The sequence below is a fragment of the Photobacterium piscicola genome, assembly GCF_900166965.1.
Lineage (GTDB): Bacteria > Pseudomonadota > Gammaproteobacteria > Enterobacterales > Vibrionaceae > Photobacterium > Photobacterium piscicola.
Genome location: NZ_FUZI01000009.1, coordinates 57,672 through 99,392 on the forward strand (window position 1 = coordinate 57,672; position 41,721 = coordinate 99,392).

The following is a 41,721-nucleotide window of genomic DNA, read 5'->3' on the forward strand; positions in this document are numbered from 1 at the left end:
CCCCCATATTTGACACGTTACTGCACAGAGATCATAAAATCTGGCATCTTTGTTACAATATGGGGTTAATTATCAACGAAACAGCGATAATAACTGGTCAGGATCAATCCAACTTTGTAACATAGCGTCCTATCTATCTACCCAAACTAATTTGTCGATATCGTGGCTACTAAAGATTATGTAAAACGTGGGCGCTCTGCGAAACCAGCGTCACCAAAAGCAAAAGCTAACCCTAAAGGCAAAAAAGTGCCGACAACTGGTTTTCCAACCAAGTGGGCAGCTTTCGCTGTTATTTTAGTGTGTGGGCTGATTACGAGTTTATTTTTCCTTTCTGGTACTGATGTTCCTGAACAGAAACCAGCGATTCCTGCGGCTATTGTTATCAAACCGCAGCAACCTGCAAAAGTTAATACCAATGCCTTACCGCCAAAACCAGAAGAAAAATGGCGTTATATTCAAGAATTGGAAAATAAAAAAGTCATTGTTCCTGAATTAACCCAGAAAAAAGTCATTGTAAAAGAGAAGCCAGCTAAACCTTATTTATTACAATGCGGTGCTTATCACAGCCAATCTCAAGCAGATGAGCGTAAGGCGATGATTGCGTTTCAGGGCTTAAATAGTCAAATAAAAGTATCAACCAACAATAAAGGTACTTGGTACCGTGTTGTACTTGGTCCTTACAAAAATAAACGCTTAGCAATGAATGATCAGAATAAATTACAACAACATGGTATTAGCCCTTGTGCAATTTGGTTCTGGGAATAATCATCATTAGTATGAATAACAATAAAGGATGCCATCATGGCATCCTTTTTTATTCTCTAAAACTTAACATCACCACGCCCAGCAATTGTTATATACACCTTGAAAACCTGCCTCTCTATCCCCAGATCTAATAGCATTAATGATCCCGGCTAACGTCGGAGCTGAATCAAAGAGGGTTTAACGTGACAACTATTGTATCTGTTCGTCGTAACGACAAAGTCGTAATTGCTGGTGACGGCCAAGTCTCACTTGGCAATACGGTAATGAAAGGCAACGCTCGCAAAGTTCGTCGTCTCTATAATAATAAAGTACTTGCCGGTTTCGCTGGCGGCACCGCGGATGCCTTTACTTTATTTGAACGTTTCGAACGTAAATTAGAAATGCACCAAGGCCATCTATTGAAATCAGCTGTTGAGTTAGCCAAAGATTGGCGTACCGATCGTGCCCTACGTAAGCTTGAAGCTTTATTAGTTGTTGCTGATGAAACCGGCTCATTAATCATTACAGGTAATGGTGATGTCGTACAGCCTGAGCATGATTTAGTGGCGATTGGTTCGGGTGGTAATTTCGCTCAAGCTGCCGCTATTGCATTATTGGAAAATACAGATCTTAGCGCCCGTGAAATTGCTGAAAAAGCGCTAAATATTGCGGGTGATATTTGTGTGTTTACTAACCACAATCACACTATTGAAGAACTAGAAACTAAGTAAGGAAGTTGCAATGTCTGAAATGACTCCTCGCGAAATCGTTCATGAGCTTGATCGTCATATTATCGGTCAAGACAAAGCCAAGCGAGCGGTTGCGATTGCACTGCGTAACCGCTGGCGTCGTATGCAGCTTCCTGAAGAGCTGCGTGTAGAGGTAACCCCTAAAAATATTTTAATGATTGGTCCAACCGGCGTTGGTAAAACAGAAATTGCTCGTCGATTAGCGAAATTGGCAAATGCACCATTCATTAAAGTTGAAGCAACTAAATTTACTGAAGTGGGTTATGTCGGCAAAGAAGTTGAAACGATTATTCGTGATCTAACTGATGTCGCTGTAAAAATGGTACATCAACAAGCGACTGAAAAAGTCCGTGTACATGCTGAAGAATTAGCAGAAGAACGTATTCTTGATGTGTTATTGCCACCAGCACGCGATGCTTGGGGACAAAACGAAGAAGTCGCAACAGAATCAACAACGCGTCAATCTTTCCGTAAAAAATTACGTGAAGGTAAACTTGATGATAAAGAAATCGAGATTGATATTGCAGCCCCACAAATGGGTGTTGAAATCATGGCGCCTCCTGGCATGGAAGAAATGACCAACCAGTTACAAGGCATGTTCCAAAATCTTGCTGGTAACACCAGTAAAAAACGCAAAATGAAAATCAAAGATGCGTTAAAAGCGGCAACAGAAGAAGAAGCCGCTAAACTGGTAAACCAAGAAGAATTAAAAGAACAAGCGATTTTCGCTGTTGAAAACAACGGTATCGTCTTTATTGATGAAATAGATAAGATTTGTAAGCGTGGCGAATCATCCGGCCCTGACGTTTCTCGTGAAGGTGTACAACGTGATTTGTTACCATTAGTTGAAGGCAGTACGGTATCAACGAAGCATGGCATGGTTAAAACAGACCATATTCTGTTTGTAGCATCAGGTGCATTCCAAGTTGCTAAGCCATCAGATTTAATTCCAGAACTACAGGGTCGTTTACCGATCCGTGTTGAATTGGATGCACTGAGCAGCCATGACTTTAAACGTATTCTTACTGAGCCAAAAGCATCGTTAACACAACAATACGTGGCGTTAATGGCAACGGAATCAGTCGATATCGAATTTACGGCTGATGGTATTGAAAGCTTAGCGGAAGCTGCATGGCAGGTAAATGAGCGCACAGAAAATATTGGTGCACGTCGTTTACATACAGTTATGGAACGTCTAATGGAAGAAATTTCTTATGATGCGAGTGAAAAATCTGGCGAGAAATTCCTTATCGATAACGCGTATGTACAAGCACGTTTAGGCGAATTCGTTGCAGATGAAGATTTAAGTCGCTTCATTTTATAATCGAATTAGACTGACGATTAACCTTATAAACGGTGCGTTTTATCGCACCGTTTTTTTTGTTCTTTAACAAACATTGATGGGATAAATTTGCGCCTGACCAAATTTACGCCATAATACCTTTTCAGTATTCACTTTAAGTATCTAATTTATGAACTCACCCTCTTCACTGACAATTTGGTTAGATGCCGCAAGACCAAAAACCTTACCCCTTGCCATCGCCTCTATTGTCTGCGGTAGCGCAGTAGCAAAATGGCACGACAATTTTTCTGCAAGTATTGCAGCTCTTGCGCTATTAACTGCCTTGTTATTACAAATTCTATCTAACCTTGCTAATGATTATGGCGACGCCGTTAAAGGCACAGATAATGATGACCGTTTAGGTCCACAACGGGCAATGCAATCAGGCTTAGTCACCGCAGCAACAATGCGTAAGGCGATGATTATTAATATTGTTCTTACCGCAATCAGTGGCTTAACCTTAATTTTAATTGCTTGTAAGAACCCGCACGATATTGTCGGTTTTTTAATCCTTGGTTTGCTGGCGATAGCAGCATCAATTGCCTATACCGTCGGTAATAAGCCTTATGGTTATCGAGGCCTTGGCGATCTATCTGTACTGATATTTTTTGGTTGGCTAGGTGTTGCAGGTACGTATTACCTTCAAACGGGACAAATTGATTCATTGATCATGTTACCGGCAACGGCATGTGGTTTATTGGCGGTTGGTGTACTAAATATCAATAACCTACGTGATATTGATAATGATAAAGCGTGTGGTAAACAAACTTTAGTCGTGCGTATGGGGCCGCAATGGGGCCGTAAATATCACCTCGTATTACTCTCTACTAGTGTGATATTTTTCAGCTTATTTGCCCTATTAGAAGTAAAATCTCTTTTTGGATGGCTATTTATTTTAAGCCTACCATTATTGATTAATCATGGTCGACAAGTGTACCGCTCAACCAATGGTGCCGCTTTGCGACCAATGATGGCAACCATGGTGAAGTGTGCGTTAATCACCAACCTATTATTTGCAATTGGTATGGTATTAGCTTAATCACTGATACAAATTGCAATGCGATATCAACTGGTTATAATTTAAACAAACCATTTTTGTTTTCAGCTACCAATAAGAAGCCTGCCCATGGAATATAATACCTCTGAGCTTTGTGATATCTATCTCGATCAAGTTGATGTGGTTGAACCAATGTTCAGCTCTTACGGTGGCCGTAGTTCATTTGGTGGTCAAGTCACGACCATTAAATGCTTTGAAGATAATGGGGTTATTCATGACACCTTATCTCTACCAGGCTCTGGACGGGTATTGTTAATCGATGGTGGTGGCTCATTACGGCGTGCTTTAATTGATATCGATCTCGCTCAATTGGCGGTTGAAAACCAATGGGAAGGATTAATTATTTATGGCAGCGTGCGCCATGTTGATGAACTGGATAGACTCGATCTAGGCATTCAGGCACTAGCAGCAATTCCGGTCGGTGCTGATCAGCAAGCCATTGGTGAAGTTGATGTTGCGGTGAATTTTGGTGGGGTTACTTTCTTACCTGAAGATTATATTTATGCAGACAATACTGGGGTTATTTTATCACCCGAAGCGTTAGACATAGACTAATCAGTCCCTCACAAGACAGTGACCAGACATAAAAAATCGGCTCGGTATATTGCTCATTAAGGGAGCTATACCGAGCCGATAATCGTATTAAAATAAATACGCGATTATTCTACGCTATCCATTTTACCTAGCAACGTACGTACGCGATCTTGCCATACGTTATGCTCGCCACGTAGCTTTTCGTTATCTTGAACAAGACTCTCACGACCAGAACGTAGTTCTTGTGCTTCCATAGCTAGGCTATCATTTTTTTCTTTTAGTTCATCAATTTCCATTTGTAGTAAAGAAATTGAATCCACAGCCATTTGAACTTTGGCTTCCAATTTTTCCAACATTTCTAGAGACATATTGTTCACCTGATCTATGCCCATATATTTACCTTAACAATTCAAGGTAATCTCTACGGACAGGGTTATATATATTTATATCGCTATTCTAACGAGGCATTGGCTTGCTGACATCTACATTTCCATCACATTCGTGCAAATGAATGAAATTCATACAAGTCTGATGTAATTATTGCAAAGTCAGCCAATATCAGCCTTATTTAGGCGCTAAAAACAGCTAAATTCAACGACCTCAGCATATTTCTATTACCTTATATCTTTAATGCCTCGTTTCACATTCCGCTATCAATAATGTGGTATCTATGAACTTTCTCAAATTCTGTTCCACATTACCATGATAATTTACTCCTGCGATTTTATATGCCGCAGTTATCGTGAATAACGATGATTACTACATCTGCCTAATATCACTATCAATGATCTCAAGCCATCAACCCGACAATAAAAAGCCACCAAACGCTCACTTTGGAAAACAATTTACGCTCGAACGCACATTTTTGAGCCGTTATTATTTTAAAAAAAAGTAACTATTGTAAATTACAGCGCATGAAGGATAACGCAATACCCTACATTACCCATCAAAAGGACTGACAATATGACAAGTTCCAAACCTAATGCGCTCGTCGGAGAATGTTTTGCGGAATTTATTGGTACTGGATTACTGATATTTTTTGGCGTTGGCTGTGTCGCTGCCCTGAAATTAACCGGTGCAGATTTTGGTCAATGGGAAGTCAGTATTATGTGGGGACTTGGCGTTGCCATTGCCATTTATGTCACGGCGGGGGTTTCTGGCGCCCATTTAAACCCAGCGGTAACTATTGCGTTAGCCAGTTTTCATGGCTTCAATAAACGAAAAGTCCTGCCTTATATTATGGCGCAGATATTAGGGGCTTTTGCCGCTGCCGCCTTAGTTTATGGGCTATACAGCAACTTATTTACTGACTATGAAGCCAGCCATAATATTGTTCGAGGAACAGTTGCTAGCCTTGATACCGCCTCTATTTTTTCAACATTCCCTCACCCATCATTAAGTTTTGGTGGCGCATTTGCCGTTGAATTTACTATTACCGCAGTATTAATGTTTGCCATTTTAGCTATTGGTGATGATAAAAATGGAGCACCACGTGGTGCTATGGGACCACTGCTTATTGGCTTATTAATTGCTGTTATTGGCGGTTCTTTAGGTCCACTTACCGGTTTTGCAATGAACCCCGCCCGTGATTTCGGCCCAAAACTACTAACCTTCTTTGCCGGTTGGGACACGGTGGCACTCACTGGTGCTAAAGATATTCCTTACTTTATCGTCCCTATCCTGGCGCCAATTTGTGGTGCACTTTTTGGTGGCTGGGCCTACCCTAAACTGATTGGGATTTATCTACCAGGCAACAAATGTACCCTACCGAATAAATGTGAAGGCAATACTGATACACCTGCAGTTGAAGCATAAAATTTAATCCATCAACACCATAAAGAGGCATTACCTCGCCTCTCAATTAAAACTGACTCTATATAATAAAGATAACGAGGAACTCATCATGACTACTGAACGAAAATATATTGTGGCGTTAGATCAAGGAACAACCAGTTCTCGAGCCGTTGTGCTCGATCACAATGCCAATATCGTTTGTTCGTCACAACGCGAATTCACTCAAATTTATCCTAAAGCTGGTTGGGTTGAACATGATCCTCTTGAAATTTATGCGACCCAAAGTTCAACTATGGTGGAGGCATTAGCTAAAGCGGGTATTCGTAGCGATCAAGTCGCTGCAATCGGTATTACTAACCAACGTGAAACCACCATTGTATGGAATAAAAAAACCGGTAAACCCGTCTATAACGCTATCGTATGGCAATGTCGCCGTACCGCCGATATGTGTGAAGAGTTAAAACAACAAGGCTTAACGGATTATATTCGTGAAGCCACAGGCTTAGTGGTTGATCCGTACTTCTCTGGCACCAAGGTTAAATGGATTCTAGATAACGTTGAAGGCGCACGCGAACAAGCTGAAGCGGGCGAATTATTATTTGGTACTGTCGACACTTGGTTGATCTGGAAAATGACTCAAGGGCGTGTATTTGTTACTGATTACACCAACGCCTCTCGTACCATGCTATTTAATATCAACACATTACAATGGGATGAAAAGTTACTTTCAGCCCTAAATATTCCATTATCAATGATGCCTGAAGTTAAACCCTCATCTGAAGTTTATGGCCAAACCAACATTGGTGGTAAAGGCGGTACCCGTATTCCTATCGCAGGTATTGCGGGCGATCAACAAGCAGCATTATTTGGTCAAATGTGTGTTTCAGCAGGCCAAGCTAAAAATACTTATGGCACCGGTTGTTTCTTATTAATGAATACCGGCAAAGAAAAAGTCACCTCACATAATGGACTATTAACGACTCTCGCTTGTGGCCCTAAAGGTGATGTTGCTTACGCCCTTGAAGGGGCAGTCTTTATGGGTGGCGCTTCCATTCAATGGTTACGTGATGAAGTTAAGCTACTCAGTGATGCTAACGATTCAGAATACTTTGCAGAAAAAGTGGGCAGTGCTAATGGCGTCTATGTTGTACCTGCATTTACTGGTTTAGGTGCACCATATTGGGACCCCTATGCCCGAGGTGCGATTGTCGGACTAACTCGTGGCGTTAATTCTAATCATATTATTCGTGCCACCCTTGAAAGTGTTGCTTACCAAACTCGCGATGTACTTGATGCAATGCAGGCAGATTCAGGCATTAAACTTGATATTTTACGGGTTGATGGTGGCGCTGTTGCCAATAACTTCTTAATGCAATTCCAAGCAGATATTTTAGCAACAGAAGTACATCGTCCAAAAGTTACCGAAGTCACCGCACTTGGTGCGGCGTACTTGGCGGGTCTGGCAATTGGCTTCTGGGATAGCATTGATGAGCTTCAACACAAATCACAATTAGATCGAAGTTTTACCCCATGTGAAGATGATAAAAAACGTAATCGTCGTTACCGTGGCTGGCAACGTGCGGTTGAATGTGCCAAAGGTTGGGCGTTTGACGAAGAAGAGGATGACGACGCGTAAATATCACCTTAATACCCTCTAAGATCAGGCCTGCTTATTTATAGCGGGCCTTTTTTATTTTTATTACAACTACATAATCCTAATTCCGTTGCGTTAGATCATCAATCCACTGCCTAGACAATCTAATTTCCCACCGTGTTGATAAGCCAATTATGCTAGAATTTACGCAGAATTTTTATATCCTTGAACCTACCGATTTCTATATCTGGAGTTATCATGAAAGGCGATTTAGCAATAGCATTTGCTCGTGTTACCGAAGGCGCAGCCCTTGCCGGCCATAAATGGTTAGGCCGTGGCGATAAAATTGCAGCAGACAATGCCGCAGTTGAAGTTATGCGTACCCTGCTTAACCACACTAATATCAATGGCGAGATTGTTATTGGTGAAGGTGAAATCGATGAAGCACCAATGCTTTATATTGGAGAGCATGTGGGTTGTGGTGGTTGTGCTGTTGATATTGCAGTCGATCCTATCGAAGGTACGCGTATGACAGCAATGGGGCAAAATAATGCCCTCGCTGTACTTGCCGCAGGTGAAAAAGGTAGCCTGTTAAAAGCACCAGATATGTACATGGAAAAATTGGTTGTTGGCCCACAAGCTAAAGGTGTTATCGATCTTGATAAACCCTTAGCTGACAACTTTGCCGCTATTGCTACAGCACTGAACAAACCACTGAGTGAGCTGGTTGTTACTATTCTTGCTAAGCCTCGTCACGATCAACTTATCACTGAAATGCATGCCATGGGTGTGCGTGTATTTGCTTTCCCTGATGGCGATGTTGCAGCATCTATTCTTACATGTATGCCTGAAAGTGATGTTGATGTGATGTATTGCATTGGTGGCGCACCGGAAGGAGTCGTTTCAGCTGCTGCTATTCGCGCATTAGGTGGTGATATGCAAGGCCGTTTACTGCCTCGCCATCAAGTAAAAGGCGACACTGAGGAAAACCGCCGTTTAGGTGAAATGGAAATTCGTCGTTGTGAAGAAATGGGCATTGAACCAAACACACTACTACGCCTTGAAGACATGGCACGCAGTAATGATGTGATCTTTGCTGGTACAGGGATTACTAAAGGTGATTTAGTTGAAGGTATTCAGCGTCAAGGTGATATCGCCACCACTGAAACACTATTGATTAGCGGCAAATGCGGCACCATGCGCCGTATACAATCACGCTATGACTTAAACCGTCAACATGACGCAGTTAAGCAACATACGCTTTAATGTTATCAATGAAAAATGCACTTCGGTGCATTTTTTATCTCTCTTAGCGCACCTTACCTGCCTAACCCTAACCTTATTTTCAGATCACTCACATCATAAATACGCCATTCTTAAACCTAAGAAGTCCTACGTTTAACTCATTATTATATTGTAAAGATATTGCTTTATTTAATAAGCTGATCCCATAATATAACAAGAGCAACAATGATGACTGATTATGAAAACTATTGAAAAAATCCTCTATCACATCAAATATGATGGTCCCGTTACAGCCAAAGTATTAGCTGATAAATTTCAGTTAACCACCATGGGTATTCGTCAACATCTACAATCGATGGAAGAACAAGGCTTAGTGGATGCTTATGATGTAAAAGTCAAAGTCGGCCGCCCAACGCGCCATTGGCAACTTACATCTCAAGGCCACCAACAATTTAGTAATCATCATGGCGAACTTGCCGTACAAACCCTAGAAGCCGTCAGTGATTTATTTGGTCAGCAAGGGCTACAAGCCATCATTGAAAAACGAGAACAACAAACATTAACTCATTACCAAGCAGCCATTGCTGATTGCCCTGATTTAAAAAGTAAACTCGTCGCACTTACAGAGTTACGTCAACATGATGGCTATATGGCTGAGCTTACCAGTGATGAAAACGGCTTTTTATTAATTGAAAATCATTGCCCTATTTGTCTTGCTGCAACTCGCTGCCCATCACTTTGCCACTCTGAGCTGGCTATTTTCCAACAACTATTAGGCGAGCAGACACATATTCAACGTCAAGAACACATTATTACAGGCCAAAGGCGCTGTGCTTATCGAATAACATCCAAATAACGAGGAGGCCACTATGGCTGATTGGATCCCTGCACAAGTTATTGCTAACCGTCACTGGAACCAAGATTTATTCAGTTTATCGCTACGCGCGAACATTGAACCGTTTAAAGCGGGACAATTTACTAAACTTGGCATAATGATCGGTGATAATTTGATCCAACGCGCCTACTCGTTTGTAAACCCACCTCAAGATTCTGACATTGAAATTTATGCCACTCGCGTTGCTGATGGTTTGCTGTCGCCACGCTTGCATGCATTACAAACTGGCGATACCGTTCAAATATCAGCACGGGCCAGTGGCTTTTTTACCCTCGATGAAGTGCCGACGGGTCAGCACTTATGGCTGTTTGCAACCGGAACAGCAATTGGGCCTTATTTGTCAATTTTAGGGCAAAAAGAGGTTTGGCATAAATACCGTAAGATTATTGTGATCCATGCGGTACGTTATGCTGCCGATCTTAGTTATCAAGCTGAAATCAGTGCCCTCAAACAACAATATGGTGATCAGCTTATTGTGCAACCATTTGTTAGCCGCGAACCGGCCCCATTATGTTTGACAGGGCGCATACCACAAGCGATTGCTGATGGATTATTAGAACGTCACGTAGGTTTATACCTGACCCCTGAAAATAGCCAAGTTATGCTCTGTGGTAATCCACAAATGGTACGTGATACTAAAGCGGTACTTGAAGCGAAAGGGTTAACTAAAAACCTGCGTCGTAAACCAGGACAAATTACCATGGAACACTACTGGTAATCCTTATTCTACCCTATATTGCACCTCATTGAGCCTGAAGCGTCAGGCTCAATCTCAACCATAATAAGAACACCATCGCGGCTAGCAACTATCATTATGATAGATCCTAAATCAAGGAATAGCGGATGCACTCACTGCCTGACTTCGACCAACTGGTACAACTGGCTACCACCGATCCCCACCAGTTTGCATTATTACGCCAACGGTTAATTGACCAAACCATTGCCCAAGCCAACCCAAGTATGCAACCTCGATTACAGGCACAACAAAGCCATATCGATCGCCTCATTAACCACGCTAAAAACCCACTCCATCGCAATATTTTGTTGCAGCAAGAATTACAACGTCAATTACAACGTTTCAATCAAGCACTCCAATCACAATCGCCACCACAACAAGCAAAAATACTGCCATTAAAATGACAAAATCATTGGATACCCTTGGTAGCATATTCCGCCAATACGTTACAAAAAAACGACAAAAAACTGCATATATTGAAATATTTTTCTATTTGTAGTTCACTTTTTGTCTCGAAAAGGGTACAACCAAGCACATTAATGATTTTGAACAGTAAAAATTCAGTTCCGACTGGTATATTTTTACGTAGTTAAGTTAATTACGTCATTTAAATTTGGAGAAAAACTATGCGCCATCCTGTAGTTATGGGTAACTGGAAACTAAACGGCAGCAAAGAAATGGTTGTTGCTCTACTAAACGGTCTTAACGCTGAACTTGAAGGTGTTACAGGCGTAGACGTTGCAGTTGCTCCACCAGCACTTTTCATTGATCTTGCAGAGCGTACACTGACTGACGCTGGCAGCGCAATCATCCTAGGTGCTCAAAACTCTGACCTACATAACAGCGGTGCATTCACTGGCGACATGTCTCCAGCTATGCTGAAAGAATTTGGTGCTACTCATATCATCATCGGTCACTCTGAGCGTCGTGAATACCACCACGAGTCAGACGAATTTGTTGCTAAAAAATTCGCATTCCTAAAAGAAAATGGTTTAACACCTGTTCTTTGTATCGGCGAAACTGACGCACAAAACGAAGCTGGCGAAACAATGGCTGTTTGTGCACGTCAAATTGACGCTGTAATCAACACTCAAGGCGTTGAAGCTCTTGAAGGTGCTATCATCGCTTACGAACCAATCTGGGCTATCGGTACTGGTAAAGCAGCTACAGCTGAAGATGCACAACGCATTCACGCAGCAATCCGTGCTCACATTGCAGAGAAATCTGAAGCAGTTGCTAAGAACGTTGTTATCCAATACGGCGGTTCTGTTAAGCCTGAAAATGCTGCAGCTTACTTCGCACAACCAGACATCGATGGTGCTCTAGTTGGCGGTGCAGCACTTGACGCGAAAAGCTTTGCAGCTATCGCTAAAGCAGCAGCTGAAGCAAAAAAATAATCTTTCTTAATGATTGATGAAATCAAGGCCACCTACGGGTGGCCTTTTTATTATCGCAAATAAAGTACAGCATCAAAAAAATCAACCGATAAAAAAAGGCCGATATAAATATCGACCTTAATGATTTCAGTATCTTTATAACGTAATTTTAGAACAGCTTTTCAGCCAACTCATATAAATCGTTACGTACTGGACGTCGCATATTTTCAATCGCATCGATAATGTCATGGTGAACCAGTTTTTCGCATTGAATACCAACGCAACGACCGCCTTCACCTTGCTGTAGTAGCTCAACCGCATATGCACCCATACGAGATGCTAATACACGGTCAAATGCATCAGGCTGACCACCACGTTGAATATGGCCTAATACTGTTGCACGAGTCTCACGGCCAGTTTCAGCTTCAATGAATTTAGCCAGTGCGTTAACATCTGTCATTAATTCAGTGATAGCGATAATTGCGTGTTTCTTGCCTTTCGCGATACCTCGATTGATATGCGCAATCAGTTGATCTTTATCAAGACCAGTTTCAGGGGTAATGATGTACTCACAACCACCAGCAATCGCAGACATTAGTGTTAGATCACCACAATGGCGACCCATTACTTCAACAATTGAAATACGCTGATGAGAAGATGACGTATCACGTAGACGGTCAATAGCGTCGATAACAGTGTTCATTGCTGTCATGTAACCGATAGTATAATCAGTACCTGCAACATCATTATCAATCGTACCTGGAATACCAATACAAGGGTAACCCATTTCAGTTAGCTTCTTCGCACCCATGTATGAGCCGTCGCCACCGATAACAACCAATGCATCAATACCGTGCAATTTCAGATTCTCAATCGCTTTTTCACGAATTTCCACTTCACGGAATTCAGGAAAACGAGCTGAACCTAAAAATGTACCGCCTTTGTTAATTACATCGGATACACTTTGACGATCAAGTTTTTCAATGCGGTTATTGTATAGGCCATGGTAGCCATCAAAAATACCGTAAACTTCTAGATCTTCTGTCAACGCTGCACGAACTACGCCGCGAACCGCTGCATTCATACCAGGTGCGTCACCACCACTGGTCAAAACACCAATCTTCTTAATCATGGTTACCCTCTGACTTTGGGAATTGAAAAATCAAATCCAACACGACATACCGAGGTTCCCCTTCTCGATATCACAATCAATACTTATCAGACTGTGTTCGTGAAAACTGAAATTTTCCTACTTATGTAGAAGTATTACAATTTAAATGGAATATTTTGTTGATTCATATCACGCTAGCACATCACTTCCCCGTCATCGATACTTATCATCCGTCATCATGATTATTGTAATAATTTTTTGAATAAACCAATCATAACTAACAATCGCGGGTACCGTTAATGGTTGTAGAAATGTAGACAATAGCTAATATCACGCAGTATAGCTGTTTTATGATAAAAATTAATAACGAAACCTACCATAAAAATACAATCACTGCTTTATTCTGAGGCCATTTCAGAGTAAAGATCTTAAAAAAATCACCGAATAATAAACTTAATATCAAAAACAAAAAAAGCCACAGTAAAGACTATGGCTAATGGATGGCGTCGAACGCTTATCTATTGATGTTTAGTGACTATTTTTAGCCTCTAATCGCATTAAATGCTTTTCAGCTCGTTGTTGCTGTAGTTCAGCATATTTCTGCTTCTGCTCTGGCGTCAAAATATTAAGCATCTTATGACGTTGTTCTAGCATTGCCACACGGCGTTCAACCTGTTGCTGTGACATCTTTTCAGCAATGGCACGTACTGCTGATTCATCAAAATTACTCGCTAATACCAACTTATCTAATTGCTGACGCTCAGCCAACATCGTTTTATGATTCTCTACTCGCTGTGCTTGATGCTCGCTACGATTCGCTTGGCGTAACGTTTTCATTTCTTGTTGTTGGGCAGCAGTAAGATCTAACTGACTAAAAATTTTGCCACCATGATGACCTTTCATCATTCGGCCTTGGTGATCTTGATGATCTTGACCTGCAAATGCAGACATAGAACCCAGTGCTAATGGCAATGCCATTGCGATAACAAGTGTTTTATTAAATATTTTCATCGTTGTTTCTCCAGCACTATCATTGAATAAATTGCCATCGTATATGGCTTGGTAGTTATCATAACGGCTGGAAAGTAAAATGCTGTCTAGCAAATGTAAACTAGCGTAAAGCTAATGCAGCTTAACTTGGCGTACCAGCAAAGATTAGCGATACTAAGCCAACTTGATTGAGTAACCACCTTTGCATTTCAGGACACCATTATGGCAAAAATTCTCTTAGTTGATGACGATATAGAACTAACCGCACTTCTTAAAGATATTCTTGAACTAGAAGGGTTTGAGGTAGAAGAAGCGAATAATGGTCTTGAAGGGCTAGCAAAAATCGACAACAGTATTGATTTAATCTTACTTGATGTGATGATGCCAAAAATGAATGGCACCGAAATGTTACGCCGTTTACGAGAAAAACACACCACTCCGGTGATGATGTTAACCGCTAAAGGTGATGAAATTGATCGCGTACTCGGACTTGAACTTGGTGCTGATGATTATTTACCGAAACCCTTTAGTGATCGTGAATTACTGGCACGTATGCGAGCGGTGCTAAGACGTACTCAACCAAATACCGAAACAAAAGCCAATCACAGTGAATGCCTTATCTATCAAGATCTCACCATTTATCCTGGTCGACAAGAAGTACTATACAATCAACAGCCGATTGAAATGACGGGTACCGAATTCGCACTTCTAAGCTATTTTGTTCAACACCCAGGTAAGATTATTGCAAAAGAAGAGTTAAGCCTTGAAGTACTTGGAAAACGTTTTGCTCAATTTGATCGCGCAATAGATATGCACGTTTCAAATTTACGTAAAAAATTACCCATGCGTAGCGATGGCAAACCGCTAATAAAAACCTTGCGTGGTAAAGGTTATTTATTAATTGAGGCTATCTAATGAAAATCCCCGGGTTTACTCACCTTTATGGGCGTATTTTCGCTATATTCTGGACCACATTATTAGTGGTCGTCATCACTCTCGTCTTGATGTTTCAATATGATCCACGCTCAGTACAAACGATACCTGATCATCAATTAGTGCGTTTTCAATCTCAAGCAGAGCAAATCAATCAACGTTTAAATACACCCTCGCCATCAAGTCATACTAGCCTTATTACACGAATAAAAACCCTGACGCATCGCCGAGATAACCATCGTAGTCAACTTTATTTTACAACCATTGATGGCGATATTATTGCGCCACAAAAACACACTAAAGCGCTGCGTAATTTTATTACGATTGCCGATAATCCAAGTAAACCTCAACAACGACTTTATGGACGCTGGCTCATTGCGGGTCCATTTGAGATCACCACTGAACAACAATCATTGTATATGTATCGTGGTCAGGTATGGCGCGGCTCTCCGCCCTTCTTCGTTCAAATAATGGATAAACCCTTTAAATTATTATTATTTACGATGTTAGTCAGTACGCCTTTTTTATTATGGCTGGCATGGGCTGTCACCCGTCCAGCACGACGCTTACAACAAGCCGCTGAACGGGTAGCCCGCGGAGAATTTGAAGCGGATCCGACCTTAGAACAAGGGCCTCAAGAGTTTAAACAAGCGGGGGCCAGTTTTAATCAAATGGTTGATGCACTTAACAATATTATTAGCGGTCAACAACGGTTGTTATCTGATATTTCACATGAATTACGCTCCCCCTTAACGCGATTGCGTATGGCGACAGCTTTAGCACAACGCAAACAAGGTCAAAGTAACGAACTATCCCGCATTGATACTGAAGCAGAACGATTAGAAAAAATGATCAGTGAGCTATTAGAGCTATCTCGTATGCAGGTCAATAGTCATCAACAACAACAAATCATCGACAGTCACAGCTTATGGTATGAAATGTTGGAAGATGCCCGCTTTGAAGCAGAACAACACCATAAAACATTAACCTATAATCAACTTCAAGCTTGGCCATTAAAAGGCAACCCAAATTTATTAATCAGTGCCTTAGAAAACGTTATTCGTAATGCAATTAAATATGGCAATAACGTTATTGAAGTTACCTTTACGCCTCAACAACAGCAATTACTGATCACCATTGATGATAATGGTGAAGGTGTGCCTAATGATGAACTTGATGATATTTTTAGGCCCTTTTATCGCGTTTCAACTGCCCGCGATCGTAGTAGTGGTGGAACGGGCTTAGGATTAGCGATAACAGAAAGTGCATTACGGCAGCATAGTGGCAATATCAAAGCAACATCAAGTCCATTAGGCGGTTTACGGATCAGTATGACACTACCGTTAGCCCGTTAAGACACAAGGTTAACCTTACGTATAAAGATGATTGCTTGTTGCCGTTACGCTTGTCACAATATGACCTCTTTTTGCACCAAATGAAGCTGAATAACTATGTTTGATATTGCGTTATATGAACCTGAAATCGCCCCCAACACTGGCAATATTATTCGCCTTAGTGCTAATTGTGGTGCCAACTTACATTTAATTGAGCCACTTGGATTTGATTTAGAAGAAAAGAAATTACGTCGGGCAGGTTTAGACTATCATGATCTAACCCATGTTTACCGCCATAAAAACTTTGATGCATTTATGGAAGCGATGGCGGGACGTCGTATTTTTGCTTGTACGACTAAAACCACTAACTACCATGTTAATGCGAAATTTGGCGAAGGTGATGTGTTACTTTTTGGTCCTGAAACTCGTGGCTTACCCGCTGAATTTATTGCCAGCCTACCATTGGAACAACGACTTCGTATTCCAATGCAACCCGATAGCCGCAGCTTAAATCTTTCAAATGCTGTCGCGATTATTGCGTTTGAAGCATGGCGTCAATTAGATTTTAATGGCTCTATTTAGCATTTTTAATCAATGAGTACCAAAAAGGCGATCATTCGATCGCCTTTTTTATTCATGATATTAATGACTTATAAATTAATCATTATCACTTAGTCAATATGATTAAATACGTCATCACTGCCATTAAACTGTTGATCCATCTCAGTTGCAGGCTTTGCCGTTTTAGGACGACCAACAATAATTGCGGGCACACCAGCAACCGTCGTATGTGGTGGTACTGGTTCTAATACCACCGAGCATGCACCAATTTTAGCCCCAGCACCAACTTCAATGTTACCCAGTACTTTAGCTCCGGCACCGATCATTACCCCTTGACGAATTTTAGGGTGACGATCACCACTTTCTTTACCAGTACCGCCTAACGTCACATCTTGCAAAATCGATACTTCATCTTCAATCACCGTAGTTTCACCGATCACGATTCCAGTCGCATGGTCAAACATAATGCCACAACCGATTTGTGCTGCTGGGTGAACATCAACCTGACAAGCCACGGATATTTGGTTTTGTAAATATACCGCGAGTGCTTTACGGTTTTGCTTCCATAGCCAATTGGCTACGCGATACCCCTGCAAAGCATGACAACCTTTAAGGTAAAGTAATGGAATAGAGTAAGCATTAATGGCGGGATCACGCTCTACAACCGCACGAATATCACAAGCGGCAGCTTCAACAATATTACTATCACTAACGAATGCTTCTTCTATTACCTCACGTACTGCCATTGCTGGCATCGAGGGTGTTGCCAGTTTATTGGCTAAGATATAACTCAATGCTGACGCTAAATTTTCATGCTTAATAATTGTGGCATGATAAAAACTGGCAAGCATAGGTTCTTGTTCGGCTTGTTGTCGTGCTTCTTGCTCGATCTCTAACCATAACTGATATTGCTGACATTCCTTCACGAGTCCCTCGGTTCCACTTCTTTATATTAATCAAACCAATGCCATCATTAATCATCAATTAATCGGCGCTTTAATAGGGTATACGTTACACAATCAAAAATACTGAACGTTATTGTATTTTAGTACAGTTATAAAAAATAACGCGAGCCTAAGCTCGCGTTATTTTATAGATATCAGTTATCACCCTGAAGAAGCAACTTTATTCGTACTTTTTCTCACGTGCGAGTAAATCTTTTGCTGCTTCTCGAGCGTCTTTACCAAGATAAAGTACTTGATAAATTTGTTCGGTAATTGGCATTTCAACCTGATGGCGTTGTGCTAATAACCACACTTCTTTGGTATTACGATAACCTTCTACTACTTGACCAATATCTTGCTGAGCTTGTTCAACACTACAGCCATGACCGAGCGCTAAACCAAAGCGGCGATTACGGGACTGATTATCAGTACATGTCAAAACTAAATCACCCAAACCTGCCATTCCCATAAAGGTTTCTGGTTGCGCACCAAGCGCGGCTCCCAAACGGCACATTTCAGCTAAACCACGGGTAATTAACGCCGTACGGGCATTGGCACCAAAGCCAATACCATCAGACATTCCTGCACCAATCGCGATCACATTTTTAACTGCGCCACCCAGCTGCATTCCAATAAAATCACTGTTGCTATAGACACGGAATGTCTTATCACAATGAATTTTTTGTTGTAAATCAGCCACAAAATCAGTATCAGGTGAAGAAACAGCAATCGCAGTAGGCATACCTGCAGCTAACTCTTTCGCAAAAGTTGGTCCAGACAATACCGCAAGTGGTATTTGATCACCCAACACCTCAACTGCAACATCTTTAAGTAGACGCCCTGTATCAGGTTCTAATCCCTTCGTTGCCCAACAGATACGAGAATCTGGACGCAAGAAAGGTTTAATTTGTGCTAATACGCCACCAAAAACATGGCTTGGTACAACAACTAACACATCACGACTACCTTGAATGGCTGCTTGCAAGTCTGACGTTAAAATTAACGACTCAGGAAAGCTTACCCCAGGAAGAAACGCTTCATTGGCACGATCGATTTCCAATTGCGCCATATGGTGCGGCTCATGGCCCCACAAAATGACATTGGCACCATTTCTGGCTAATGCAATTGCTAATGCTGTCCCGTAAGATCCAGCGCCTAACACTGCCATCGAAATCGTATTATTAACGTTCATTATATTGGTCACTTTTACAAATTAAGCTTCTGAATTAGCAGTATTTGCTTCAGCTTGGTTTTCTAAGTAGTTCATGAATAAAGCATCAAAGTTTACTGGTGCTAGGTTCAATTGTGGGAACGTACCTTTAACCACTAGGCTAGAGATTGTTTCACGTGCATATGGGAATAGGATATTCGGGCAGAACGCACCTAGACAATGTGCTAGTTGTGGCGCTTCCATACCAGCAACAGTGAAAATACCACCTTGTTGTACTTCACATAGGAATGCATTTTCTTCTTCGTTCTTAACCGTTACAGTTAGACGAAGTACCACTTCATATACACCTTCAGCTAATTCACGGCTTTGAGTATCAAGATCCAATTTCACATCAGGATTCCATTCTTTTTGGAAAACGTCTGGTGAATTTGGCGCTTCAAAAGACACATCTTTTAGGAATACGCGTTGAATTTGGAAGTTTTGTTGTGCTTCGGTATTTGCTGCTTCAGCCATTTTTGGAGTCCTTTATAAATACTCGCTACCACGAGTTATTAATTATACTAGCAACTGTGCATTCCACAGGCTGCATCAATTTAGATCGTCATTTCACATTCATAACACTGCAAAATCACATCGAATAAAATTATTTTTTCTTGCTTGCAACAAGCGGTAAGTTAGCTTCATTCCAAGCAATAAGACCGTCTTTTAAAACGTTAACGTTAGTAAAACCATCTTTACTTAGTTGGTTTGCAGTCTCTTGCGCTACTTGACCCGTCTTACATATAACAATAATTGGGGCAGCTTTGTGTTTTTCAAGCTCTGGGGTGTTTTGACGTTGGATTTGACTTGGTAAAATGTGAACTGAACCTACAATATGACCTTTACGGAACTCATCACGGCTACGAATATCAAGGAATACGCCCTCTTCGTTATTGACTAATGCCGTCGCTTCATTAATGCCAATTGTTTTATATTTAGCATTTTTCTCTTTTACCATCATGCTAATTAGTGCGATAACAATACCAATCCAAGCCAATGATAAAACAGGGTTACTTGTTAAAAATTCAATATATTGATGCATTTACTTTACTCTGTTGTCATGGTTCGCTATCGCAAGCCATGATATTACGGTTTAAAAAAATGACTGTGAGTATACCTAGGTTGCTGATCTTGTAACAGCGACCTTGAGTATAAAAGCTTATTGACTGATGACCTATCAATGAAATAGGAAAAAACTGTGATCCAGAGCTTACACTTTAATGAATAAATGCCTATATTCGACGGGGAGTACAAACAAGCAAGCAAAGATTTAGTTGCATCTACTGCTACTGCTTTGATGTGCTTTTGTAGTAAAATCGTGATAATTATTATATCAATTACCTTAAAAGGTATTTAGAACACTGAGCCTATTAAGGTAATTGATGTATTTTATTTAATTCGAAGAGGGACAGGATATGTCTGCGAAGAAACCACTTGCACTTGTTATTTTAGATGGCTGGGGCTACCGCGAAGATAACTCAAATAATGCGATTGCAAACGCTAACACACCCGTAATGGATGCGTTAATGGCGAACAATCCCAATACACTTATCGCAGCGTCAGGCCTAGAAGTAGGTCTACCTGAAGGCCAAATGGGTAACTCTGAAGTGGGTCATACCAATATTGGTGCTGGCCGTGTGGTATATCAAGATCTTACTCGCATTACTAAAGCCATTGGCGATGGTGAATTCTTTGAAAATGAAGCGCTTGTTAATGCTATTGATAAAGCAGTAAATACAGGTAAAGCGGTTCATATTCTAGGCCTTGTTTCTCCAGGTGGCGTACACAGCCACGAAGACCACATTGCAGCAGCAATTGAAATGGCTGCTAACCGTGGTGCAGAGAAAATTTACCTACATGCATTCCTTGATGGTCGTGATACACCACCACGTAGCGCGCAGCACTCACTAGAGCGTTTCGATGCCCTATTTGCAAAACTAGGTAAAGGCCGTACCGCTTCTCTTGTAGGTCGTTACTACGCAATGGATCGTGATAACAACTGGGATCGCGTTGAAGTTGCTTACAACTTACTAACTGCTGCTAAAGGTGAATTTACCTTTACTAACGCAACTGAAGGTCTAGCTGCCGCTTATGAGCGTGGCGAGAATGATGAGTTCGTTAAAGCAACTGAACTACGTACTGAAGGCCAAGAAGCAGCAATCATGGCTGATGGCGATAGCGTTATCTTCATGAACTACCGTGCTGACCGTGCACGTGAAATCACTCGCACATTTGAGCCTAACTTCACTAGCTTTGCTCGTGCTCAGTTCCCTCAATTAGCTGATTTCGTAATGCTAACGCAATATGCTGCAGACATTGAGTTAACCACAGCTTTCGCACCAGCAAGCCTAGAAAACACATTAGGTGAGTGGCTATCGAAGAAAGGTAAAAAACAGCTACGTATTTCTGAAACAGAAAAATACGCACACGTAACTTTCTTCTTTAATGGCGGTAAAGAAGATGAATTTGACGGTGAATCTCGTTCACTCGTTGCATCACCAAAAGTGGCAACTTACGATCTTCAACCTGAAATGAGCTCACCAGAGCTAACTGAAAAATTAGTGGCTGCAATTAAGAGCGGCGAATTTGACGTTATTATCTGTAACTACCCTAACGGTGATATGGTTGGTCACACTGGCGTTTACGATGCTGCTGTTAAAGCGTGTGAAGCACTTGATAGCTGTATTGGTCAAGTTGTCGCTGCAATCAAAGAAATGGATGGTCAGTTATTAATTACTGCCGATCACGGTAACGCAGAAATGATGGTTAACCCTGAAACCGGTGGTATCCATACTGCACACACTAACTTACCAGTGCCATTAATTTACGTGGGTAATAAAGACCTTGATCTTAAGCCAAACGGTAAGCTATCTGATCTAGCACCAACTATGCTATCGCTAACAGATATCGAAATCCCTGCAGAGATGTCTGGTCAGGTGCTATACAATCTGAAATAATTATCCCATGCGGGATATTATTAATAGACACCTCAACCTAAAAATCCGCGCCAGTGCTTTATGCACTGGCGCTTTTCTATGCGTGGTATTTGCAGCCCCATGTGCAGCATCCAGTCAAAAACAGCTTGATGGCGTAAAACAGGAAATATCACGCCAAAAAAATCAGCTGGATAGTAAACAGCAAAACTATGCTGTATTACAAAAACAACTTAAACAACACGAACTGGATATCGCTCAAACTGCCAATAAAATCCACCAAACTAATGACCAATTGACAACAATAACCCAATCAATTGCCAAGTTAGAACAGCAACAACAGCAACTACAACAACAGCAACTGCAACAAATTGGTGTATTAAAAACGCTAATCAATGCGCAATACCGCCAAGGAAATAATAGTGATCTAGCCAATCTGCTCAGTGGTGAAAATACGGCAAAATTAGACCGTATGACAACCTATGCCGAGTATGTCAGCAAAGCACGCGCATCCGCTATTGATGCACTGGATGCGACCAAAACAGAATTACAACTTAAAATCCATACCCTTGCAGAACAAAAAGCTGAACGCCAACAAGCTCTAGCTGAACTTAACCAGCAAAAACAAAAACTTGATAGCCAACAGCAATCGCGTCAACAAACACTAAATAAAATAAAATCACAGATCCATACCAGTACTGAGGCTCTCGCTGATTTACGAGCGGATGAGCAAAACATGCTCAAGGCAATTGCCAAAGCGAAAGCAGAAGCTATTGCTCGAGCAAAAGCTGAAGCCGCAGCACGCGCAAAAGCTGAAGCCGAAGCTCAAGCCCGTATTGCAGCAGCGAAAGAGGCAAAAGCACGAGCGATTGCAGAAGCACAAGCAAAACAACTCAAAGCACGCTACGCTAAAATGCAAGTACCAATGGATGGATTAGCACGCTATAAAGGTAAACTGCAATGGCCCCTTCGCGGACCCATCATTCACAATTATGGCGCGCCATTACAACGTGAACTGCATTGGAAAGGGATGGTCATCAGTCAACCGATTGGTAGCCAAGTCAAAGCGATATACTCAGGTAAAGTCGTCTTTGCCGATTGGCTGCGTGGTTATGGCTTAATGATTGCCATTGATCACGGTAAAGGTGATATGAGTTTCTATGGTTATAACCAAACGCTACTCAGAAAGATTGGTGATTCAGTGCAAGCTGGGGAACCGATAGCCTTAGTGGGTGACAGTGGTGGCCAAGAACAACCCGGATTATATTTCCAAATCCGCCGTAAAGGCACGCCCGTCGATCCTCGACCATGGTTAACGCGCTAGATTAAGCATTTAAACTAAAAAGGTTGGCCATGAGCCAACCTTTTTTTATCACAAACCACGGGTAGTGATCTTTTGTTGTTGTTCTAAATACTGTTGTTCTTGCTCTAAATAATAGTGCTGTAAGGAAGCAACCCGCTGCTGACCTAACTCTGTTGCTAGTGGTCGTACAATATTTAGCATTTGTTGAACACCATGATAAATCACTGTTTGAGTAATTTTAGCCCCTGGTGCTTGAGTGGTTTGATAGCTGATCCAAGATGAAGCGACCAACTTTAGCGTATCAGCTAATACTTTTAGATCAATATCAGCAAGTGCAAGTAGACCAGCATCACGAAAATTAATCATTATCTGGCTAATATTAACCTGTAACTGAGTCTGCACTGCCAAATATTTATCTTGAAGAACAGCATCTCGACGTAAAATATCCGGTAAATTGGCATAGAAGAAACGGTAACGCCACATCAATAAAAATACCGCATCAAGATAACGTAACAAGCTTGCCTCAATCGCCTCTACCACAGCAACAGGTTCAAAACTCACTTTTAAATCAATGGCATATTGGTCAAATATACAATGAATAATTTGCTCTTTATTACGAAAATGATAATACAAATTACCGGGGCTGATCCCTAAATCAGCAGCAATATGATTAGTGGTCACACTAGGTTCACCATCCTCATTAAACAACGCTAATGCTGCATGAATAATTCGATCTCGGGTTTTCATTTCATCATCATCCTTCGCCCTTGCAGTGAATATAATGTTATCATAATTTAGTGTTTATCCACTTAGTGAAGCTATAAAAACCATGCCTTTATTTCATCCTATAAAGAGGGATCATCTTCATTAAGTGAATGATTTATTACTACGGATACACCAACATAATGGTTAACTACGTTGTCATTTTCTCTCCTGTTTAATAAAGGTAGAATATAAACAAGATGACCGTAATAATAACGAAAACATAAGTACTCAAATACATGATGGCAGATATTCGCCAACACTATAACTTCGTGAGATAGATGTAATTCATATGACTAAAAACCATTACGACAAGCAAGCATATAACCCTCAGTTTGAGTGGTCTTTTGTGCACCCGCGTTATTGGGGAACATGGCTCGCAGTGATGATTGCTTCACTATTGAGCTTACTGCCTCATGGTGCACGACGTTCATTAGCGACTGTTTTTGCAAAACAAGCTATCAAACTAAAAAGTGGCGCCAACCATCGCGCGCGCGTCAATCTAAAGATGTGTTTCCCTGAAAAATCAGACGCTGAACGCGAACATATTTTATTGCAAAACCTGATCACTGCCGGCAGCTTTCTGTCTGGATTCGCATCACTATCAGTGCGTAATAAAGCATGGCTTGAACAACATACCGTTATTCGTGGCATGGAAAACCTCACCAGCCTTACAGAGCAGCAGCAAAGTGTCATTTTGTTGGTACCGCATACTTGGGCAATTGATATTCCAGCAGTACTGTTAGCATCGCGCGGATTACCCGTTTCAGCAATGGCAAAAAAACAAAAGAACCCAGTTTCTGATTGGCTTATGCATCGCCAACGGGTGCAATATGGTGGTCGTGTTTATGAGCGAAGTGGTGGTATTAAGCCGTTTATTAAGTCCATTCGAGAAGGTTATTTAGGTTACTACTTACCAGATGAAGACTTAGGTCCAGAGCACAGTGTATTCGTTGATTTCTTTGGTACCACCAAAGCGACAATGGCAGGTCTTGGTCGCTTATCAAAATTAAGCCGCGCTAAAATTGTACCGTTATTTGCAATGTACAACAGTGAAACTGGCATGTATGAATTGGACTTTTATCCTGCACTGCCCTTCCCTGCAGAGACAGAAGAACAAGATGCGCGAATGATGAATCAATGTATTGAACAATATGTTAATCAGCGCCCAGAACAATACATGTGGATTTTACGCTTGTTGAAGACGCGTCCAAATAATAATGAAAAACCTTATAATTGAGAATGACATGTTTAAAAAACATTTAATTAATGGACTAATATTATTACCTTTTATTTGGCTATCGACAGGAATGCTAATATTACGTAATGGTGATAAAACCATGGTAGCAATGGTTATTATATCCTTAATAACTACATTAATTGTTTATGGTGCCACAACATTAAAACATAATTTATCAACCAATAAATTACTATGGCTACTGTTTATAATTTGTGGCTATTTTTTATTCTCATATGTTTATCATGGCCTAAGCTCTCGTGAAATAAGAGCTTTTATAGCTGCGACCCTACTAGTCGCGATTTTCCCATCGTCACTATTAACCCAAAAACTCATTATTTGGCTTACTGTTATTAGTGCCTTAATCAGTTTTTGCGTCACTTATTATTGTATGATTTATATGCATTGGAGTCGTGATACTTGGCCTATAAATGCAATACCTTACGGTACGTTAATTGCTAGTATTAGCGTGATCGCATTAAGTCTCAGCCTAACATTAACTAACAATAAAGAAAAAACAGTTACCTTCTTGGCCTTTATACTCAGTAGTTATGGACTGATTATTACCGAAAGCCGAGGTGTTTGGCTTGGTTTCATCTTTGCACTTGCCGTAATATTAATTGTCTTTATGACGACTAAAAAAATAAAAATCACTTGGCGCAGTATAATGCTCGCTTTTGTTGTGATTATTGGCGTTTCAGTCATCAGTAAGCCTCTAATATCTCAACGATTATCACAGACACAACAAGAATATAATGATATCAAATCGGGTAATATGAACACTTCAATTGGATTACGATTACAAATGTGGCAATCAGCCCCGATGATAATTGAACATCATGAACTACTCGGTCAAGGTGATCAATATATACAAGTACTAGATAAACTGTTTCATCAAGGCCGTATATCTCAAGTGTTATATACTTACCAACCAGCACACTTTCATAATCAATTTATAGATTATATTGTTAAAAAAGGGATTATTGGCTTAATACTACTGCTTTGTCTTTTTATCCTACCATTACGTTTATTAAAAAGTGCGTCGCCATTACAACGCTATATAACTATAAGTTTAGTGTCATTATTTGCTGTCGCGTCTTTAACTGATGTTCCGTTTAATCACGGACAAACTATTTTTATGTATCTTTTTTGGCTTGGGTGTTTTACAACAACCTCAAACAATGAGCATGTAAACCATGACTAATATTTTTATTATTAATATTCCATCATCAGTTCATCGAAAGGAAAACATCAGTCAACAATTAGATCAATTAGGCCTGAATTATACCTTTTTTGATGCGGTTAATGGTCATAAAGATAATCATCCGCTATTTGCTATGTATGATGATCAATTAAGCCAAGCCTATCGAGGCAAGTCCCTAAGTAAAGGTCAACTTGGTTGTTATGCTAGTCATTATTTATTATGGCAAAAATGTGTTGAATTAAATCATCCAATTATTATTTTAGAAGATGATGCATTGATTTATCCAAAACCATTTATGGATATTGTTAATAACATTGAATTACTCACAAAAAAATATGAGTGTATTCGGCTGTTTGATAATAAAAGGCCTAGCTTTTTCAAGCTCAAACAAATGATTCTATCTCACACTAGCATTTATAAATTCAGCAAAGGTCATATGAGTGCAACAGGGTATTTACTCACACCCTCTGGTGCACAAAAACTATTACAACATTCCAATAAATGGTATATGGCTGTCGATATTTACATGGATCGATTTTGGGTCAATCAACTAGAATGCTATGGCACAGTACCGGCCTGCTTAACCAATGACCCTATTTTTGATTCTGACATTGGCTATGGCAAAAAAGCACCTCGCAGCTTACGTTGTAAAATAAAACGCGAGATCTTTAATCTCAAAGAATTAATGCGCCGTGAATCAGCCAATATTAAATTCATCCTTCAAATGACATTTAAGAGATAACAATGAAAATTCTAGTTGCTAGCTCATATAACCATGCATGGAACAGCGTTCGCCCAGAGGCGGAAATGTTTATTCAAATGGTGAAGCAAGGACATCAAGTAACAGTTGCCACTCAAGGTGATGCTGATTATGTCGCTCGCTTTCGAGATCATGGAATTAAAGTCATTGATTGTTATCCTACCAAGAAAATCTGTCCTAAAACCATACGTACATTGCACCATGAACTAAAAACGGGTAAGTACGACATTTGCTATGGCTTTAATTCAAAAACTATTCCAAATGCCGCTTTTGCCTGTATTGGTACTCAAGCAAAGATGATCACCTACCGTGGAACCACGGGTGGGCTATATCGTCATGACCCTACGGCTTATCTCACTCATCTTCATCCCAAAGTTCAAGGTGTTATTTGCGTTTCAAATGCAGTACGTGATGACGTTCGTCAACATGTACTGTGTAACCCCGATAATGTGGTGACTATTTATAAAGGCCATCAATTAGCGTGGTATAACGTAGATCCAACCACTCGTGATAGCTTTAATCTTACTGATGACGATATTATAGCGGTATGTGCGGCACACGTTAGACCCAGCAAAGGCATATCGGTGCTGATTGAAGCGACTCACCACATAAAAAACCCTCATTTTCATCTATTGCTTATCGGTAGTGGTTTTGAACCTCATTTTGATGAAATAAAACAAAGCCCAATGGCTGAACGTATTCACATCATCGGTCATCGTCAAGATGTCCCTTCGATTATGGCGATGGCGGATTTTCAAGTACAACCGTCAATCAGTGGTGAAGGCTTACCGCGTACTATTATAGAAGCGATGGCAAATGGCACCACGTCGGTTGTTACAACAACAGGCGGTTCACCAGAATTAGTTGATGATGGTAAAACGGGATATGTTGTTCCTGTTGGCGATGCGGCCGCATTTGCAGCAGCAATGAATAAACTGATTAATGATAAAAATAAAATCCACCAGTTTAGTGTTGCAGCAAAAGAAAAGTTAGACCTTGAATTTAATGCCACAGAAACGGTGCGTAACCATATCGCGTATTTTAACCGTATCCTTCAACAGAAATAATAAAGGCCACAATTATAATGAAAAAACTGATTGTTGATCTCGATGGCACAATTACATTAGCCAATACCAATGATTACGAAAATGTTGCCCCTAATCTAGAAGTTATTGCGCAATTACAACATTATCATCGTCAAGGTTTTACTATTACGATCAGTACCGCTCGTAATATGCGAACTTACAATGGCAATATCGGCCAAATTAATATTCACACTTTACCGATTATTACTGCTTGGTTGAATAAACATCAGGTTCCTTATGATGAAATTTTAGTTGGTAAACCTTGGTGCGGACATGAAGGATTTTACATTGATGATAAAGCCATTCGCCCATCTGAATTTACTTCATTATCACTTGATGAAATTAATGCGCTGCTTGATAAGGAAAAAATATGTTCTTAATCATGTCAGCAGCTTACATTGGTCAAGAACTAGAATCTGAATTTGGTGCACTGCCGCCATCGTTTTTACCGCTTGGTAACCGACGTCTTTTTCAGCACCAAGTAAAAAGTGCCCCAACGAATAAGCATGTTTATTTAAGTGTGCCAGAAAGTTTTGCCCCAGAACCACATGATTTACAGTGGTTAGCCGACCATCATGTGACATTATTATATATTCCTGATGGTTTATCCCTTGGTGCATCTTTAGTATCAGCTCTCACACTGGCTGATTACACGCCCGACCAATCACTAAGTATTTTATTTGGTGATACATTATTGCCAAATTTACCAACAGATAAAAATATCATTACTATTGCTCCAGTCGAAAATAGTTATGATTGGGCGGTAATTTCTAATGATAACTCTCAGTGGCTTAATACCGTCACCAACCGCGAACAACTCAATCAAACACTCGCGGTCTGCGGTTACTTTCACTTTAGCCATCCACATCAGCTGCTTAAATCATTGACAATGGCACATTGGGATTTCATTGAAAGCTTAAATTTCTATCATCAAAAATATGGCCTAACGGCTATGCCCGTTACTGATTGGCTTGATTTTGGCCATTTAAATACCTATTACCGTTCAAAAGCTAAATTCACGACCCAACGTGCATTTAACCAATTAGAAATTAATGAAAAATGGATCACAAAATCTAGCTCTAAAAAACAAAAAATACTGGCTGAAGCTCTGTGGTTTGATCATATTCCAGCACCATTGCGTATATTTTTACCTCAATTTTTAGGCTTTCAGCAGCAAGCAAATCACGTATCTTATCAACTCGAATATTTACACTATACTGCACTCAATGAGTTATTTGTTTTTTCTAAATTACCGCAATTAGTATGGCAACAAATCCTCGATAGTTGTTTTGATTTTATTAATAGTTGCCAGCAACACTCTGCACCAGAGAATACGACTCAAGGTTCAAGTTTGACCGCACTATTTGAAGAGAAAACCACGCAACGCTTAACGGAATATTGTTTAAGCCATAACCTTAATTTTCAACAACAGTGGCACTATAACGATCAATTTTCAGCATCATTTGAGCAATTACTCACATTGAGTCAACAATATTTACCAACAAAAAATACCCCTGCAACGGTATTACATGGCGATTTTTGTTTTAGTAATATTTTATATGACTTCAGAATGGGAAGAATTAAGACCATTGATCCTCGAGGTATAGATCTAAATAATGAACTCACTATCTACGGTGATACTCGCTATGATTTAGCGAAACTAAGCCATTCAATTCTAGGCTTATATGATTGGATTATTGCTGGTTACTATGACGTAAAGATAACACAACAACACATTTCATTTACCATAGATACACCACCGCATATTTTGCCGATTCAACAATTATTTATTGCGTCGATAAAACAGCATTATCAATTAGATGAAAATGCGTTATACGCCATGCAAATTCAATTATTTCTTTCAATGTTACCGTTACATGCTGATGATCCTATGCGTCAACAAGCATTAATGGCGAATGCATTTCGCTTATATCAATTAATTCTGGATTCAAAATCATGATTGTTATTCCAATGGCAGGACTGAGTTCACGCTTTTTTAATGCGGGATTTACACAACCCAAATACATGTTAAATGCACATGGCGAAACACTTTTTGCACATGCTATCAATAGCTTTTCGCATTATTTTGCGACGGAATCATTTTTATTTATTGTGCGAGATGTCCATAACACTGTTGCATTTGTCGAACAAGAAATTGCACGCTTAAACATTAAAGACGCACATATTTTTGTACTTGATAAGCCGACTCGTGGCCAAGCTGAAACTGTGTACCTTGGTTTACAATCATTACCTAATTACCAAGGCTCTGTGACTATCTTCAATATCGATACTTTTAGGCTAGGATTTCGCTATCCTGCTGAGATTGAAAAATGGGATGGTTATTTAGAGGTTTTTAAAGGTCACGGGGATAATTGGTCTTTTGCTCTAGCTGAAAATGACAGCTCATCGCGCGTAATAAAAACAACCGAAAAAGAACCAATCTCTGATTTATGTAGTACCGGTCTGTATTATTTTGCTGATTGCCAATTATTTAACCAAGCCTATCAACAATACTTAGCCAAACCACAAACAGAATGGGCAAAAGGCGAGCTGTATATCGCGCCACTTTATAATGATCTTATTGCAGCCAACCATGCAATTCACTATCATTTAATTGATAACAACGACGTCATATTTTGTGGTGTTCCAGAAGAGTACAAAGCATTCTTGGGAGCTCCCCATGAATAATACTTTTCAACAAATTACGGTTGTGGTTCAAGGTCCAGTACAAAATTATCAAGGCCGAACTCACCATGAAGAAGGAATAACTCAGCGCAGCCTCAACAGTATTCGAACTCACTTGCCTGGCGCTAGAATTATTTTATCAACATGGCCAGATCAAGATTTGAGTGGCCTTGATTACGATCAGTTAATTATCAGTCAAGATCCGGGTCAAAACCACGATGGATTTTGCCCACTCAACTACCAACGTCAAATAGTATCAACTCAAGCGGGTTTAGCCGCGGTCACTACTCCTTATGCTGTTAAATTACGCAGCGATAACTTTTTAGACGGAAGTCAATTTGTTGCAATCCAACAACAGTTTGCTAAAACAGAATTAGGCCAACAAATTTTCAGCGAAAAAGTTGTCATCAATTCAAATCTTTTCCGGCGCAGCTCCCATGGTCATCGCGTTATTATGAGTCCAAGTGATTTCTTTTATTATGGACGTACAGCTGATCTGAAATTAATATGGCAACAACCCGAATTTAATCAGCATGATTTTTCACAGCAGCTCATTGAGCAAGCCCAAAAAGTAACGGGAACACCATTTGTACTTGAAGCTGAGCAAACTTACTGTCAGATATGGTTAAAAAATATAGCACCCAATACGACCCCACTGCTTAAACATCGATTTGATGTTAATCAGTATGATATTATTGTTTGGGAGCGTTTTTTAGCTAATAACGTTATTATTGCCGATCCGCAAACAATGGGATTAGGATTAAGAAAGATTTCACAGAGGAAGCTAAAACGCGCCAACGAATACAGTCATATTGATTGGCTTAAGCTATATAAAAAATATTGTGATAGTACAGTTACGATTAGCATCGATAAAGATCAACGCCAGCTCGAATTAAGACGTCTCTTCAAATTACCCTTGAGTAAATTAGTCTTTAAACTGAAAAATTATACGTTAGGTTAAAACCAATATGGTACGGATTCTTTTTGTTACACATAATTTCAAAGGTGGTGGTATTCAAAAAATCACCCTTGATACTGCTCGCTACCACGCTCAACAAGGTAATGATGTTACATTATTAGCACTTGAAGAAGGGTTAGATTTTCAATTGGATTTTCCGTGTACATATCACGTACTACCAATAAAAGAATTTCTTTTTAAGCATCCGTTTATTGGATTATATTTTTTATTTTATAAAATATTTTTACGTAAGATATTCCCTCAAAGTGAGCACTTATGGGCAGGAGCTGTATATAAAAAAATATTTATGGCGTATCAAAAAACACAACAACCTTTTGATGCTATATTTGTAAACGGTGCTCGATCAATGAATCGGCTTCATAGTCTAAATTTGTCTCAAGTTGTCTATAGCTTACATTTACCACATGTATTAGCTAAAAAAAACAATCTCTATTATAACTTTTTATTTAAAAAATTATTTTTAAATAAAAAGATTTTTACTGTCTCTGATTTTATTAAAGATCCTATATTGAATAAATCAGTACAGTTATCTATTCCATTAAAATGTTTAGAAACAATATACAATCCATGCGATAAAAAAGCCTTATTAGAAAAATCAAAAGATGAAATAAACTTTGATGGTAAATTTATTCTTGCTGTTGGTCGTTTGAGCCATCAAAAACGATTTGATGTATTAATCGATGCCTATCACCTTGCAGACATTGATCTTCCTTTAATTATTTTAGGGGAAGGTAATCAACGTAAAATGCTTGAGAAAAAAATAGAACAGTTAAATTTAAATCAAAAAGTACTATTAAAAGGTTTTGATAACAACCCGTTTAAATGGATGAACCGTTGTGAGTTTTTTGTTTTAAGCTCTGATTTAGAAGGCTTTGTTTTAGTAATAAATGAAGCTCTTGCTTGCGGAGTTCCTGTTATTGCAACTGACTGTGGGCCAATCACCGAGATATTAACCGGGGAGTTACAACAAGGTATTGTTCCCAAACAAGACCCTATTGCCTTAGCCAATAAAATAAAGCAATTTGTTCATACTCCAATATATCCATCTGAGAATATTATCGATAAACTCTCTTTTAGTCATATAACTAATTTACAATTAAAATTAGCTCTACAATAACTTTATAGAGGAGAGTATCTACTCTCCTTCATTAATAACTAAGCCACCGTTTATTAGCTACGATCATGCTCAAGTAACCATAAACCGACATATTTATTAAAACTCACCTGTGCATAGGTCATTGCAACAATAAAACCAACGCTACCATCAAGAAAGCCACGACGAATAATATAAATCAAAACAAAGGTCCATATTGCACGTAATAACGCTAAACCTAAGCCGTGCGATTTTTTGCCTTTACGATGGTATTTCTTTGAACCTAACCATGCATACTGTGCTGCTTTATCTAAACCATGCCCATAATCGCGGTGAGTATAGTGTAATAACAACCCACTAAGCACTTCCGTAGAACCTGCACTTGGTATTACCGTTTCATGTACTTCATCTAATGTATAATGAGCACCATCTCGCTTAAATAAGCGTAAGACTGAACGAGCACTACGTCCATATTTCAAGGTCTTACCATACAGCGTCACTCCCCAAGGTAAGCGATATGCTGTGGCCATGATCGAATCTTGAGCTAGCAATGAAACTAAAGCGTGTTGCATTTGTTCATCCAAAGCTTCATCTGCATCAATTGACAACACCCAATCACCGCTGGCTTTATCTAATGCTCGTTGTTTTTGTTTACCAAACCCAGGCCAATCAGTCACAGTAATGTTATCGGTATAGCGCTGACAAATTGCCACAGTTTCATCTGTTGAACCACTGTCTAAGACAATAATTTCATCGGCTATATCAACGATAGATTGCAAACATAGTTCAACCCGATCCGCTTCATTCTTTGTAATTAATATAACGGATAAAGAATGCTTATTTGCCATCAACTAACTCCTTATTTTCTGTGTTCAAATTCAACATATATTGATAATGCTGTTGGTATAATGCCATTTTACAGCCCCCAATAACCAAGCTTCTTACGCATTTTAAACTCACGTACGATATTAAGTGGTTTTGATTTAAGTTCGAGTAAGCCATTATCAAGCAGTGCATTCGTTGCAGCTAAAACCCGCTCACTTGAACACCCATCTTGATAAGGATGAATTTGCTGACAATAATGTTTGATATTCGCCATTAAATCCACCGGATAGGTCAATGCCTCACTCAATGCAGGTTCTACTTCGTTAGTAGTAGTAACATTCAATAAATGGGGTAGCGGATGTTGATTATTAAAGGTAACAACAGGCTTACCTTGTAATAAAAACATTAACAAAATCGATGAAGTATCACATAACATTACATCCGCTGCTTGCAATACAGGAATCACATTATCTGTTTCCACAAACGTCAAATTAGGCCCTTGTAAGGCTTTATATTGTGCAACCGTTTCAGCCGCCATTTTAGGATGAAACTGCACTAACCAACGCCACTTCCCCGTGGCAACCAATGCCTTAACTGTCTCATATAAATGGGGTGCGCAGGTTAAATTACGGGAAAATGTTGAGCACATTAAGATGGTTGGACGTGGATCATCTACCGCACAATATGGGTTGAATGCGGGCTCAGTAAATAACGGGTCAAGCATCGGCCAACCGGTTTGTTTTACTTTAAAAAAACCATATTGCTGGGCTAATTGTGTAAACCGTGCAGTTGTATCTGGCCCTTGAGTACAATATAAGTCAAAACAACCACGAATTTCAAAATGGTCTTCTCGGCCTCGACGGTTTAATTTTCCAGCATTAAAGCCGTGAAACACACCAACTTTTACTCCAGGAATACAACGTGATACAACATTACCTGGCACAAAAACAGCATCAGGTTGCCAAGCTTTAACGTCCGCAACAGAGGTTAATCGTTGCTCATCAGTATGTAAGAAATCACCTTCAACATCATTCCCCTCAAAAAACCAACACACCTGCCCACCTTGCTTCAAGATCGCTTGTTGTAACGGTCGTAAAATAGCAAATGAATAATTTTGAGCGATATACATTAAGTACCGCCGAGGTGAATGAGTCATAGTCGTACTCTTTGTCCATAAAAGATAAAAACATTCTACCTTAATTAGCCACTGAATCATCAAGCTGTAAGATTTTTGATTGCTGGTTATAATAGGATTTTATTGTTACAGGTAGAGTCACCATGCTAGTTCGCGTTTTTTATACCCTACTATTAGCTTTAGCTGCTCCTCTATTATTATGGGGACTTTATCGAACCAAACCAGGCAAACCCCGTTTTGGTGCTCGTTGGAAAGAGCATTTTGGTTTTACTCCTCGCCTTGCCACGACAACTGCGCCAATTTGGATTCATGCTGCTTCTGTTGGTGAAGCTATCGCGATTGTACCTGTCATCAAAGCACTCAAACAAGCCTATCCTGAACAAGCTATTGTTGTAACCACAACCACCAGCACTGGTGCTGAACAAGTGGCTAAATTAGGCGAATTAGTTGAACATCGTTACATGCCAATTGATTTTGCTTGGTGTGTAAGAGGATTTTTAAAAACAATTAAGCCTCAATTATTCCTGATCGTTGAAAAAGAATTATGGCTCAATACCTTGAGCTGTGTTCACAACCAAAAAATTCCAACGATTATTGTTAATGCGCGTTTATCCGAGCGCTCAGCTAAGCGCTATCACTCATTTAGTTTCTTCACTCATCAATTACTCAATAAAATAGATAAAATATTGTGTTTACATGATGATGATGCTCAACGCTTTATCGACATTGGTGCGCAACAACATCAAATCGCGGTTACTGGCTCAATCAAATACGACATTACCATTGCAAACACTGTTTTTGAGCAAGCTCAGAGTCTACGCCAGCAACTCGGTAAGCATCGGCCTATTTTTGTTGCCGCAAGTACCCATCAAGGTGAAGATGAACAAGTACTTGATGCTTATCAACTGGTACAGCAACAATTTACAAATGCATTAGTAATTATTGTGCCTCGCCATCCGCAACGATTTGATAGTGTGGCAAAACTTGCAATAGATCGTGGTTTAAATGTTCATCGTCGCACAGACACCACCCCAATTAAAGCGAACACTCAGTTATATCTCGCTGATACAATGGGGGAAATGTTAGTCATGCTAGCGACAGCTGATGTGACGTTTATGGGAGGAAGTTTAGTGGGAGAAAAAGTGGGTGGTCACAATTTATTAGAGCCTGCTGCCGTCGCTAAACCGGCAATTACCGGTCCCAGTTTTTATAACTTTGAAGATATTACTCAACAATTGTTAACCGCTGGTGCAATTGAAATTTGTCAAGATAGCCACCAGCTCGCATTGCAACTAATCGCGTTATTTAATGACCCCGAACGCCAGCAAAAAATGGGCGCGCAGGGCCAAAGGATCGTATTAGAAAATCAAGGTGCCGTGGACAAAACAGTCACTAATATTAGCCCGTATTTAACCAATCATTAGTACTAACCAATAGTAATACGCAGCTGACTTTTGTTAGCATAACCATTACATAAAGCGGTCCAATCATCTTCGCACCACTTAATCGCACGTTTATCGACTTCTTTGAGAAAAGAGCGCTTTAAACGTGTCAGATTATCCACTTTCCAATCATCACCGTCACGACAATCACACTTATCAAAATCAATCAGCCACGGACACTGACTATCATCGAGTAAAATATTGTGGGCATTTAAATCAGTGTGGCACACTTGCAAATCATGCATCTTACCGATCATTTGACCAATATCACGCCACACTGTCGCAGCTAATGTTTGGGTTTGTAGCAATGCCACCAAATCACGACTATTGGCAATTTTCTCAACCAAAATATCCGCTTTATAAGCCATACCCCTTTTAACTGCACGCGCAGCAATAGGTCGAGGTACATTAACCCCACCATCACGTAATAATTTTAATAAGGCTAATTCAGCTCCACTGCGAGTAGTCTTCCAATCAGTAAACCAATAACTATCATTGTTCACTTTAGCAAACAGCCCACCGCGGTGATAATGACGCAATGCCATTTCTAGTTTTTCATCGGCAACAAACCATGTTGTGCCACGCCCTTTGGCTGAACCAATAACTGCATCACGCTGACGCCAATACTCAATATCAAAGCAACCATGCGGATCTGCACTTAGATAATCGCTATCAAACCAAATGGCCTGGTTGTTACTGATAATTTCCTGCACTACAGCCTCTCTCGCATTTATTGTTGAATATTTTACAATTTCAATGGCTAGCGGCATAATTCACCAACCACTTTTAATAAGGTAACCCCATGGCTCTGTTCTCAACGCCACCACGTTCAATTTGTATCTTACGCTTGTCTGCTATTGGTGACGTTTGCCATGCGATTGCTGTCGTCCAAGCTATCCAACGCCAATGGCCAACCACTGAAATTACGTGGGTTGTCGGTAAAGTTGAAGCACAATTAGTCAATGCCTTACCCAATATTACGGTGATCAGTTTTGATAAAAAAGCGGGCTGGCATGGCATTAAACAGGTTTGGCAACAACTCAAATCACAACGTTTTGATGCGCTATTGGATATGCAAGTCGCCTTGCGTGCCAGTGTACTATCTTTAGGGATTAAAGCTAAGTATCGCGTTGGGTTTAGTAAAAACCGCACCAAAGAAGGCCAATGGTTGGTTACCAATAAACACCTACCCAATACAAACAGTATCCATGTACTTGACAACATGGCGGACTTTGCACGTTACATTGGGGTTCCCTTTACTACACCAGAATGGAATATTCCACTTACCACTGAAGATAACAGTGTTGCTGAACAATATATTCAACAACCAACATTAGTGATATCTCCCGCCGCCAGTAAAGATGAACGTAATTGGCTTCCAGAACGTTATGCCGCTATTGCCGATTATGCGGCAACCAAAGGCTTAGCCATTATACTCTGCGGATCACCCAGTGAACGTGAGCAACAATTAGGCCAACACATTATCAGTCATAGCCAAGTACCTATCACTAATTTAATCGGCAAAACAACCCTATTACAGCTGACGGCATTATTACGTGCAGCAACTGTTGTGCTAGCGCCAGATTCAGGTCCTGCCCATTTAGCAACCACCCAAAATACCCCTGTAATCGGACTCTATGGTCATAGTAATCCAGCTCGTACTGGACCGTATTTATCATTGCCATATACGGTCAGTGTTTACCAGCAAGTCGCTGAACAACATTACGGCAAACCATTAGGCGAATTACCATGGGGATCTCGCGTCAAAGGTAACGATATCATGCCGCAAATTAGTGTTGCGATGGTAACAGAGAAACTGGATGCTATTATTGCATCACTCTCTAGCGCTGAAACTTTACATTCACAGACAAAATAAGTAACCCATTATGACTACTCGTGTTATCTACCCAGGCACTTTTGATCCAATCACTAACGGTCACCTTGATTTGATTGAGCGCGCAGCTGCGATGTTTGATCATGTGATTGTCGGTGTTGCTTTTAACCCCAGCAAAAAACCATTATTCAGTTTAGAAGAACGGGTCGAACTGGCTCAACAAATTACAGCACATTTGCCTAATGTTGAAATTGTTGGCTTTTCAGGGTTATTAGTTAATTTTGCCAAAGAGCACAATGCTAATATTTTAGTGCGTGGGTTACGGGCGGTGTCTGATTTTGAATATGAATTTCAATTAGCCAATATGAATCGTCGTTTGATGCCTGAGCTTGAAACGGTATTTTTAACCCCAGCAGAAGAAAATTCATTTATTTCATCGACTATTGTAAAAGAAGTCGCATTACATAAAGGGGATGTAAGTCAGTTTGTTGATCCATTGATCACACAAGCCCTACTTGCTAAATTCGTAAAATAATAAAAAAAGGGAGCACATTGGCTCCCCCTTTCTTCTCAATCTTCACAGCTTACTTATTATAATACTCACGGTACCAATCAACGAAAGCCTGTACGCCTTGTTTTACTTCAACCGCAGGCTTATACCCCGTTGCTGCAAACAAATCGTCAGTATCAGCATATGTCATGTAAACATCGCCCGGTTGCATAGGCATAAAGTTTTTCTTCGCTTCAACACCTAATGATGCTTCTAGTGCTTCAACATAGTCCATTAATTTGACCGGGCTACCATGACCAATGTTATAAATACGATATGGTGCAGAGCTGGTTGCTGGTGAGCCCGTCTCTACTGTCCACTCAGGATTTGGCTGTGGAATCACATCCTGAATACGCATCACACCTTCAACAATATCATCGATATAAGTAAAATCACGGCTCATATCACCATTGTTATAGATATCAATTTCCTTGCCTTCCATGATCGCATTAGTAAATTTAAACAATGCCATATCTGGACGTCCCCACGGACCATATACCGTAAAGAAACGTAGGCCTGTGGTTGGAAGACCGTAAAGATGAGAATAGCTGTGCGCCATCAATTCATTGGCTTTTTTAGCTGCGGCATACAATGATACCGGATGATCAACACTGTCGGCAGTATCAAACGGCATTTTTTGATTTAAGCCATACACCGAACTTGATGAAGCATAAACCAAGTGCTCTACTTTATTACGACGACAACCTTCAAGGATAGTCAAATAGCCAATTAAATTACTATCACCATAAGCCATTGGATTATCTATTGAATAACGAACGCCCGCTTGACCCGCTAAATGAATAACACGATTAAATTGATGCTCAGCAAATAAGCCTGCGATCCCTTCTCGATCCGCAAGATCCATTTCAATAAAGGTAAAATCTGGGTGTTCGATACGGGCTAAACGTGCGTGTTTAAGTGCTACTTCGTAATAATCATTAAGATTATCGATACCAACCACTTGATGGCCTTGTTGACATAAACGCTCGGTAACAGCACTACCAATAAAACCAGCAACACCGGTCACTAAATATTTCATTTCCTAGCCCTTAAAGTAATATCAACATGCAATTTATTTTATAAATCATTTAGCAATGATAGCAATTCCCACCATTATTTTTGCTCAATAAAAATGAACCCATCGTTAACGAAAACTAACTAGACAATTGAGTTAACCCTGACAGTCAGCACAGAAAACAGTGGCTCGCTGCCCCAGCTTTATTTCAGTTAAAAGCTCACCACAACGAGGGCAAGGCAGACCCCCTTTACCATAGACTTGCAACTCTTGAGCAAAATATCCAGGCTTACCATCTGCATTTTTAAAATCTTTTAAGGTCGTGCCACCTTGAGCAATAGCTTTTTGTAAAACGGTTTTGATTTCAAAAACTAATAACTGCAATTGTGCGATTGAGACTTTTCCTGCTGGCGATTGCGGATTTATCCCCGCGGCAAACAATGACTCATTGGCATAAATATTACCTACACCCACTACGATATGATTATCCATGATCAGTAATTTAATCGCTTTACGCTTTCCTTTTGCTTTGGTAACTAAGTAATCCACATTAAAATCGTCACTCAATGGCTCTGGGCCCATTTTCTCTAGCACAGTATGACTTTCCCCTGCCTGTTGCCATAACCATGCGCCAAAGCGACGAGGATCGTTATAACGTAGAATCTCACCACTGCCTAAAACGACATCGACATGATCATGCTTCTCTACGGCAGAACCCGCAGGTAAAATACGTAAACTACCTGACATACCAAGATGGACAATCGCATACCCAATATCGGTTTCTAATAATAAATATTTTGCTCGGCGCGTGACTTTTCGAATCACTTGGCCCTCAATACTTTTAATTGCATCAGGAATCGGCCAGCGCAAACGGGCATTACGAATAATTATTTTTGTCACTGTTTGTCCAACAACGTGGGGAGTGATCCCCATACGAGTCACTTCCACTTCAGGTAATTCAGGCATCGTTATCTTGCTCCAATAATCATTATAATTTTGACGATAATGGTGGAAAGAGAAAATCAGCATCGACAGTCACCGCTAACCACTGTCCGCTACCGTTGTTAAACAACCAAAAATAAGGTAATTGATAGGCAGTGATCCGTTGTGGCAGAGAATGACCAACCAGCCACACTTCAATCGTGCGCGGCGTTGTCAGCTGACTTTTTAAAGCAGCTAACTGGTGCTCACTTACCTTTGTCCCCACTAATGTTTGCCAGCGTGAAATCAAAGTAGCAATATCAAACGTCACCGTAGGTTGGCTTTGCCATCCCGTATCAGCATGCTGAAAAGTGATTGCAGGCAACAATAAACGTTGAATAATACGATTTTGCGCAAATAATGGGATCACCGTTGATGATGATACAGGCGCGGTAGGTATTATTAGACGAGTACGAATAAGCTCTGGCAGCTGTATGACAGCGATAAAAACTAAAACACCAATAATGATGACGTTATTCCATCCACGTCGCGTTAACCGCATGCTCAGGCGCTCCTATGCGTCTTTATTGATGCGGGTTAAGATAACATTGCCATCATCAATAACAACAGACAATTAGATTATTGTTTAATGACGAGAATAAAATTTATCGCAAGAAAGCAGGGAAAGCAGGAAAGCAGGAAAGCAGGAAAGCAGGAAAGCAGGAAAGCAGGAAAGCAGGAAAGCAGGAAAGCAGGAAAGCAGGAAAGCAGGAAAGCAGGAAAGCAGGAAAGCAGGAAAGCAGGAAAGC

43 protein-coding genes are annotated in these 41,721 nt (G+C 40.3%); 29 read left to right on the forward strand and 14 right to left on the reverse strand.

The window, feature by feature from the left end:
* Positions 1–162: 162 nt before the first annotated feature.
* The 5 genes from CZ809_RS17175 (at position 163) to rraA (ending at position 4,447) form a co-directional block, all read left to right on the forward strand.
* Positions 163–765: an SPOR domain-containing protein gene (locus CZ809_RS17175; RefSeq protein ID WP_080158768.1), complete on the forward strand. Its 603-nt coding sequence runs from the start codon at positions 163–165 to the stop codon at positions 763–765.
* Between the two features lie 182 nt (positions 766–947).
* Positions 948–1,475: an ATP-dependent protease subunit HslV gene (gene hslV, locus CZ809_RS17180; protein ID WP_080158769.1), complete on the forward strand. Its 528-nt coding sequence runs from the start codon at positions 948–950 to the stop codon at positions 1,473–1,475.
* A 10-nt stretch (positions 1,476–1,485) separates the two neighbouring features.
* Positions 1,486–2,817 carry an ATP-dependent protease ATPase subunit HslU gene (hslU, locus tag CZ809_RS17185; RefSeq protein WP_080158770.1) on the forward strand — a complete coding sequence of 444 codons (1,332 nt, stop codon included), beginning with the start codon at positions 1,486–1,488 and terminating at the stop codon, positions 2,815–2,817.
* A gap of 148 nt (positions 2,818–2,965) precedes the next feature.
* A complete protein-coding gene (locus CZ809_RS17190) occupies positions 2,966–3,874 on the forward strand; it encodes a 1,4-dihydroxy-2-naphthoate polyprenyltransferase (protein ID WP_080158771.1) in 909 nt (302 codons plus the stop codon).
* A gap of 87 nt (positions 3,875–3,961) precedes the next feature.
* The gene (gene rraA, locus CZ809_RS17195) at positions 3,962–4,447 is read left to right on the forward strand and encodes a ribonuclease E activity regulator RraA (RefSeq protein ID WP_080158772.1); all 486 of its coding nucleotides are present in this window, start codon (positions 3,962–3,964) and stop codon (positions 4,445–4,447) included.
* 104 nt (positions 4,448–4,551) lie between these two features.
* Here rraA and zapB read toward each other — a convergent pair whose 3' ends face one another.
* Positions 4,552–4,794, reverse strand: coding sequence for a cell division protein ZapB (gene zapB / locus CZ809_RS17200; protein WP_036789682.1), 243 nt, complete (start codon positions 4,792–4,794; stop codon positions 4,552–4,554).
* 595 nt (positions 4,795–5,389) lie between these two features.
* Here zapB and CZ809_RS17205 point away from each other — a divergent pair.
* The 7 genes from CZ809_RS17205 to tpiA all read left to right on the forward strand — a co-directional run bounded on the left by CZ809_RS17205 (position 5,390) and on the right by tpiA (position 12,087).
* Positions 5,390–6,241, forward strand: a complete 852-nt coding sequence (locus tag CZ809_RS17205; RefSeq protein ID WP_080158773.1) for an MIP/aquaporin family protein — start codon at positions 5,390–5,392, stop codon at positions 6,239–6,241.
* Between the two features lie 88 nt (positions 6,242–6,329).
* Positions 6,330–7,856 carry a glycerol kinase GlpK gene (gene glpK / locus CZ809_RS17210; RefSeq protein WP_080158774.1) on the forward strand — a complete coding sequence of 509 codons (1,527 nt, stop codon included), beginning with the start codon at positions 6,330–6,332 and terminating at the stop codon, positions 7,854–7,856.
* A 216-nt stretch (positions 7,857–8,072) separates the two neighbouring features.
* Positions 8,073–9,080 carry a class II fructose-bisphosphatase gene (gene glpX, locus CZ809_RS17215; protein ID WP_080158775.1) on the forward strand — a complete coding sequence of 336 codons (1,008 nt, stop codon included), beginning with the start codon at positions 8,073–8,075 and terminating at the stop codon, positions 9,078–9,080.
* A gap of 217 nt (positions 9,081–9,297) precedes the next feature.
* Positions 9,298–9,915, forward strand: a complete 618-nt coding sequence (locus CZ809_RS17220) for a helix-turn-helix transcriptional regulator (RefSeq protein WP_080158776.1) — start codon at positions 9,298–9,300, stop codon at positions 9,913–9,915.
* A gap of 13 nt (positions 9,916–9,928) precedes the next feature.
* Entirely contained in the window at positions 9,929–10,672 is a 744-nt protein-coding gene (locus tag CZ809_RS17225; protein ID WP_080158777.1) for a ferredoxin--NADP reductase, read from the forward strand.
* Between the two features lie 125 nt (positions 10,673–10,797).
* Positions 10,798–11,094 carry a DUF3135 domain-containing protein gene (locus tag CZ809_RS17230; RefSeq protein ID WP_080158778.1) on the forward strand — a complete coding sequence of 99 codons (297 nt, stop codon included), beginning with the start codon at positions 10,798–10,800 and terminating at the stop codon, positions 11,092–11,094.
* Positions 11,095–11,316: 222 nt separating this feature from the next.
* Positions 11,317–12,087: a triose-phosphate isomerase gene (tpiA, locus tag CZ809_RS17235; protein ID WP_080158779.1), complete on the forward strand. Its 771-nt coding sequence runs from the start codon at positions 11,317–11,319 to the stop codon at positions 12,085–12,087.
* A 148-nt stretch (positions 12,088–12,235) separates the two neighbouring features.
* Here the strand turns inward: tpiA and pfkA are convergent, their stop codons facing one another.
* Both pfkA and CZ809_RS17245 read right to left on the reverse strand, forming a co-directional pair.
* Positions 12,236–13,198, reverse strand: coding sequence for a 6-phosphofructokinase (gene pfkA / locus CZ809_RS17240; protein ID WP_080158780.1), 963 nt, complete (start codon positions 13,196–13,198; stop codon positions 12,236–12,238).
* A 507-nt stretch (positions 13,199–13,705) separates the two neighbouring features.
* Positions 13,706–14,188, reverse strand: coding sequence for a CpxP family protein (locus CZ809_RS17245; protein WP_080158781.1), 483 nt, complete (start codon positions 14,186–14,188; stop codon positions 13,706–13,708).
* 201 nt (positions 14,189–14,389) lie between these two features.
* Between CZ809_RS17245 and CZ809_RS17250 the strand changes: the two genes are divergently transcribed.
* From CZ809_RS17250 to CZ809_RS17260, 3 genes are all read left to right on the forward strand, one after another.
* A complete protein-coding gene (locus tag CZ809_RS17250; protein ID WP_080158782.1) occupies positions 14,390–15,082 on the forward strand; it encodes a response regulator in 693 nt (230 codons plus the stop codon).
* Complete coding sequence (gene cpxA / locus CZ809_RS17255) at positions 15,082–16,455, forward strand: envelope stress sensor histidine kinase CpxA (protein ID WP_080158783.1); 1,374 nt, start codon at positions 15,082–15,084, stop codon at positions 16,453–16,455. Before CZ809_RS17250 ends, cpxA begins: the two co-directional genes overlap by 1 nt.
* Positions 16,456–16,551: 96 nt before the next feature.
* Positions 16,552–17,016 (forward strand): tRNA (cytidine(34)-2'-O)-methyltransferase, encoded by a 465-nt coding sequence (locus tag CZ809_RS17260; protein ID WP_080158784.1) that lies wholly within the window; start codon positions 16,552–16,554, stop codon positions 17,014–17,016.
* An 89-nt stretch (positions 17,017–17,105) separates the two neighbouring features.
* Here the strand turns inward: CZ809_RS17260 and cysE are convergent, their stop codons facing one another.
* From cysE to CZ809_RS17275, 4 genes are all read right to left on the reverse strand, one after another.
* Positions 17,106–17,921 carry a serine O-acetyltransferase gene (gene cysE / locus CZ809_RS17265; protein ID WP_080158785.1) on the reverse strand — a complete coding sequence of 272 codons (816 nt, stop codon included), beginning with the start codon at positions 17,919–17,921 and terminating at the stop codon, positions 17,106–17,108.
* 199 nt (positions 17,922–18,120) lie between these two features.
* Entirely contained in the window at positions 18,121–19,131 is a 1,011-nt protein-coding gene (gpsA, locus tag CZ809_RS17270; RefSeq protein ID WP_107276020.1) for an NAD(P)H-dependent glycerol-3-phosphate dehydrogenase, read from the reverse strand.
* Positions 19,132–19,152: 21 nt separating this feature from the next.
* Entirely contained in the window at positions 19,153–19,623 is a 471-nt protein-coding gene (secB, locus tag CZ809_RS21040; protein ID WP_060997786.1) for a protein-export chaperone SecB, read from the reverse strand.
* Positions 19,624–19,753: 130 nt separating this feature from the next.
* The gene (locus CZ809_RS17275) at positions 19,754–20,191 is read right to left on the reverse strand and encodes a rhodanese-like domain-containing protein (protein ID WP_080158786.1); all 438 of its coding nucleotides are present in this window, start codon (positions 20,189–20,191) and stop codon (positions 19,754–19,756) included.
* Positions 20,192–20,564: 373 nt separating this feature from the next.
* Here CZ809_RS17275 and gpmM point away from each other — a divergent pair, with 373 nt between their 5' ends.
* Both gpmM and envC read left to right on the forward strand, forming a co-directional pair.
* Positions 20,565–22,106 carry a 2,3-bisphosphoglycerate-independent phosphoglycerate mutase gene (gene gpmM, locus CZ809_RS17280; RefSeq protein ID WP_080158787.1) on the forward strand — a complete coding sequence of 514 codons (1,542 nt, stop codon included), beginning with the start codon at positions 20,565–20,567 and terminating at the stop codon, positions 22,104–22,106.
* Between the two features lie 7 nt (positions 22,107–22,113).
* Positions 22,114–23,406 carry a murein hydrolase activator EnvC gene (gene envC / locus CZ809_RS17285; protein ID WP_210434295.1) on the forward strand — a complete coding sequence of 431 codons (1,293 nt, stop codon included), beginning with the start codon at positions 22,114–22,116 and terminating at the stop codon, positions 23,404–23,406.
* 48 nt (positions 23,407–23,454) lie between these two features.
* Here envC and CZ809_RS17290 read toward each other — a convergent pair whose 3' ends face one another.
* Positions 23,455–24,132: a TetR/AcrR family transcriptional regulator gene (locus CZ809_RS17290; protein WP_080158788.1), complete on the reverse strand. Its 678-nt coding sequence runs from the start codon at positions 24,130–24,132 to the stop codon at positions 23,455–23,457.
* A 307-nt stretch (positions 24,133–24,439) separates the two neighbouring features.
* Here CZ809_RS17290 and lpxM point away from each other — a divergent pair, with 307 nt between their 5' ends.
* The 9 genes from lpxM to CZ809_RS17335 are packed head-to-tail and all read left to right on the forward strand — an operon-like array spanning position 24,440 to position 33,214.
* Positions 24,440–25,387 (forward strand): lauroyl-Kdo(2)-lipid IV(A) myristoyltransferase, encoded by a 948-nt coding sequence (gene lpxM / locus CZ809_RS17295; protein ID WP_080158789.1) that lies wholly within the window; start codon positions 24,440–24,442, stop codon positions 25,385–25,387.
* Positions 25,388–25,394: 7 nt separating this feature from the next.
* On the forward strand, positions 25,395–26,588 hold the full coding sequence (locus CZ809_RS17300; protein ID WP_159447956.1) for an O-antigen ligase family protein: 1,194 nt from the start codon (positions 25,395–25,397) through the stop codon (positions 26,586–26,588).
* Positions 26,581–27,330, forward strand: coding sequence for a glycosyltransferase family 25 protein (locus CZ809_RS17305; protein WP_080158791.1), 750 nt, complete (start codon positions 26,581–26,583; stop codon positions 27,328–27,330). The genes CZ809_RS17300 and CZ809_RS17305 overlap by 8 nt, the downstream gene beginning before the upstream one ends.
* A gap of 2 nt (positions 27,331–27,332) precedes the next feature.
* Positions 27,333–28,415 (forward strand): glycosyltransferase family 4 protein, encoded by a 1,083-nt coding sequence (locus CZ809_RS17310; RefSeq protein ID WP_080158792.1) that lies wholly within the window; start codon positions 27,333–27,335, stop codon positions 28,413–28,415.
* Between the two features lie 17 nt (positions 28,416–28,432).
* Positions 28,433–28,813 (forward strand): HAD hydrolase family protein, encoded by a 381-nt coding sequence (locus CZ809_RS17315; RefSeq protein ID WP_080158793.1) that lies wholly within the window; start codon positions 28,433–28,435, stop codon positions 28,811–28,813.
* Positions 28,804–30,393 carry a phosphotransferase gene (locus CZ809_RS17320; protein WP_080158794.1) on the forward strand — a complete coding sequence of 530 codons (1,590 nt, stop codon included), beginning with the start codon at positions 28,804–28,806 and terminating at the stop codon, positions 30,391–30,393. The genes CZ809_RS17315 and CZ809_RS17320 overlap by 10 nt, the downstream gene beginning before the upstream one ends.
* A complete protein-coding gene (locus CZ809_RS17325) occupies positions 30,390–31,121 on the forward strand; it encodes a glycosyltransferase family 2 protein (RefSeq protein ID WP_080158795.1) in 732 nt (243 codons plus the stop codon). Before CZ809_RS17320 ends, CZ809_RS17325 begins: the two co-directional genes overlap by 4 nt.
* Positions 31,114–32,079, forward strand: coding sequence for a WavE lipopolysaccharide synthesis family protein (locus CZ809_RS17330; protein ID WP_080158796.1), 966 nt, complete (start codon positions 31,114–31,116; stop codon positions 32,077–32,079). The genes CZ809_RS17325 and CZ809_RS17330 overlap by 8 nt, the downstream gene beginning before the upstream one ends.
* A gap of 7 nt (positions 32,080–32,086) precedes the next feature.
* Entirely contained in the window at positions 32,087–33,214 is a 1,128-nt protein-coding gene (locus tag CZ809_RS17335) for a glycosyltransferase (protein WP_080158797.1), read from the forward strand.
* A 53-nt stretch (positions 33,215–33,267) separates the two neighbouring features.
* Here the strand turns inward: CZ809_RS17335 and CZ809_RS17340 are convergent, their stop codons facing one another.
* Positions 33,268–34,038 (reverse strand): glycosyltransferase family 2 protein, encoded by a 771-nt coding sequence (locus CZ809_RS17340; RefSeq protein ID WP_080158798.1) that lies wholly within the window; start codon positions 34,036–34,038, stop codon positions 33,268–33,270.
* A gap of 68 nt (positions 34,039–34,106) precedes the next feature.
* Entirely contained in the window at positions 34,107–35,144 is a 1,038-nt protein-coding gene (locus CZ809_RS17345) for a CDP-glycerol glycerophosphotransferase family protein (RefSeq protein WP_210434296.1), read from the reverse strand.
* 149 nt (positions 35,145–35,293) lie between these two features.
* Here CZ809_RS17345 and waaA point away from each other — a divergent pair, with 149 nt between their 5' ends.
* Positions 35,294–36,574, forward strand: coding sequence for a lipid IV(A) 3-deoxy-D-manno-octulosonic acid transferase (gene waaA / locus CZ809_RS17350; protein WP_080158800.1), 1,281 nt, complete (start codon positions 35,294–35,296; stop codon positions 36,572–36,574).
* A 2-nt stretch (positions 36,575–36,576) separates the two neighbouring features.
* Here the strand turns inward: waaA and CZ809_RS17355 are convergent, their stop codons facing one another.
* A complete protein-coding gene (locus CZ809_RS17355) occupies positions 36,577–37,305 on the reverse strand; it encodes a 3-deoxy-D-manno-octulosonic acid kinase (protein WP_080158810.1) in 729 nt (242 codons plus the stop codon).
* A gap of 89 nt (positions 37,306–37,394) precedes the next feature.
* On the opposite strand from CZ809_RS17355, the gene CZ809_RS17360 reads away from it, so the two are divergent.
* Positions 37,395–38,468 (forward strand): glycosyltransferase family 9 protein, encoded by a 1,074-nt coding sequence (locus CZ809_RS17360; protein WP_080158801.1) that lies wholly within the window; start codon positions 37,395–37,397, stop codon positions 38,466–38,468.
* Between the two features lie 10 nt (positions 38,469–38,478).
* On the forward strand, positions 38,479–38,961 hold the full coding sequence (gene coaD, locus CZ809_RS17365) for a pantetheine-phosphate adenylyltransferase (protein WP_080158802.1): 483 nt from the start codon (positions 38,479–38,481) through the stop codon (positions 38,959–38,961).
* Positions 38,962–39,010: 49 nt separating this feature from the next.
* On the opposite strand, the gene CZ809_RS17370 is transcribed toward coaD, so the two are convergent.
* The 3 genes from CZ809_RS17370 to CZ809_RS17380 form a co-directional block, all read right to left on the reverse strand.
* Complete coding sequence (locus CZ809_RS17370; protein ID WP_080158803.1) at positions 39,011–40,015, reverse strand: NAD-dependent epimerase; 1,005 nt, start codon at positions 40,013–40,015, stop codon at positions 39,011–39,013.
* Between the two features lie 132 nt (positions 40,016–40,147).
* Positions 40,148–40,957, reverse strand: coding sequence for a bifunctional DNA-formamidopyrimidine glycosylase/DNA-(apurinic or apyrimidinic site) lyase (gene mutM, locus CZ809_RS17375; RefSeq protein WP_080158804.1), 810 nt, complete (start codon positions 40,955–40,957; stop codon positions 40,148–40,150).
* Positions 40,958–40,979: 22 nt separating this feature from the next.
* The gene (locus CZ809_RS17380; RefSeq protein ID WP_080158805.1) at positions 40,980–41,474 is read right to left on the reverse strand and encodes a hypothetical protein; all 495 of its coding nucleotides are present in this window, start codon (positions 41,472–41,474) and stop codon (positions 40,980–40,982) included.
* Positions 41,475–41,721 lie beyond the last annotated feature (247 nt).

Coding starts and splice junctions, on each gene's coding strand:
- hslU (WP_080158770.1), top strand. CDS start 1,486: ATGTCTGAAATGACTCCTCGCGAAATCGTTCATGAGCTTGATCGTCAT.
- CZ809_RS17190 (WP_080158771.1), top strand. CDS start 2,966: ATGAACTCACCCTCTTCACTGACAATTTGGTTAGATGCCGCAAGACCA.
- rraA (WP_080158772.1), top strand. CDS start 3,962: ATGGAATATAATACCTCTGAGCTTTGTGATATCTATCTCGATCAAGTT.
- zapB (WP_036789682.1), bottom strand. CDS start 4,794: ATGTCTCTAGAAATGTTGGAAAAATTGGAAGCCAAAGTTCAAATGGCT.
- CZ809_RS17205 (WP_080158773.1), top strand. CDS start 5,390: ATGACAAGTTCCAAACCTAATGCGCTCGTCGGAGAATGTTTTGCGGAA.
- glpK (WP_080158774.1), top strand. CDS start 6,330: ATGACTACTGAACGAAAATATATTGTGGCGTTAGATCAAGGAACAACC.
- glpX (WP_080158775.1), top strand. CDS start 8,073: ATGAAAGGCGATTTAGCAATAGCATTTGCTCGTGTTACCGAAGGCGCA.
- CZ809_RS17220 (WP_080158776.1), top strand. CDS start 9,298: ATGAAAACTATTGAAAAAATCCTCTATCACATCAAATATGATGGTCCC.
- CZ809_RS17225 (WP_080158777.1), top strand. CDS start 9,929: ATGGCTGATTGGATCCCTGCACAAGTTATTGCTAACCGTCACTGGAAC.
- CZ809_RS17230 (WP_080158778.1), top strand. CDS start 10,798: ATGCACTCACTGCCTGACTTCGACCAACTGGTACAACTGGCTACCACC.
- tpiA (WP_080158779.1), top strand. CDS start 11,317: ATGCGCCATCCTGTAGTTATGGGTAACTGGAAACTAAACGGCAGCAAA.
- pfkA (WP_080158780.1), bottom strand. CDS start 13,198: ATGATTAAGAAGATTGGTGTTTTGACCAGTGGTGGTGACGCACCTGGT.
- CZ809_RS17245 (WP_080158781.1), bottom strand. CDS start 14,188: ATGAAAATATTTAATAAAACACTTGTTATCGCAATGGCATTGCCATTA.
- CZ809_RS17250 (WP_080158782.1), top strand. CDS start 14,390: ATGGCAAAAATTCTCTTAGTTGATGACGATATAGAACTAACCGCACTT.
- cpxA (WP_080158783.1), top strand. CDS start 15,082: ATGAAAATCCCCGGGTTTACTCACCTTTATGGGCGTATTTTCGCTATA.
- CZ809_RS17260 (WP_080158784.1), top strand. CDS start 16,552: ATGTTTGATATTGCGTTATATGAACCTGAAATCGCCCCCAACACTGGC.
- gpsA (WP_107276020.1), bottom strand. CDS start 19,131: ATGAACGTTAATAATACGATTTCGATGGCAGTGTTAGGCGCTGGATCT.
- secB (WP_060997786.1), bottom strand. CDS start 19,623: ATGGCTGAAGCAGCAAATACCGAAGCACAACAAAACTTCCAAATTCAA.
- CZ809_RS17275 (WP_080158786.1), bottom strand. CDS start 20,191: ATGCATCAATATATTGAATTTTTAACAAGTAACCCTGTTTTATCATTG.
- gpmM (WP_080158787.1), top strand. CDS start 20,565: ATGTCTGCGAAGAAACCACTTGCACTTGTTATTTTAGATGGCTGGGGC.
- envC (WP_210434295.1), top strand. CDS start 22,114: ATGCGGGATATTATTAATAGACACCTCAACCTAAAAATCCGCGCCAGT.
- CZ809_RS17290 (WP_080158788.1), bottom strand. CDS start 24,132: ATGAAAACCCGAGATCGAATTATTCATGCAGCATTAGCGTTGTTTAAT.
- lpxM (WP_080158789.1), top strand. CDS start 24,440: ATGACTAAAAACCATTACGACAAGCAAGCATATAACCCTCAGTTTGAG.
- CZ809_RS17300 (WP_159447956.1), top strand. CDS start 25,395: ATGTTTAAAAAACATTTAATTAATGGACTAATATTATTACCTTTTATT.
- CZ809_RS17305 (WP_080158791.1), top strand. CDS start 26,581: ATGACTAATATTTTTATTATTAATATTCCATCATCAGTTCATCGAAAG.
- CZ809_RS17310 (WP_080158792.1), top strand. CDS start 27,333: ATGAAAATTCTAGTTGCTAGCTCATATAACCATGCATGGAACAGCGTT.
- CZ809_RS17315 (WP_080158793.1), top strand. CDS start 28,433: ATGAAAAAACTGATTGTTGATCTCGATGGCACAATTACATTAGCCAAT.
- CZ809_RS17320 (WP_080158794.1), top strand. CDS start 28,804: ATGTTCTTAATCATGTCAGCAGCTTACATTGGTCAAGAACTAGAATCT.
- CZ809_RS17325 (WP_080158795.1), top strand. CDS start 30,390: ATGATTGTTATTCCAATGGCAGGACTGAGTTCACGCTTTTTTAATGCG.
- CZ809_RS17330 (WP_080158796.1), top strand. CDS start 31,114: ATGAATAATACTTTTCAACAAATTACGGTTGTGGTTCAAGGTCCAGTA.
- CZ809_RS17335 (WP_080158797.1), top strand. CDS start 32,087: ATGGTACGGATTCTTTTTGTTACACATAATTTCAAAGGTGGTGGTATT.
- CZ809_RS17340 (WP_080158798.1), bottom strand. CDS start 34,038: ATGGCAAATAAGCATTCTTTATCCGTTATATTAATTACAAAGAATGAA.
- CZ809_RS17345 (WP_210434296.1), bottom strand. CDS start 35,144: ATGTATATCGCTCAAAATTATTCATTTGCTATTTTACGACCGTTACAA.
- waaA (WP_080158800.1), top strand. CDS start 35,294: ATGCTAGTTCGCGTTTTTTATACCCTACTATTAGCTTTAGCTGCTCCT.
- CZ809_RS17360 (WP_080158801.1), top strand. CDS start 37,395: ATGGCTCTGTTCTCAACGCCACCACGTTCAATTTGTATCTTACGCTTG.
- coaD (WP_080158802.1), top strand. CDS start 38,479: ATGACTACTCGTGTTATCTACCCAGGCACTTTTGATCCAATCACTAAC.
- CZ809_RS17370 (WP_080158803.1), bottom strand. CDS start 40,015: ATGAAATATTTAGTGACCGGTGTTGCTGGTTTTATTGGTAGTGCTGTT.
- mutM (WP_080158804.1), bottom strand. CDS start 40,957: ATGCCTGAATTACCTGAAGTGGAAGTGACTCGTATGGGGATCACTCCC.
- CZ809_RS17380 (WP_080158805.1), bottom strand. CDS start 41,474: ATGCGGTTAACGCGACGTGGATGGAATAACGTCATCATTATTGGTGTT.